Source organism: Acidovorax sp. Root275 (assembly GCF_001428965.1).
Taxonomy (GTDB): Bacteria; Pseudomonadota; Gammaproteobacteria; order Burkholderiales; family Burkholderiaceae_C; genus Acidovorax; species Acidovorax radicis.
The window spans coordinates 1-57,671 of sequence record NZ_LMJH01000010.1; the positions used below are offsets into that span (position 1 = coordinate 1).

The 57,671-nt window shown below is 65.8% G+C and carries 46 protein-coding genes (1 of these 46 running past the window's edge); 20 read left to right on the top strand and 26 right to left on the bottom strand.

Annotation, left to right across the window (positions count from 1 at the left end; all coding sequences use genetic code 11):
- From ASE52_RS19450 to ASE52_RS19460, 3 genes are all read right to left on the bottom strand, one after another.
- The coding region (locus tag ASE52_RS19450) for a PAS domain-containing protein (RefSeq protein ID WP_140426298.1) at positions 1-1,998 on the bottom strand (1,998 nt) is incomplete at its 3' end.
- A 281-nt stretch (positions 1,999-2,279) separates the two neighbouring features.
- Complete coding sequence (locus tag ASE52_RS19455) at positions 2,280-5,219, bottom strand: aconitate hydratase (protein WP_057228606.1); 2,940 nt, start codon at positions 5,217-5,219, stop codon at positions 2,280-2,282.
- A gap of 216 nt (positions 5,220-5,435) precedes the next feature.
- Positions 5,436-5,843 (bottom strand): hypothetical protein, encoded by a 408-nt coding sequence (locus ASE52_RS19460; RefSeq protein WP_010461585.1) that lies wholly within the window; start codon positions 5,841-5,843, stop codon positions 5,436-5,438.
- 114 nt (positions 5,844-5,957) lie between these two features.
- Here ASE52_RS19460 and ASE52_RS19465 point away from each other — a divergent pair, with 114 nt between their 5' ends.
- The gene (locus ASE52_RS19465; protein ID WP_010461587.1) at positions 5,958-6,839 is read left to right on the top strand and encodes a helix-turn-helix transcriptional regulator; all 882 of its coding nucleotides are present in this window, start codon (positions 5,958-5,960) and stop codon (positions 6,837-6,839) included.
- A 279-nt stretch (positions 6,840-7,118) separates the two neighbouring features.
- On the opposite strand, the gene ASE52_RS19470 is transcribed toward ASE52_RS19465, so the two are convergent.
- Both ASE52_RS19470 and ASE52_RS19475 read right to left on the bottom strand, forming a co-directional pair.
- Entirely contained in the window at positions 7,119-7,421 is a 303-nt protein-coding gene (locus ASE52_RS19470; RefSeq protein WP_010461589.1) for an H-NS histone family protein, read from the bottom strand.
- A gap of 169 nt (positions 7,422-7,590) precedes the next feature.
- On the bottom strand, positions 7,591-8,895 hold the full coding sequence (locus tag ASE52_RS19475) for a hemolysin family protein (RefSeq protein WP_057228607.1): 1,305 nt from the start codon (positions 8,893-8,895) through the stop codon (positions 7,591-7,593).
- Positions 8,896-8,916: 21 nt separating this feature from the next.
- On the opposite strand from ASE52_RS19475, the gene ASE52_RS19480 reads away from it, so the two are divergent.
- Positions 8,917-9,759 (top strand): symmetrical bis(5'-nucleosyl)-tetraphosphatase, encoded by an 843-nt coding sequence (locus tag ASE52_RS19480; RefSeq protein WP_057228608.1) that lies wholly within the window; start codon positions 8,917-8,919, stop codon positions 9,757-9,759.
- 12 nt (positions 9,760-9,771) lie between these two features.
- Here the strand turns inward: ASE52_RS19480 and ASE52_RS19485 are convergent, their stop codons facing one another.
- A complete protein-coding gene (locus ASE52_RS19485) occupies positions 9,772-10,818 on the bottom strand; it encodes an FAD:protein FMN transferase (protein ID WP_057228609.1) in 1,047 nt (348 codons plus the stop codon).
- An 11-nt stretch (positions 10,819-10,829) separates the two neighbouring features.
- Positions 10,830-11,240 carry a c-type cytochrome gene (locus ASE52_RS19490; protein ID WP_057229607.1) on the bottom strand — a complete coding sequence of 137 codons (411 nt, stop codon included), beginning with the start codon at positions 11,238-11,240 and terminating at the stop codon, positions 10,830-10,832.
- A gap of 239 nt (positions 11,241-11,479) precedes the next feature.
- On the opposite strand from ASE52_RS19490, the gene ASE52_RS19495 reads away from it, so the two are divergent.
- The 8 genes from ASE52_RS19495 (at position 11,480) to ASE52_RS19530 (ending at position 20,861) form a co-directional block, all read left to right on the top strand.
- A complete protein-coding gene (locus ASE52_RS19495) occupies positions 11,480-11,842 on the top strand; it encodes a hypothetical protein (protein WP_057228610.1) in 363 nt (120 codons plus the stop codon).
- Between the two features lie 21 nt (positions 11,843-11,863).
- Entirely contained in the window at positions 11,864-13,789 is a 1,926-nt protein-coding gene (gene nosZ / locus ASE52_RS19500; protein WP_057228612.1) for a TAT-dependent nitrous-oxide reductase, read from the top strand.
- A 206-nt stretch (positions 13,790-13,995) separates the two neighbouring features.
- Positions 13,996-16,617 (top strand): NosR/NirI family protein, encoded by a 2,622-nt coding sequence (locus tag ASE52_RS19505; RefSeq protein ID WP_057228613.1) that lies wholly within the window; start codon positions 13,996-13,998, stop codon positions 16,615-16,617.
- The gene (locus ASE52_RS19510) at positions 16,617-17,894 is read left to right on the top strand and encodes a nitrous oxide reductase family maturation protein NosD (RefSeq protein WP_057228615.1); all 1,278 of its coding nucleotides are present in this window, start codon (positions 16,617-16,619) and stop codon (positions 17,892-17,894) included. The genes ASE52_RS19505 and ASE52_RS19510 overlap by 1 nt, the downstream gene beginning before the upstream one ends.
- Positions 17,869-18,813 (top strand): ABC transporter ATP-binding protein, encoded by a 945-nt coding sequence (locus ASE52_RS19515; protein WP_082606957.1) that lies wholly within the window; start codon positions 17,869-17,871, stop codon positions 18,811-18,813. The genes ASE52_RS19510 and ASE52_RS19515 overlap by 26 nt, the downstream gene beginning before the upstream one ends.
- Before the next feature lie 2 nt (positions 18,814-18,815).
- A complete protein-coding gene (locus ASE52_RS19520; protein ID WP_057228618.1) occupies positions 18,816-19,631 on the top strand; it encodes an ABC transporter permease subunit in 816 nt (271 codons plus the stop codon).
- Entirely contained in the window at positions 19,628-20,200 is a 573-nt protein-coding gene (locus ASE52_RS19525; RefSeq protein WP_057228620.1) for a nitrous oxide reductase accessory protein NosL, read from the top strand. Before ASE52_RS19520 ends, ASE52_RS19525 begins: the two co-directional genes overlap by 4 nt.
- A gap of 19 nt (positions 20,201-20,219) precedes the next feature.
- Positions 20,220-20,861 carry a nitrous oxide reductase accessory protein NosL gene (locus ASE52_RS19530; protein ID WP_241777063.1) on the top strand — a complete coding sequence of 214 codons (642 nt, stop codon included), beginning with the start codon at positions 20,220-20,222 and terminating at the stop codon, positions 20,859-20,861.
- An 81-nt stretch (positions 20,862-20,942) separates the two neighbouring features.
- Here the strand turns inward: ASE52_RS19530 and ASE52_RS19535 are convergent, their stop codons facing one another.
- The 3 genes from ASE52_RS19535 to ASE52_RS19545 form a co-directional block, all read right to left on the bottom strand.
- A complete protein-coding gene (locus tag ASE52_RS19535; protein WP_010461626.1) occupies positions 20,943-22,439 on the bottom strand; it encodes a DEAD/DEAH box helicase in 1,497 nt (498 codons plus the stop codon).
- Between the two features lie 163 nt (positions 22,440-22,602).
- The gene (locus tag ASE52_RS19540) at positions 22,603-24,738 is read right to left on the bottom strand and encodes a SulP family inorganic anion transporter (protein ID WP_057228622.1); all 2,136 of its coding nucleotides are present in this window, start codon (positions 24,736-24,738) and stop codon (positions 22,603-22,605) included.
- Positions 24,739-24,905: 167 nt separating this feature from the next.
- Complete coding sequence (locus tag ASE52_RS19545; RefSeq protein WP_057228624.1) at positions 24,906-25,778, bottom strand: neutral zinc metallopeptidase; 873 nt, start codon at positions 25,776-25,778, stop codon at positions 24,906-24,908.
- 148 nt (positions 25,779-25,926) lie between these two features.
- Between ASE52_RS19545 and pcp the strand changes: the two genes are divergently transcribed.
- From pcp to ASE52_RS19560, 3 genes are all read left to right on the top strand, one after another.
- A complete protein-coding gene (gene pcp, locus ASE52_RS19550; protein WP_057229613.1) occupies positions 25,927-26,604 on the top strand; it encodes a pyroglutamyl-peptidase I in 678 nt (225 codons plus the stop codon).
- 67 nt (positions 26,605-26,671) lie between these two features.
- Positions 26,672-27,655, top strand: a complete 984-nt coding sequence (locus ASE52_RS19555; protein WP_198928139.1) for a delta(1)-pyrroline-2-carboxylate reductase family protein — start codon at positions 26,672-26,674, stop codon at positions 27,653-27,655.
- Entirely contained in the window at positions 27,652-29,349 is a 1,698-nt protein-coding gene (locus ASE52_RS19560; protein WP_057228626.1) for a diguanylate cyclase, read from the top strand. Before ASE52_RS19555 ends, ASE52_RS19560 begins: the two co-directional genes overlap by 4 nt.
- 71 nt (positions 29,350-29,420) lie before the next feature.
- Here ASE52_RS19560 and ASE52_RS19565 read toward each other — a convergent pair whose 3' ends face one another.
- The 12 genes from ASE52_RS19565 to ASE52_RS19620 all read right to left on the bottom strand — a co-directional run bounded on the left by ASE52_RS19565 (position 29,421) and on the right by ASE52_RS19620 (position 43,057).
- Positions 29,421-29,789 carry a hypothetical protein gene (locus ASE52_RS19565; RefSeq protein WP_057228627.1) on the bottom strand — a complete coding sequence of 123 codons (369 nt, stop codon included), beginning with the start codon at positions 29,787-29,789 and terminating at the stop codon, positions 29,421-29,423.
- A 116-nt stretch (positions 29,790-29,905) separates the two neighbouring features.
- Complete coding sequence (gene dcd / locus ASE52_RS19570) at positions 29,906-30,478, bottom strand: dCTP deaminase (RefSeq protein WP_010461637.1); 573 nt, start codon at positions 30,476-30,478, stop codon at positions 29,906-29,908.
- A gap of 81 nt (positions 30,479-30,559) precedes the next feature.
- A complete protein-coding gene (guaD, locus tag ASE52_RS19575; protein ID WP_057228630.1) occupies positions 30,560-31,858 on the bottom strand; it encodes a guanine deaminase in 1,299 nt (432 codons plus the stop codon).
- Positions 31,859-31,966: 108 nt separating this feature from the next.
- Positions 31,967-33,088: a BMP family ABC transporter substrate-binding protein gene (locus ASE52_RS19580; protein ID WP_057228632.1), complete on the bottom strand. Its 1,122-nt coding sequence runs from the start codon at positions 33,086-33,088 to the stop codon at positions 31,967-31,969.
- Between the two features lie 112 nt (positions 33,089-33,200).
- Entirely contained in the window at positions 33,201-34,775 is a 1,575-nt protein-coding gene (locus ASE52_RS19585) for a methyl-accepting chemotaxis protein (protein ID WP_057228634.1), read from the bottom strand.
- Between the two features lie 276 nt (positions 34,776-35,051).
- Positions 35,052-36,104 (bottom strand): adenosine deaminase, encoded by a 1,053-nt coding sequence (locus ASE52_RS19590; protein WP_010461646.1) that lies wholly within the window; start codon positions 36,102-36,104, stop codon positions 35,052-35,054.
- On the bottom strand, positions 36,104-37,084 hold the full coding sequence (locus tag ASE52_RS19595; protein ID WP_057228635.1) for an aromatic ring-hydroxylating dioxygenase subunit alpha: 981 nt from the start codon (positions 37,082-37,084) through the stop codon (positions 36,104-36,106). Before ASE52_RS19595 ends, ASE52_RS19590 begins: the two co-directional genes overlap by 1 nt.
- Before the next feature lie 98 nt (positions 37,085-37,182).
- Complete coding sequence (locus ASE52_RS19600) at positions 37,183-38,349, bottom strand: BMP family ABC transporter substrate-binding protein (RefSeq protein ID WP_010461648.1); 1,167 nt, start codon at positions 38,347-38,349, stop codon at positions 37,183-37,185.
- A 111-nt stretch (positions 38,350-38,460) separates the two neighbouring features.
- Entirely contained in the window at positions 38,461-39,381 is a 921-nt protein-coding gene (locus tag ASE52_RS19605) for an ABC transporter permease (RefSeq protein ID WP_057228637.1), read from the bottom strand.
- Positions 39,381-40,454 carry an ABC transporter permease gene (locus ASE52_RS19610; RefSeq protein ID WP_010461650.1) on the bottom strand — a complete coding sequence of 358 codons (1,074 nt, stop codon included), beginning with the start codon at positions 40,452-40,454 and terminating at the stop codon, positions 39,381-39,383. Before ASE52_RS19610 ends, ASE52_RS19605 begins: the two co-directional genes overlap by 1 nt.
- A complete protein-coding gene (locus ASE52_RS19615) occupies positions 40,447-42,045 on the bottom strand; it encodes an ABC transporter ATP-binding protein (RefSeq protein WP_057228639.1) in 1,599 nt (532 codons plus the stop codon). The genes ASE52_RS19610 and ASE52_RS19615 overlap by 8 nt, the downstream gene beginning before the upstream one ends.
- A gap of 79 nt (positions 42,046-42,124) precedes the next feature.
- Positions 42,125-43,057: a LysR family transcriptional regulator gene (locus ASE52_RS19620; protein ID WP_029413848.1), complete on the bottom strand. Its 933-nt coding sequence runs from the start codon at positions 43,055-43,057 to the stop codon at positions 42,125-42,127.
- 191 nt (positions 43,058-43,248) lie between these two features.
- On the opposite strand from ASE52_RS19620, the gene xdhA reads away from it, so the two are divergent.
- The gene (gene xdhA / locus ASE52_RS19625; protein ID WP_057228641.1) at positions 43,249-44,757 is read left to right on the top strand and encodes a xanthine dehydrogenase small subunit; all 1,509 of its coding nucleotides are present in this window, start codon (positions 43,249-43,251) and stop codon (positions 44,755-44,757) included.
- On the top strand, positions 44,754-47,186 hold the full coding sequence (gene xdhB / locus ASE52_RS19630; RefSeq protein WP_057228644.1) for a xanthine dehydrogenase molybdopterin binding subunit: 2,433 nt from the start codon (positions 44,754-44,756) through the stop codon (positions 47,184-47,186). Before xdhA ends, xdhB begins: the two co-directional genes overlap by 4 nt.
- A 189-nt stretch (positions 47,187-47,375) precedes the next feature.
- Here xdhB and ASE52_RS19635 read toward each other — a convergent pair whose 3' ends face one another.
- Both ASE52_RS19635 and ASE52_RS19640 read right to left on the bottom strand, forming a co-directional pair.
- Positions 47,376-49,484 carry a diguanylate cyclase gene (locus ASE52_RS19635; protein WP_057228646.1) on the bottom strand — a complete coding sequence of 703 codons (2,109 nt, stop codon included), beginning with the start codon at positions 49,482-49,484 and terminating at the stop codon, positions 47,376-47,378.
- Between the two features lie 317 nt (positions 49,485-49,801).
- A complete protein-coding gene (locus ASE52_RS19640; protein ID WP_010461669.1) occupies positions 49,802-50,425 on the bottom strand; it encodes a Crp/Fnr family transcriptional regulator in 624 nt (207 codons plus the stop codon).
- A gap of 269 nt (positions 50,426-50,694) precedes the next feature.
- Between ASE52_RS19640 and ASE52_RS19645 the strand changes: the two genes are divergently transcribed.
- From ASE52_RS19645 to ASE52_RS19665, 5 genes are all read left to right on the top strand, one after another.
- On the top strand, positions 50,695-52,539 hold the full coding sequence (locus ASE52_RS19645) for a phosphodiesterase (protein ID WP_082606959.1): 1,845 nt from the start codon (positions 50,695-50,697) through the stop codon (positions 52,537-52,539).
- 214 nt (positions 52,540-52,753) lie between these two features.
- Positions 52,754-53,086 (top strand): hypothetical protein, encoded by a 333-nt coding sequence (locus tag ASE52_RS25820; RefSeq protein WP_140426299.1) that lies wholly within the window; start codon positions 52,754-52,756, stop codon positions 53,084-53,086.
- Between the two features lie 97 nt (positions 53,087-53,183).
- A complete protein-coding gene (locus ASE52_RS19650) occupies positions 53,184-53,666 on the top strand; it encodes an ASCH domain-containing protein (RefSeq protein ID WP_057228650.1) in 483 nt (160 codons plus the stop codon).
- A gap of 31 nt (positions 53,667-53,697) precedes the next feature.
- The gene (locus ASE52_RS19655; protein WP_057228652.1) at positions 53,698-54,252 is read left to right on the top strand and encodes an AacA4 family aminoglycoside N(6')-acetyltransferase; all 555 of its coding nucleotides are present in this window, start codon (positions 53,698-53,700) and stop codon (positions 54,250-54,252) included.
- A gap of 580 nt (positions 54,253-54,832) precedes the next feature.
- Positions 54,833-55,216, top strand: coding sequence for a RidA family protein (locus ASE52_RS19665; protein WP_057228657.1), 384 nt, complete (start codon positions 54,833-54,835; stop codon positions 55,214-55,216).
- 64 nt (positions 55,217-55,280) lie between these two features.
- Here the strand turns inward: ASE52_RS19665 and ASE52_RS19670 are convergent, their stop codons facing one another.
- Positions 55,281-56,552, bottom strand: a complete 1,272-nt coding sequence (locus tag ASE52_RS19670) for a urate hydroxylase PuuD (RefSeq protein ID WP_057228659.1) — start codon at positions 56,550-56,552, stop codon at positions 55,281-55,283.
- A 470-nt stretch (positions 56,553-57,022) separates the two neighbouring features.
- A protein-coding gene (xdhC, locus tag ASE52_RS19675) for a xanthine dehydrogenase accessory protein XdhC (protein ID WP_057228661.1) crosses the window boundary here: on the bottom strand, positions 57,023-57,671 show its 3' portion. 188 nt of this gene lie beyond the right edge of the window; 649 of the gene's 837 nt are visible here — the last part of the coding sequence; its start codon lies beyond the right edge, outside the window — the gene reads right to left on this strand; the stop codon is at positions 57,023-57,025.

Below are 57,671 nucleotides of genomic sequence, written 5' to 3' on the forward strand. Positions count from 1 at the left end.
CAAGGCGTCAAAGAAGGCCAGGCGTTCGATCTCTTGTTCTGCTCGCTTTCGGTCCGTGATGTCGCGGCACACGCCCAGCACACCTGTCACGCGGCCATGCAGGTCGCGGATGGGGGTCTTGATGGTTTCGAACTGGCCCTGGTAGCCGTCTTCGGCAAAAGTGAGCGCCTCCTCGTACACCAGAGGCTGCCAAGCCTGCATGGCGCGTTGATCGTATTTGCGAAAGCGTTCGGCCTCAGATGGTGCGACCAGATCAAAATCGTTGCAGCCCACAATCTGCCGCTCTGGCCGGCCCGCAAAACGCTCAAACACGGGGTTCACAGACAGGTAGACACCCTCGGCATCCTTGAGGAACACCATGTCGGGCATGGCATTGACCACGCGTGCAAGGTGCGCCTTCTGGTGGGCCAGTTCCTGCTCGATGCGCTTGAGGTCGGTGAGGTCATAGGCGAACAGCACCACCGCAGGCACACCCTGGTCCGTCACGGATTCGGGTGCAATGGTGGTGTGGCGGTATTGGGCGCCATCGGGTCCGTCAATGCGGTTTTCAAACACGGCTTTCTCGCCCGTGAACGCCTTGTCGAAGTGGGGCTGCATCCGCAGCATCACTTCGGGCGCCAGCACCTCCCGAAGCAGCTGCCCCTGCAACTGCGCAGGTTCGCTGTGCAGCCAGCGGGCCTGCTGTTCATTGACATACAGCACCCGCAGATCTCGGTCCAGGCGCGCGACCCCGCCGGGCACCTGCCTCAGCATATTGGCCATCAGGGCTTCGTGGGCGTGGGCCGCTTCTTCGGCCAGGCGGTGGGCAGTGATGTCGGTCTGCACGCCATCCCACAGCACGCGCCCATCTTCCAGCAGGCGGGGCGACGAACTCAGGTGCATCCAGCGCACCTGGCCATCGGTACGGCGCACGCGGAAAACGGCCTCCAGGCTGGTCATGGTCAGATAGGACTGCCGCTCGGCCTCGCGCAGCCGATCGATGTCTTCGGCCAGCACCTGGCGATACAACACCCGGAAGTCGTCCATGACTTCTTGCACCGTCACCCCGTTGAGCCGCTCGATGGCATCGCCCATGTGCACGAAATGCGAGCGACCATCCAGCTCCCGCACCACCTGGAACAACACGCTGTAGGGCAGGTTGCGCCCCAGCATCGACAGGCGCCCCTCACTCTCGCGCAAGCGACGTTCGGCCTCCTGCACGCGGGCGAACGGCATGCGGATGCCCGCATTGAACACCGCCTGGTACAGCAGCGCATACGCCACCACCCGCAGCGCGTGTGCCAAAGGCCCGCCCACAGGCGAATGCCCACCCAGCAGGCCCACCGTCAACTCGCCCCCCAGGAAGGCCCCCGCCGCCCAGGCAAACAGCCGCTCGCGCCGACCCGGGCTGCGGTAGAGCCAGACAGCGGCGACGCCCAGCGCCACCACCAGTACGAAGGCCAGGTACTGCCGCAACGCGCCGCCAGCCGCCGTGGCAAACCAGCCAGGCAAGGGCCCCATGGCCGAGCCCACCAGCAGCAGCGCCAGCGCACCAGACGCCGCCAGCCAAACCTTGGCCGGGCCTGGCATCATCAGCTTCGCGGCCGTGAGCAACAAGGTCACGACTTCGGCCACGCGCGCCCAGCTGCTGAGCCACAGCGAGATGTGGGCCGTGCCCGGGGGCAGGTGCACCGGTGTGGAATGCGCCAGCATGCCGTGCAGGAAATTGAACGCCGCAGCCACACCAAAACCCGCCACCAGCACATTGGCCCGCGCCTGCTCGGACATTTCGAGCGTGTGCAGGGACACCGACACCACCAGCAACCCCAGCAGCACCGCCACCAGCTCCATGAAGGGCTCCAGTCCGTGCTGGGAACCTGCCCCTTCCCCCAGCATCTGGGCCAGTGGCACGATGACCAGCGCCAACGCAGCCACCACCAGCACCACCGTGACGGCGGGCGCATCCGCCAGCGACGAACGCGCAGGCGGGGAGCGATGGGGAGAAGGCAGGGACGGCATGGACTCAAAGAACAATGGACGGCGCAAGCGGGTGGGGACTATTTCTACCGAGTTCTACATAGCGTCACAAGTGTATCGACGAGTAAGGCGCACGTGTATGGCACGCGGACCGGGTCTCGGCCCGCCTTTGCCTGCCCACTGTTTCGGCATGCCAAGCCTTTCTGCCCACTTTTTTACATTCGTGCCCGGCACCTGTGCTGGCAGCCCCATGCAAAACGGGGCCGAAGCCCCGTTGCCAACGATGGCGGTGCCCTGCCAGTGCACCGCGGGCGGGGGCACCCTCAGCCCCGCAACAACTGGCGCAGCACAAACGGCAGGATGCCACCCGCCTGGTAGTAGTCCACCTCGATCGGCGTGTCGATGCGCAGTGTGACGGTGACTTCCTGGCGCGAGCCGTCCGCGCGGCGGATGACGAGTTGCGCATCGCTTTGTGGTGTGAGCGCCGGGTCGGGCACCACATCGATCACCTCGTTGCCCGTGAGGCCCAATGTCTCCCACGATTCGCCCGCCTTGAACTGCAGCGGCAGCACACCCATGCCCACCAGGTTGGAGCGGTGGATGCGCTCAAAGCTGCGCGCCACCACGGCCTTGATGCCCAAGAGCTGCGTGCCCTTGGCGGCCCAGTCGCGGCTGGAGCCGGTGCCGTATTCCTCACCCGCAAAGATCACCGTGGGCGTTTTTTGCGCCATGTACTGCATGGCGGCATCGAAGATGAACATCTTCTCGCCCTGCAGCGCGCCTTCGTTCTGGAACACGGTCACCCCCCCCTCTTCGCGCGAGCCATCGGCCGTGGGCGGGATCATGAGGTTCTTGATGCGAACGTTGGCAAAGGTGCCGCGCACCATCACGTCGTGGTTGCCCCGGCGCGCGCCGTAGCTGTTGAAGTCGGCCTTCATCACGCCATGCTGCCGCAGCCACTGGCCGGCGGGCGAGCTTTCCTTGATGGAGCCTGCGGGCGAGATGTGGTCGGTGGTGATCGAATCGCCAAACAGCGCCATGATGCGCGCGCCGAGCACCGATGGAAGTTTGGCATCATTTTGGCCCCCAGCGCTTGATGGGTCTGCGCTAGCAGCTCCTTTTTCAAGAGCAAATTGGGCAAAAAACGGTGGCTCGGCAATATAGGTGCTGGCGGGCCAGGTGTAGGCCGTGCCACTCACGCCCAAAATCTTCTCCCACAGCTTGCCGGGGTCGGTGGCAACCTTGGCGTAGTTTTCGCGGAAGGCCTTGCCGTTCATGGCGAACTTGAGCAGGGCGTGGACTTCGTCGCTGGTGGGCCAGATGTCGCCCAGGTAGATGTCCTTGCCGCCCTTGCCCTTGCCGACCGGCTCGGTCATCAGGTCCTTGAGCACCGTGCCCGCGATGGCATAGGCCACCACCAGCGGCGGGCTGGCCAGGAAGTTGGCCTTGAGGTTGGGGTGGATGCGCGCCTCGAAATTGCGGTTGCCCGACAGCACGGCCGCGCAGATCAGGTCGTTGCTGGTGATGGCCTCGTTCAGCTCGGGCGTGAGGTCGCCCGCATTGCCGATGCAGGTGGTGCAGCCGTAGCCCGCCAGCGCAAAGCCCAGCTTTTCCAGGTAGGGCAGCAGGCCCGTCTGCGTGAGGTATTCGGTGACGATGCGCGAGCCGGGCGCGAGCGATGTCTTGATGTGCGGCTGCACCTTGAGCCCGGCCTCCACCGCCTTCTTGGCCAGCAGGCCGGCGGCCAGCAGCACGCTGGGGTTGCTGGTGTTGGTGCAGCTGGTGATGGCGGCAATCAGCACGTCACCATTGCCCACCGTGGGGTCGGCACCTTTGGTGGGCATGACGGCCGTGGCGTCGGCGTGGGCTGTGGCCAAAGCGGGCTTGTTGCTCTCCATCTCGGCCAGGGAGCGCGGTGCACCGGCAGGAGCGGGCTTGTCCTTGGGCGCTGCGCGCTGCACCACGTCCTGGCCCCGGTGAATATGGTGGCGGGTGTGCAGCAGTTCGGCCGGGCGGTTGAAGCCATTTTGTGCATTGGGCTTGCTGAACAGGTCGGCAAACTGGCTGCTGACCTTGCCCAGCTCGATACGGTCCTGCGGGCGCTTGGGGCCTGCCAGGCTGGGGGTGACGCTGCCGAGGTCGAGTTTGACGACCTGCGAATAGTCCACCTCGCCCGCCAGCGGCACACCGAACAGGCCTTGGGCCTTGAAGTAGGCCTCAAACGCTTCGATCTCGCCCTTGGTGCGGCCCGTGCCCTGGAAGTAGTCGATGGTCTTCTCGTCCACCGGGAAGAAGCCCATGGTGGCGCCGTACTCGGGTGCCATGTTGCCAATGGTGGCCCGGTCGGGCAGCGCCAGGGTGCGGGTGCCCTCACCAAAAAACTCGACGAACTTGCCCACCACCTTGTGCTGGCGCAGCAGCTCGGTCACAGTGAGCACCAGGTCGGTGGCCGTCACGCCTTCGCGCAGCTGGCCGGTCATCTCAAAGCCCACCACATCGGGGGTGAGGAAGTACACCGGCTGGCCCAGCATGGCGGCCTCGGCCTCAATGCCGCCCACGCCCCAGCCCACCACGCCAATGCCGTTGATCATGGTGGTGTGGCTGTCGGTGCCCACCAGGGTGTCGGGGTAGTAAACGTTGTCCTTGCGCTTGTGCACGCCACGCGCCAGGTATTCGAGGTTGACCTGGTGCACGATGCCGAAGCCCGGGGGCACCACGCCAAAGGTGTCAAAGGCCTGCATGCCCCACTTCATGAACTCGTAGCGCTCGCGGTTGCGCTGGAATTCAAGCTTCATGTTCAGGTCGAGCGAATTCTTCTTGCCGTAGTGGTCGACCATGATCGAGTGGTCCACCACCAGGTCCACGGGCACCAGCGGCTCGATCTTCTTGGGGTTCTTGCCCAGCTTCACGGCCACGCTGCGCATGGCGGCCAGGTCGGCCAGCAGCGGCACGCCGGTAAAGTCCTGCAGCACCACGCGCGAGACCACGAACGGGATCTCGTCCTTGCGGTCTGCATTGGGCGCCCAATGGGCCAACTCCTTGACATGCTCGGCCGTCACCTTGCGGCCATCGCAGTTGCGCAGCACCGATTCGAGCACGATGCGGATCGATACAGGCAAGCGGCGGATCTGGGGGAACTGTTTGGCCAACGCGGGCAGCGAGTAGAACTGGCCTTCTTTGCCAGACGCTGTCTTGAAACTCTTGAGGGTGTTGGCAAACGCGTGGCGGGCGGGCTTGGGCGACAACTTGCGTGATACGGCCATGGCGAACTCCTGTGAAAGGCAACAAGGCCTATTCTGGCAGTCCTGCATGACGGTGCAATCGTGGGGCTATGCGAGCCCTGCCCCCAAGGCCCCTGCGGCGTGGTCGGGGTGTCCGATCCACGCCGCTCGTGTCCGACATCTGCATCAAAAATGCCCCTGGCGCTTGATGGACAAGCGCATTCAGCTATATTTTCAGGAGCAAATAATCGATGCCCATCAAGCCGCAGCCCACGTTGGCAGGCGGCGCACCCCCATCCACTGCAGTTCTGCCAGCATGGCCACCGACACCACATGCACCAACAGATAGGCCTGACCCAGCAAGGTGGGCGTGAGCGTGGAGCCCAGCAGCAGCGCCAGGCTGGCCAGCGCCCAGGCAAAGTTGCCCACGATCAGCACCCACAGCCAGCCTCGGGGCATGGGCTCGGACCGCGCAATCGCAATGGCCAAGGCGGCGTAGCCCAGCAGCATGGCGCCCGTCACCTGCAGCAGCCCGGGCGGCAGGCCCAGCCACTCGGCCAGGGGCGCCGTCAGCAGCAGGTGCAGGGCGCCGAGCAGAACCCCCGTGGAGGCATCGAACCAGACCACGGCACGCAGGAATCGGGGGGAGGACATCAGCTTGAACATGGAAAGCTCCTTGGTTGAGGAAGAAAGAAGGCTCCATCGTTCCCGCCCTGGCGCACCGCGTCGATGACCTGCCAGGTAATGGCCCGTGCGCAGTTTGCGCCTAGGATGGCAGCCATGACCTCCACCGCCCCTTCATCGCACCGCTCCCCGCGCCATCCCTTGCCGCACCGCGTGGCACCGGCGGGGCCCACCTCGTTTGGCGACCACCTGCGCACCTGGCGCCAGCAGCGGCACCTGAGCCAGCTGGAGCTGGCCGACGAGGCGGACATCTCCACGCGCCATGTGAGCTTCATGGAAACCGGCCGCACCAACCCCAGCCGCGACATGGTGCTGCGCCTGTGCGAACGCCTGGCCATCCCGCTGCGTGAGCGCAACGCCCTGCTGGTGGCCGCCGGCTACGCCCCCATGTACCGCGAACGCGCGCTGGACGACCCTGCGCTGGCCGCGGCGCGCCAGGCGGTGGAACTGGTGCTCAAGGGCCACGAACCCTGCCCCGCCATTGCCCTCGACCGCTGCTGGAACGTGGTGGCCACCAACCGCGCCGCGCTGGCCCTGCTGTCTGCCCACGTCAGTCCAGAACTGCTGGCGCCCCCTGTCAACGTGTTCCGGCTGAGCCTGCACCCCCAGGGGCTGGCGCCGCGCATCGCGAATCTGGCGCAGTGGCGGGCGCACCTGTTTGAACGCCTGCGCCAGCAGATACAGGCCACGGCCGACCCCGCACTGATCGCACTGCAGGCGGAACTGCAGCAATACCCCGCCCCGGCTGAATCCGATGCCCTGGTATTGGCGGGTGAAATGCTGGGTGTGGTAATGCCGTTCTGCTTTGAGAGCGTGCACGGAATGCTCTCGCTCATCAGCACCACCACGATATTCGGAACGCCGGTGGATGTGACCCTGCAGGAACTGGCCGTGGAGTCATTCTTTCCGGCCGATGATTTCACGGCGCAGGTATTGCGCAAGATCGCCCACGAAAACACTCAGAGTGCAGAAGGCTGAGCACAATCCCATGCGCCGTCGAAGTGCATTCATTGCCCGCCGCGCAAAACCAAGGGTTGCACATGCCGGACAACGGATTCCTTGAAGCGCCCTGCAGTACCGATAAATCCCGAGACTGCACATGAACCCACCGCGCAGGCCCTCGTCGCCCCCCTGCATGCAACCTGTGCAGCAAATGAGGCCGTTCGGCTTTCTATCTTTTCGTCGCGCCTTGCCCCAATAGCCAGGCAATAAAAAACCCGCAGAAGCGGGTTTTTTGAAGGTACAGGGCGAAAGCGCTTAAATCACAAACTTTTCGCGGTTTTCGTTTTGAATCCACTTCGGCGCCTTGCCACGGCCCGTCCAGGTTTCACCAGTGGCGGGATTGCGGTACTTGGGAGCCACCTTGGTGCCCGCGGTGGAACTGCGCCCCGTCTTGCCAGCCGCCTTACCAGCAGGGAACACGTCCTGGGCGGTCAGACCATATTCGGCCACCAGTGAACGGACCTGCGACACAGCGTCCGACAGTTCCCGGCGCCGGGCTTCGCTGATTTGTTGCTCAAGGGCTTCGCGCTGCTTCAACAGTTCTTTGTAGCTGGTCATGGTGTCTGGATTTTAGATAAGGGTGAAAGACAGGCTAATTATAAGAATAATGTGCCGTTTTTGTGCAAGCGCTTTCAGAATTTCATTCAAAATTCTTTGCATTAACCCCAAGGCACCATATTGATGCAGGGTTTCTGTCTGGCTGGGTACCCGGGTATTGATGCTTGCTTCAGGCAGCAGGGGTTCCGCCTTCTGGCTGGGCCAATACCTTGTCGATGCGCTTGCCGTCCAGTGCCAGCACTTCAAATATCCAATCCGCGCACCCAATGCGCTCGCCCACTTCGGGCAAATGCCCCGTTTCAGCCATCAAAAGGCCCGCCAGCGTGTTATAGCGGCCCCGGTCCTCGCCGGGTAAATCGCGAATATCCAGGCGCGCCTTGAGTTCCGTCACCGGCATCAGGCCGTCCAGCAGCCAACCCCCGTCGTCACGCTGCAAGGCCCAGGCGTCGGCGTCGGCCCCGGGCTGCAATTCACCGGTAATGGCTTCCAGTAAATCGCGCGGGGTCATGATGCCCTGCACCACGCCATATTCATCCACCACAAACACCATGCGCCCGGAGCGCGCCCGAAACTGCTCCAGCAGCTCCATGCCACTGAGGGTCTCAGGCAGGAACGCGGCTGCTTGCGCATGCTGGTCCAGGGTGCCTTCTGCCTCGGCGCCCAGTTCCAGCAAGCGCGCCACGCTGAGGAGGCCCACCACTTCATCCAGCGACCCGCGGCACACGGGGTACCAGGAATGCGCCCCGTGCACCCCGCCACTGCCCGCATTGCGCAGCCCCTCGGCCACCGAAAGACTGGCATCCAGCCAGCGAACGTCGGTGCGCGGCACCATGAGCGAGGTCAGGGGCCGGTCATCCAGGCGGAACACGTTTTTCACCATCTGGTGCTCATGGTGTTCTATCACCCCCGCATCGCGCCCTTCTTCCAGGCTGGCCACGATCTCCTCTTCCGTCACCGAACGCCCCGCCTGGTTGTCCACCCGCAGCAGGGTGAGTACGCCCTGGGTCGAGAGCGAGAGCAAGCGCACGAACGGCCTTGCCACCCTGGCCACCCACGTCATGGGGCGCGCCACCAACCGGGCCACGGGCTCGGGATAGAGCTGGCCAATGCGCTTGGGCACCAGTTCGCCAAACACGATGGTGACAAAGGTGATGAGGGTGACCACCAGCGCCGTCGCCGTGATGCTGGCGGCGCGGTCCGGCATGCCCATCAGCTGCAGCCAGAAACCCAGGTCATCGCTGAACGCGGCCTCGCCGATGATGCCGTTGAGCATACCGATGGACGTGATGCCCACCTGCACGGAGGAGAGGAACTGCGTGGGGTTGTCGAGCAGCGCCAAAGAAGCCTGCGCCCCTTTGTCCCCTGCCTCGGCCATGGTGACCAGGCGCGACTTGCGGCTCGACGCCAGGGCAAGCTCGGACATTGCAAACACGCCGTTGAGCAGGGTCAGCAGCGCGATCAGCAGAAAATCCATGCTTCACTCAATAAGATCACCATGGCACTTTACTGTATCGGCGACATCCAGGGCTGCGACGCCGCGCTGGGCCGCCTGCTGGACACCATCGGCTTTTCTGCCAGCCGCGACACGGTCTACCTGCTGGGCGACCTCGTCAACCGGGGACCCGACTCGGCCGCCGTGCTGCGCCGCTGCATGCGCCATGGCGACACCATCCGATGCCTGCTGGGCAACCACGACCTGCACCTGCTGGCCGCCGCACACGGCGCGCGCAAGCCCTCGCGGCGCGACACGCTGGGCACCGTGCTGGAGGCCCCCGACCGCGATGCCCTGCTCGGCTGGGTGCGACAGCAGCCCCTGGCCCGCGCCCACGAACATGCCGGGCAGACGCTGCTCATGGTGCATGCGGGAGTGCTACCCGCCTGGTCTGCCGCAGATACCCTCGCGTATGCAGATGAAGTGCACGTGGTATTGCGCAGCCCCGGCCTGCCCGATTTTCTGCAAGCGATGTACGGCAACACTCCCGACCACTGGAGCGACGACCTGACCGGCGTGGATCGCCTGCGGGTGATCGTGAACGCGCTCACCCGGCTGCGCTTTTGTTCGGCCGACGGCGTGATGGATTTTGAAAGCACCGAAAGCGCCAGCGCCGCGCCACCGGGCCTCCTGCCCTGGTTCGACGTGCCGGGGCGGAGCACAGCCGGCACGTTGATGGCCTTCGGTCACTGGTCCACGCTGGGCTGGCTCAACCGCAGCGATCTGCTGGGGCTGGACACGGGCTGCGTGTGGGGCGGCTGCCTGAGCGCCGTGCGCTTTGGCGCAACGCTTGCGGAACGGGAGCTGCTGCAGGTGCACTGCGAGCAGGCCCAGGCCCCGGGCTGAACCGCAGCAGACTCAAGACGGCACAGGCTCCAGCAGGGCCGACATGGCGGCGGACTGCCAGACTCCACCGTCCTGCCCCGCGATCAGCACCGCCAGCCCCGGCATGCGCTGCGCAAGTGCCCTGCCCACCTGCGGGCCCTGCACCATCAGCGCGGCGCCCAGGCCGTTGACGGCCGCCACATCGCGCGCCACCAGGCTCACGCCATGCACGCCCGATGCCGGGCGGCCGGTGCGCGGATTGAGCACATGGTGCTGGCGCTGACCTTCGTGGAAGAAATAACGCTCATAGTCGCCCGACGAAGCCACCACGCTGGCGCCCGCCACGGCCACCACACCCAGCAGACGCTCGGGAGACCGTGGGTCGCGCAGCCCCACACGCCAGGGTCGGCCCTGCCACAGCCCTTGGGTCAGCACATCGCCACCGCCGTTGATCATGGCGTTCTCGACACCCTCGGAGCGCAGCATGTTCATGCCGGCTTCCAGGATCGGTAGTTTGGCGATGCCGCCCAGGTCCAGCGCCATGCCCTGGCGGGCCAGGAAGGCAGTGCCTGCTGCCACATCCAGCACCAGGCTGCGCGCATCCACCAGCGGCAGTTGCCGCGCGATCTCGCTGGCGCCGGGCACCACCTTTTCGCCAGGGCCAAAGTTCCAGGACTTGAAAGCCCCCACGGTCACATCAAAGGCCCCACGGCTTGTTGCCGACACACGCTGCGCGCTCTGCAGCACCGCCATGACCTCGGCCGGAACCCTCACTGGCGTCACGCCCGCAGCCAGGTTGATGCGACTGACCACGCTGCGTGGCTGGTAGCGGCTCATGAGCGCCTCCAGCCTCTGCATCTCTGCATAGGCCCGGTCCATGGCGCGGCGCAACTGCGGGCCATCAACGCCCTCCACCGCCATATCCACCTGCGTGCCCATCAGGGGACGCGAGCTGCGTTCAGACACCACCCGTGCGCCCGCTGACGCGCCAACACCCCAGACCGCACCACCCAGCAAGGGCAACGCCATCACCATGCGACGGCGCGACAGACCATGGGGGGGCAGAGAAGCTTGCTGCATGACGCCTCCGCTCAGAGCGACTTGTCGGCCATGTAATCCACGGCGGCCTTGACCTCGGCGTCGGTCAGGTTGGCAGAGCCCCCCTTGGCGGGCATCATGCCCTTGGCCCCGGTAAAGCCCTCGATCGCGTGCTTGTACATCGTGTCCTTGCCCTGGGCGATGCGCGGGCCCCAATCGGCCTTGTCGCCCGGCTTGGGGGCACCGGCCACGCCAGCGGCATGGCACATGGCGCAGGTCTTGCCAAACACGCTCTTGCCCAGTTCATTTTCTGCGGCAGCCGGAGCGGCGGGGGCCACTGCGGGCGCGGGGGCCGTCACCGCAGCGGGTGCAGCAGCCGGTGTGGGCTCCGACTTCTTGTCGCCACAACCGGCCAGCAGTGCGGCCAAGATCGCTACGGCGACCATCACGGTTTTCTTTTGCATCGCATACATCCTGTTCTTGGGGGTTAACAAATATCTGAGAGGGCCTGCGACTGCGCGCGAAATACGGAGAAATGCGTCCAGGACCTGGCCTGGAGAAACCCTAGGGGCACTGCACAGGCACTGCTTCAGACCGGTGCATTGACTGTAGGTGCAAGAGGCACTTTTGGGCAGAGGCGAGCGCCGCCAAAGCATGATCCAGATCAAATTGATTCATATTATGTGAATCTATTATCCGTGCCATGCAAAGCCATCACAACCTGCGAACACTGCGCCTTTGGGTGCTGGCGTGGTTTGTCATGGCGCTGGCTGCTGCGGTGGCTTCACCGCTGGTAGTGCCGCGAAGCATGGAGCTGGTCTGCTCCGGCTCCGGCACAGGCAGCGCCAAGCTGGTGGTGAAGACCGCTGAGGGCCTGGTAGCGGCAGACGCCACGGGCCTCGATTGCCCTGTGTGCCTCGCGGCCGACACGCCACCCACCACCCATCTCGCAGCGGCAACCACTGCTGCCGCCCCCACTTTCCAGCCCCGTTTTCACACACCACTTTCCCCACGCACAGGGGTGGCGTTCAGCCCCCCTGCACGCGCACCACCCCTTTTCAACTGAGCGATCCCAAAGAGGAAAACCATGACCGAGAGAAAAGACAGTCCCCTTCCCGCTGCTGGCCTGGGCCGACGCAGTTTCATCAACACGGCGGCCCTGGTCGGGCTGACTGCAGGCGTCGCCGCCTGCAACGAAAAGCCCAGCGCTGCAACGCCTGCGGCCCCCGCCTCTGCAGCACCTGCGGCCAGCCATGCCGCCGCTGGCGCCAACGTGCACCTCAAGCCCGGCGAGCTGGACACCTACTACGGCCTCTGGAGCGGCGGCCACACGGGCGACATGCGCGTGCTGGGCCTGCCGTCGGGCCGCGAGATCACACGCATCCCCTGCTTTGTGCCCGACGCACTGGTGGGCTGGGGCATCACCAACGAGTCCAAGGCCATCATGGGCACCAAGCCCGATGGCAGCCTGAAGTACACAGTGGCCGACACCCACCACACCCATGCCTCGTACAAGGACGGCAACTACGACGGCCGCTACGCCTGGATCAACGACAAGATCAACAGCCGCATCGCGCGCATCCGCCTCGACTATTTCATCTGCGACAAGATCACCGAACTGCCCAACGTGCAGGGCTTCCACGGCATCTTCCCGGACAAGGCCGACCCGGTGGACCCCGCCATCAACTACACCACGCGCGTGTTCTGCGGCGGTGAATTCGCCATTCCCCTGCCCAACACGGGCACGGAAGACTCGGGCAAATACCGTTCGATGTTCAGCTGCGTCGATGCAGAAACGATGGAAGTGCGCTGGCAGGTGCTGATCGACGGCAACTGCGACCTGGTCGCCACGTCGTACGACGGCAAGCTGGCCGCCACCAACCAGTACAACGTGGAGATGGGCGCGAAGTACGAGGACATGATGTCCGCCGAACGCGATGCCTGCCTGTTCTTCAACGTGGGCCGCATCGAGGCCGCCGTGAAGGCTGGCAAGTTCAAGACCATCGGCACCAGCAAGGTGCCCGTGGTGGACGGCACGCACGAAGCCAACAAGGACCCCAAGACGGCCCTCACCGCTTATGTGTCGGTGCCCAAGAACCCGCACGGCGTGAACGCCAGCCCCGATGGCAAGTACTTCATCTGCGCCGGCAAGCTCTCGCCCACCGGCACCGTGATTGAACTGGCCAAGGTGCTGGACTATTTCGACGGCAAGCTCGAAAAGCTGGACTCCGCCATCGTGGCCGAGGTGGAACTGGGCCTGGGCCCGCTGCACACCGCGTTCGACGGCCGTGGCAACGCCTACACCACCCTCTTCCTGGACAGCCAGGTCGTGAAGTGGAACGTGGAGGCCGCCATCAAGTTCCACGCGGGCGACAAGACCGCCAAGTACGTGGTGGACCGCCTCGATGTGCAATACCAGCCGGGCCACTTGAACGCCTCGCAGTCCGAAACCCGGGCCGCCGACGGCAAGTTCCTGGCCGTGGGCTGCAAGTTCTCCAAGGACCGCTTCCTGCCCGTGGGTCCGCTGCACCCCGAGAACGAGCAGCTCATCGACATCTCGGGCGAGAAGATGGTGCTGATGGCCGACCACCCCGTGCGCGGCGAGCCCCATGACTTCATCATCTTCAAGCGCGACCTGGTGCGCCCCAAGCAGGTCTACACGCTCGACGAGTTCCCGCTGGCGGTCAAGGACCCCAAGGAGTCCGGCGTGTTCCGCAGCGGCAAGAAGGTCACGGTGAAGATGACTTCGCAAGCCCCGGCCTTCAGCCTGCGCGAGTTCAAGCTCAAGAAGGGTGACGAGGTCACGCTGATCCTGACCAACCTGGACAAGATCGAAGACTTGACCCACGGCTTTGCGATCCCGAACTACAACGTGAACTTCATCGTGAACCCGCTGGAGACCAAGTCGGTGAGCTTCGTGGCCGACAAGCCCGGTGTGTTCTGGTGCTATTGCACGCACTTCTGCCATGCGCTGCATCTGGAAATGCGCACTCGGATGATCGTGGAGGGGTGATAGGGCGATCCCCCTGAGGCGCTGCGCGCCTTCCCCCTTCTCTCGGCTTCGCCGGGAAGGGGGACGATGCACTCGCTGCGGGGCGGCCCTTGCTCTGCATCCCTGGCCTGGGGCGCGCCAGTTGCGACGACTGCGCTCCACTTCGCATCATATTGGCCGCTAGCGCCTGATGAATAAGCTCTAGCAGCTATCAAAAAGATAGTCCCATGATTTCCCTCCGTCGGCAGTTCGCCACGCTTCTTCTGGTCTTGTTGGCAGCACTTTGGCTGGCGCCGCGCGCGCATGCTGCGGCAGGCGCCTACGAGGCCGAACTGCCTGCGGAACTCTCTACCGCGCGCGACATGTGCGCGCTGGTGCCGTGCAAGGACGTGTTTCCCGGCGCCAGCCATTTCTCTGAACGCAAGGGCCAGCCGCCCTACGTAGAGGCTTACGACAACGACAGCGCGCAAAAGAAGCTGCTGGGCTATGTGATGCTGTCCACCGACATCACAGACACCCCCGCTTACTCCGGCAAACCCGTGGTCACGCTGATCGGCATGGACACGCAAGGCCGCTTTGTGGGCGTGAAGGTGCTCAAGCATTCCGAGCCCATCCTGCTGCTGGGCATCCCTGAATCTGCGCTGCTGAAGTTCAACGCCCAGTACCTGGGCAAGTCGGTGGCCGACAAGATCGAGGTGGGCCAGTCGCGCCCTGATGAAAACGTGCTGGGTCTCGACGCCATCTCGGGCGCCACCGTCACCGTCATCGCGCAGAACCAGGTCATGATGGCCTCGGGCTCGGCCGTGGCGCGGCAGGTGGGCATCCTCGCACCCACGGTGCGCGAGCCCGCACGCTATGCCGAAACCGGCAAGCGCCTGAGCTGGGCCGAGCTGGTGCACCAAGGCACCGTGCAACGCCTGCGGGTGCTGCCAGAACAGGTGGGCCTGGACAAGGGCCCCGACCCATTCATCGAGCTGTGGTTTGGCGACCTGAACCACCCCGACATTGGCAAGAGCCTGCTGGGCGAGAACGGCTGGAACAACCTGCGCCTGCAGCTCAAGGAGGGCGAACACGCCTTCTTCATCGTCCGCACCGGCGGCAAGGAATCGTTCAAGGGCTCGGGCTTTGTGCGTGGCGGCATCTACGACCGCGTGCAGGTGCGCCAAGGCGCGGATTCATTCACCTTCCGCGACCTGGACGCGCTCAACCTGTATGGCATCGAGGCCGCAGGCGCACCCAGCTACAACGAATCGGTCATCTTCATCATCCGCTCACCCGCCTTCTCGGCCGCCTACCCGTGGAAGCTGAGCTTTCTGGGCAACCGCGTGGACCGGGCCACGGGCACACGCAGCTTCACCAGCTTTGACACACCCTACTGGCTGCCCGCCGCCATGCTGCAAGGCGGGCGCCCCACCATCAACGAGCCCGACGCCCCCTGGGTGCGCGTGTGGAAGTCGCGTGCGGTAGAGATTGCGCTGTTCGCCGCGCTGCTGATTGCCGTCACCGTGGTGTACGCCCTGCGCGAGAAGCTCACGCGCCTGTCCACCCACAAGAACAAGTGGCCGGTCAACGCCTTCAAGTACAGCTTCTGGGCCCTCAGCATCGGCTGGATCGGCTTTGGCGCCATGGCACAGCCTTCCATCACGCAGGTGCTGACCTGGTTCCACGCGCTGCTGTTCCAGTGGACTTGGTCGCTTTTCCTGTCCGACCCGTTCATCTTCCTGTTCTGGATCTTCATCATCGTCACCGTGTTCCTGTTCGGGCGCGGGTTGTTCTGCGGCTGGATGTGCCCGTTTGGCTCGCTGCAGGAGGGCATCTACAAGATCGCGCGTGCGGTGGGCTTCAAGCGCTTTCAGACGCAGCTGCCGCAGAAGTGGCACGACCGGCTCAAGTGGGTCAAGTACGCGGTGTTCTTCGGGCTGCTCGCGGTGTCGATGTTCTCCATGGGCCTGGCTGAGAAGCTGGCCGAGGTGGAACCGTTCAAGACGACCTTCCTGGTCGGTGTGCTGAACCGCGCCTGGCCCTACAGCCTGTTTGTGGCGGCCATCCTGGGCGTTTCGATCTTCATCGAGCGACCCTACTGCAAATACATCTGCCCACTGGGCGCCTCGCTGGCCATGCCCAGCACGTTCCGCTGGTTTGGCCTCAAGCGCAAGCAGGACTGCAACAGCTGCAAGGCCTGCGCCGTGGGCTGCGGTGCACAGGCCATCGACGCCGACGGCCGCATCGATCACCGCGAATGCCTGCACTGCCTCGACTGCATGATTCTGTACACCGACACCAAGGGCTGCCCGCCCCTGGCCAAGGAACGCAAGCGCCGCGAGAAAGATGGTCTGGAAATCACGCCCATCGGCAAGAACGGCTATTTCATCCCGATCCACCCTGCCACGGTGCAGGACCAGATCTCGGCCAAGGCCGCCCAGGGGCCCGACCCACGCATGCCCACAACGCCTGCACACCCCGCCCACAAGGCTGGAAGCCAAGGCCTGCGCTGGATCTGGCTGGAGCTGGTGGACCACCTGTGGCCCTGGAGCCGCGAAGGCTGGGCCTCGCGGCGCGCGCTGCAGATCGCGGGCTTCTCGCTCGCCGTGGCCGCCAGCGTGGCCTGGGTGATGACAGCCCTGGGCACGTTGTCGTCGGGCGCCATCATCGGCTGGTGGTTTGGCTGGAGCGTGTACGAGGTGCTGATCCGCCTGTCGGGCAAGCGCTATGTGAAGGACGGCCCCTGGTGGCGCGACCAGTACCGCCGGGCGGGCGTGATGGACATGCTGAGCTACGTGGGCTTCAAGAACCTGCTGATCGGCGCAGCACTCTTCCTGGCCATCAAGGCCGTGGTGGGACTTGCGTGATGAAGTCCCCCCTTGCACTCGCTGCGGTTGCCACGGCCCTGGCACTGTGGACCGCGCTTCCTGCCGCAGCTGCCACCGTGCAGGTTCGCCCGGGGCAGGACCTGCAGGGCACCATCACGGCCGCCGCGCCGGGCGACACGGTGGAGGTGCAGCGGGGCTTTTACCGCGTGAACCTGCGCATCGACAAGGCCCTGACCCTGCGCGGCATCGACCGCCCCACGCTCAGCGGCGGCCAGGCGGGCGACACCATCCGAGTCACCGCGCCCGACGTGGTGATCGAAGGCCTGATCGTGCGCGACTCGGGCACCAGCCTCAAGGACCAGAACGCGGGCATCTACATCTTCCCTGGCGCGCACCGCGCCGTGGTCCGCCACAACGACCTCACCTACAACCTGTTCGGCCTGTGGATCGAGAAGGCCAACGACGTGCAAGTGCTGCACAACACCATCACCGGCCTGCGCGACGTGGGCTCGTCGCAGCGTGGCAACGGGGTGCAGCTGTACAACACCACGGGCGCGCGCATCGAGGGCAATCACATCAGCTTTGTGCGCGACGCGCTGTATGTGGATGTATCGCACCACGCCGTGTTCCGGGGCAACCGACTGCACCACAGCCGCTACGGCACGCACTACATGAACTCCTACTACAACCTGTGGGAAGACAACGACACCTACTACAACCGGGGCGGCCTGGCACTGATGGAGGTGCGCGACCAGGTGGTGCGCAACAACCGCGCGTGGGGCAACAGCGACCACGGCATCATGCTGCGCACCATGCAGGACTCGGTGATCGAGAACAACGTGGTGGCCGAGAACAACCGGGGCTTCTTCATCTACGACGTGGAGTACGTCACCCTGCGCGGCAACCTCGTCACACGCAACACCGTGGGCGTGCACCTGTCTGCAGGCTCCACCCGCAACAAGGTTGAGGGCAATGACTTCATCGGCAACCGCGAGCAGGTGCGCTATGTGGGCACCCGCGACGAGCGCTGGGGCACCGAAGGCGGCAACCACTGGAGCAACTACCTGGGCTGGGACCGCGACGGCAACGGCATGGGCGACGTGCCCTACGAGGCCAACGACATGGTGGACCGCCTGACCTGGCGCCACCCCGCCATCAAGCTGCTGCTGGCCAGCCCTGCCGTGCAGGCACTGCGCCTGGTGGGCCAGCAGTTTCCGGTGCTGCGCGTGCCCACCGTGGTGGACCCCAAGCCCCGCATGCAACCGAACCAACCCCAACGGAATTTTCAGCGTGACACGCAACCCTCCCCCCATTGACCTGAGCGAGCCCCCCGCCATCGAGGTGCGGGGCGCGCACAAGCACTACGGCGCACTGCACGCCGTGGACGGCATCGACCTGCGCATCGCGCGCGGCGAGATCTTTGGCCTCATTGGCCACAACGGCGCGGGCAAGAGCACGCTGTTCAAGATGATCCTGGGCCTCACGCCCGCCACCTCGGGCGAGATCCGGGTGGGCGGCGCCACGGTGCAGGGCCGCGACTTTCGTGCCGCCCGCCGCCACCTGGGCTACCTGCCCGAGAACGTGGTGCTCTACGACAACCTGAACGGGCTGGAGACACTGCGTTTCTTCGCCCGCCTCAAGGGTGCGCCCCTCGCGCAATGCCCCGCGCTGCTGGAACGTGTGGGCCTGGCCCACGCGGGCAACCGCGCCGTGCGCGAATACTCCAAGGGCATGCGCCAGCGCCTGGGGTTTGCACAGGCCCTGCTGGGCGAGCCCCAGGTGCTGCTGCTCGACGAGCCCACCAACGGCCTGGACCCGCAGGCCATCCGCGACTTCTACGCCACGCTGCGCGGGCTGCAGGCGGGTGGCGTGACCATCGTCATCACCTCGCACATCCTGGCCGAACTGCAGGAGCGCGTGGACCGCCTGGCCATCCTGGCCTCCGGCAAGCTGCAGGCCCTTGGCAGCGTGCAGGCACTGCGCGAGCAGGCGCACATGCCGCTGACCATCCACCTCACCCTGGCCGCGGCCGATCGGCCTGCCGCGCTGGGGCTGCTCTCTGCCGTGCCCGGCGTCACCGGGACGGAAACGCCGGAAGGCCTGCATGTGGACTGCCCGCGCGGCAGCAAGATGGCCGTGCTGGGTGCGCTGGCACCGCTGGGCACCGCGCTGCAGGACCTGCAGATCCAGGAACCCTCGCTTGAGGATGTGTACTTCGACCTGCGCAAGGGCTAGCCATGGAATTCCAACAAATCTTCACCATCGCGGGCAAAGAGTTCCGCGACCGCATGCGCAACCGCTGGGTGCTGGCCGTGGCGCTCGTGTTCACCGTGTTCTCGCTGGCCATCGCCTACTTTGGCGGCGCACAGCAGGGCACGGTGGGTTTTCGCTCCATCGAATTCACCATCGCCAGCCTGGTCAGCCTGGTGATCTACCTGATCCCGCTGATCGCGCTGCTGCTGGGCTTTGACGCCATCGTGGGCGAGCGCGAGCGCGGCTCGCTCGATCTGCTGCTGTCATTGCCCATCACGCGGCTGGAGCTGCTGCTGGGCAAGTACCTGGGGCTGGCGGCGGCGCTCACGCTCTCGACGCTGGCGGGGTTTGGCCTGGTGGCGGTGCTGCTGGTCCGGCAGTTCAGCGGGGCTGCGCTGTTCCACTACGGCGGCTTCATGCTCAGCTCGGTGCTGCTGGGGCTGGCGTTCCTGAGCATGGCGGTGCTGCTCTCGGTGCTCACGCACGAGCGCACACGCGCTTCAGGCCTGGCGATTGCCGCCTGGTTCTTTTTTGTGCTGGTGTTTGACCTGCTGCTGCTGGGCGCCCTGGTGGCCACGGGCGGCAGCGTGGGCGGCGAGGCCATGGCCTACCTGCTGCTGCTCAACCCGGCCGACGTTTTCCGCATCCTCAACGTGTTCTCGCTCGACGACGTGCGCACCCTGTACGGCCTGACCAGCATCGTGCCCCCTGCCCTGGCCAAGCCATGGCTGATGGGCGCGGTGATGGCGGGCTGGATCGTGGTGCCCCTGGGCCTGGCGAGCTGGAGATTCAAGCCATGACGAAAAAATCCCACAACCAATACCAATGCGCGTGCGCCACACGGCGCCAACTGCTGGGCTGGGCGGCCCTCGCATCGCTGGGCACGCTCACGGGCCTGACCGGCTGCAGCCAGGCGGACAACAGCGCGCAGTCCCTGAAACCCGTGGAGATCGACCGCACCACCAGTTGCGAACTCGACGGCATGCTGCTGGCCGACTACCCCGGCCCCAAGGCGCAGGTGCATTTCGCGGGGCAGGACAAGCCCTCGTTCTTCTGCGACACGGTGGAACTGTTCAGCACCCTGCTGGCCGGCGAACAAGTGCGCGCCGTGCAGGCCGTGTACGTGCAGGACATGGGCCAGGCCGACTGGAATGCACCACAGGGCCACTGGATCGACGGCAAGACCGCCCTCTACGTGGTGGGCGGCAAGCGCCACGGCTCCATGGGCCCCACCATCGGCAGCTTTGCGCAAGAGGCCGACGCGAAGAAGTTCGCCGCCGAATACGGCGGCAAGGTGCTGCGCTTTGCCGAGATCACGCCCGCCATGGTGGACCTGAGCGGCGGGGCACTGCACGACACGCGGATGTGAGCCGCCCATGCCCGCGCTGATGCCCCGCCCACACGCCACCACCCGGCGCACCGCGCTCGCAGCCCTCCTGCTGGGCTCGGCAGGCCTGGTGGCATGGCAATGGCCCCAGCACACCCCGCCCCGCCCCTCCGGCAACGCGGCCCTGGAGGGGATTGGCGACGATGTGTGTGTGGTGGCGCCACCCACGCCCTACGACCCTGCACTGGGCCAGCCCCTGGCCGCTGCGCGCGAGGTGCCCGCCGACGCGCGCTGCCCGGTGTGTGGCATGTACCCGGCACGCGCACGGGCGTGGGCGGCGCAGGTCATTTTTGCGGACGGGGACGCCTACTTTTTCGACTCGCCGCTCAGCCTCATGCTGTACCTGGGCAACGTGGCCCACTACACGCGGGGCCGCACGGCCGAAGCCATCGTGGCCCGGTATGTGACCGATACCGGTACGGGTGGTTGGTTGAACGCGCAGGAGGCGGTGTATGTGACAGGGTCTTCGGCCATGGGGCCGATGCGGGCGGGCAACCTGCCCGCCTTTGCCGATGCGGAGGCTGCGCAGCGGTTTGCGCAGCAGCGTGGGGGGCGGTCCGTGCCCTTCGGCGCCATCGACGCCCCCTTGCTGCGCGGGCTGGCCCCGACCCTCCGGGCCGACCACCGTCAGCATTCAGGCTGAGGGTGATTCAATTGCTACAAAAAATATAGCTATCAGCGCTTATCCATAAAGCGCTACAGGCCTGAAAAGGCCTGATTTTGACTATTGCACCGAGGTTTCTGGCTGGGCGGCCTTGAACAGTGCGGCCACCTTGCGCTTGGGCTTGATGTTGGCGGAGATGCTGCTGCGTTGCGCAGACTTGGCAGCCTCCCAGGCAGGCGCTGCATCTGCAGCGGCGCTGGCCTCATACGGCTTCTCAAAGAAGGGATCGCGCGAGGCAACGGCCGGGCGGAAGCCACGGTGCTGTTCACGCGGCTCGCGGGATTCGCGGCCACCACGGTGTTCGCGTTCACGTTCGCGGCGCGGGGCCGCCGAGATGGCATCACGTCCATCGCCCGTCTCGCCCGCTTCGCGCCAGGCGCGGCGGCCGTCGTTGATGCGGCCACGGGGCTGGTCTTCTTCGTATTCGATGGCTTCGAGTTCGATCTTCTTCTTGATCAGCTTCTCGATGTCGGCCACCAGGCGGGCATCGCTGCCCGACACCAGCGTGACCGCCAGGCCCGACGCGCCCGCACGGCCCGTGCGACCGATGCGGTGCACGTAGTCTTCGGCGTTGAACGGCACGTCGAAGTTGAACACGGCCGGCACGTCCTTGATGTCAAGGCCACGCGCGGCCACATCGGTACACACCAGCAGATCGACCTCGCCGCTCTTGAAGGCCTCGAGCGCCTTCAGGCGCTCGTCCTGGCTCTTGTCGCCATGCAGCGCGGTGGTCTTGAGGCCCTCACGCTCCAGGCTGCGCGCCAGGCGTGCACAACCGAGCTTGCTGTTCACGAAGATGAACGCCTGCTTCAGACCCCGGGTCTTGAGCACCTGGTGGATGGCACGGCGCTTGTCGTCATCGTTGGCGCTGTAGAAGCGCTGCTCCACCGTGGAGGCCGTTTCGTTCGGGCGGGCCACCTCGATGGTGATGGGGTTTTGCAGATAGCTGCTGGCCAGGCGCTTGATCTCGGGCGAGAACGTGGCGCTGAACAGAAGCGTGGTGCGCTGCTTGGGCAGGTAGCTCAGGATGCGCTGCAGGTCGGGCAGAAAACCGATGTCCAGCATGCGGTCGGCCTCGTCGAGCACCACGTACTCGACCTGGTTGAGCACCGCGTTCTTGGCTTCGATGTGGTCCAGCAACCGGCCTGGGGTGGCCACCAGCACTTCGACGCCTTTTTTCAGCTCGATGGTCTGGGGCTTCATGTCCATGCCGCCAAACACCACGGTGCTGCGCAGCTTGGTGTACTTGGCGTACAGCGCGATCTGCTGGGCGACCTGGTCGGCCAGCTCGCGCGTGGGCAACAGCACCAGGGCACGCACGGGGTGGCGGGCCGGGGATGTGGAGCTGCTTTCGTGCTTGAGCAGGCGTTGCAGCAGAGGCAGCGAGAAAGCCGCCGTCTTGCCGGTGCCCGTCTGGGCTGCGCCCATCACGTCTTGCCCTGTGAGCACCACCGGAATGGCCTGCTCCTGGATGGGCGTCATGGACTCGTAGCCCATTTCGGCTACGGCGCGCGCGAGCGGTTCAGCCAGCGATAGATTGGAAAAGGAACTTGTCATTTAGCCCTCTATTGTCGCACCGGTGGCCCAAAAAGCGATTTTTTGCAGTTTGGGCGTGGTACATGGCGCGTCTTTCTGACCAACACACTTCCACCAGGAACTATTATTTTTATAGCTATCAGCGCTTATCCATCAATCGCCAGGGGCAATTTTTATTCAAAACTTACTCCAGCACAGCCCGCAATTGGCGTGTGGTCACGGCCAGGCGCCTCGCCCCGATCTGGGCGAGGTTATTCATCACCGTGAGCGCCGCCTCGGGGTATTGCCGGGCCCAGGCATCAAAGTGCGCCCGCGACAGGCGGACCAGGTGCGCAGACCCCCGTTCAGAACCCGCACAGGCGCTGCGCGCAGCGCCGTTGAGGAACGCCATCTCGCCAAACGCCATGCCCGGCCCGACCGTGGCCAGGCGCAGCCCCTTGTCGGGCGGCCACTGGGTCACCAGCGTGACGTGGCCCGACTTCACCACCAGCAGGTCGTGGTCGGTGTCGCCCGCCCGGAACACCACCCCGTGGGGCGGCACGGCCAGGGGTTCCAGCACGGCCATCAGAGCCTCGGCCGCCGCCCGGGGCACGCCCTCGCCAATCTCACCGAGCAGATCCCTTTCTGGCCGGGCGGGGCGTTGCTCAATGGGGCGCTGCGAGAGGATGCCGGCCTCGGCCCACTCCAAGGCACGGTCCAGGTCGGCAAAGGCGCGCACGTGGTCGCCCGCATGCTCGGCGGCCATCGGGTCGAGCGCCGCTACGGCAGCAGCAATGCCCTGCTGGCCCAGGTCGCGCACCAGCGCTCGCAACTGCGCCAATGCCGTGCTGTCCCAGGCGGGCACGCGGCCCGCATCCAGAATCACCCAGCGGTGGCGCGGCTGCAGCAGCAAACGCACCTGCTCGGCCAGATGGGCCGCCACGCCGAACGACATCACGCCCTGCAGCTCAAACACCGCCACCTGGTTCATGCGCGGCACCAGCCAGGTGTCCGACCCCGCCCGGCGCAGCCGGCGTGAGCGCAGTTCGCCATCCAGCCGCACATGGCGCAGCACCTTGGCGGCGGAGTCGTGCAGCAACACAAAGGTAGCCACCACCAGACCCGCCACCAGAGCCCCCACGCCGCCCATCACGGCAAACACCAGCGCCACCAGCCAGCTCTGCGCCCAGGTCACCCGCGAGCGTTGCGCGTAACGCAGCGACCACATGAGGCCGGGCACCTGCATGAGCCCTGCCAGCACCAGCCCACCCGCCAGGCAGGCCATGGGCACCCAGTGCAGCCACCAGGCGCCCGTGACCGCCACGCCGAGCATGATGCCGGCATGCCAGCGCGGTGCATCGCGAGACGGGCCCGCCTGCGCCAACACGATGCGCGAGCGCGATGCACTGGTGGATGCGGGAATCATCCCCGCCAGCCCGCACAACACGCCCAGCAGGCTCTCGCGGCGCAAGGTCAGGTTGGCGTTGCTGCGCAGGCCATGGTCCAGCTCCAGTTCCTGGTTGAAAACCAGAATCTCGAGGCTGTTGACCAGCGCCATCAACAGCGCCAGCACCACCAGGTCCGACCCGTGCTGCTGCGCCAGTGCCATCCAGGGAACGCCCGTCCAGTCCGGCCACAGCGGGCCGGCAAACTGGCTGGGCTGCACGGCGGCAGCGAACACATCCCCCAGCCCACCACCCCACAGCCCCGCCACCGCCACGGCCAACGCCACCAGGACCACGGCCGACAGCAGCCCCGGCATCCGGGGCCAGCGCCAGCGCAGCCCCCAGGCCAGCCCCACCACGGCCGCCGCCGCCAGCAGGTGCCAGCCGGTGCGGGCGTCCCACAGGGCGTCGGCCCCCGCACCGAAGCCGTTGCGTACCTGCCCCACCACCATCGACAACCCCACCCCGGCCGCAAAGCCATGCGTGACCGAAACGGGCAGGAACCGCGCCACCGAGGCCAGCCGCAGCACACCCAGCAGCCACTGGAAAACAAACGCCAGGGCCACCGTGGCCCCGCTCACGGCCAGCACCTGGCGCGCACTCAGGCCCAGCGCAGGGGCCGCACCATGGGCGGTGGCCAGCACGGCCGCAAACAGCAGCGCCACCACGGTCGTGGGCGCGTAGACAACACCCGCACGCGGCACCACCAGCGTCAGCAACAGGCCCGGCAAGGCCGCCGACCACAACGCCAGCGCGGCAAGGGAATGCTCGCCCGCCAGGGGCGCAAAGGCCAGCAGGCCCAGGCCCACCGCGTGGGGCACCGTGACCGCCGCAGCCGACCACGCGGCGGCCATGCCCGGCGACCGGAGAGGCTGCAGGGACTCAGCAGGGGACATCTCAGTTCTCCATAGCTCCGTAGGTCATCCACACCCCACAAAACCGGCGCGGCCCATGCCCGGGCAGCCGCGCAAGGGCCGCCCCGCCGCGCTGGCTGCGTCCCCCTGCCCGCAACGCGCAGCGTTGCGAGAGCGGGGGGAAGCCGCGAAGCGGCTCAGGGGGTGTTTCAAAGACTCCGCGCTGCGAAGGTGTCGCAGGCTTTGACGCTGCCGTTCTGCAGGCCGTTGTTGAACCAGCGCTGCCGCTGTGCGCTGGTGCCGTGGGTAAAACTTTCGGGCACCACTGCCCCGCCGCTGGACCGCTGCAGGGCGTCGTCGCCGATCTTGGCCGCTGCGTTCATGGCCTCTTCCACATCACCCTGCTCCAGGATCTTGCGCGCGTTCTGCGCATGGTGCGACCACACCCCGGCAAAGCAATCCGCCTGCAGTTCCAGCCGCACCGAGAGCGCGTTGTATTCCGCCTTGCCCACACGGCCGCGCATCTGGTCCACCTTGCCGCTGATGCCCAGCTGGTTTTGCACATGGTGACCCACCTCATGGGCAATCACATAGGCCTGGGCAAAGTCGCCCGGCGCCCCCAGGCGGTTCTTGAGGGTTTCATAAAAGCCCAGGTCGATGTAGACCTTCTGGTCCGCCGGGCAGTAGAACGGGCCCATCGCCGCCTGCCCGGTGCCACAGGCCGTGGGCGTGGCGCCACGAAACAACACCAGGCGCGGCTCCTGGTAGGTGCCACCGCCCTGGCGGAACACGGCCTGCCACACATCTTCGGTATCGGCCAGCACGGTCGAGACAAAGCGGGCCATGGTGTCGTCGGCCGGCGGGCGCTGGGCCGGCCCTTGCGACTGCACCTGTGCGGGCGGCCCCCCACCGCTGAGCAGCCCCAGGATCGTGAGCGGATTGATGCCCAGCACCCATCCACCCACCAGGGCGATGACGATGGTGCCGATGCCAATGTTGCGCCCCCCGAAAACAGGCGAACCGCCGCCACCACTGCGCCGGTCTTCCACATTGTCCGATTCGCGATTGCCTTCCCATTTCATACTGTGTCTCCAGCGCCCTCGCAGTGTGGAGGGCATGGCCGCCATGTTACGCGGCACGGGAACCTGGTGGGCCGTTTACGATGGCCCGCCTGCCCGTGCCCACAGGCGGATTTGGATTTGCACAATGGACCCCAACCTCGGCCGCCCCATGCTCCACGATGCCTCCCACTACACCCCCACCGGCGACAAGGTGATCCTGCTCACGGGCTTCGACCCCTTTGGCGGCGACGCCCTGAACCCCAGCTGGCTGGTCGCCGAGGCGCTGGACGGGCAACGCATCGCTGGCCACCGCGTGGTGGCGGCGCAACTGCCGACCGTCTTTGGCGAATCGCTGCATCAACTGCGGGCATTGGCCATTGCCCACCGGCCCGCGCTGACCGTCTGCCTGGGCCAGGCTGGTGGGCGCAGTGCGCTGTCGCTGGAGAGGGTGGGCATCAATATCAATGACGCCCGCATTCCCGACAATGTAGGTGCCCAGCCCATCGACACGCCGGTGGTGCCCGGCGGGCCTGCCGCCTACTTTGCGAGCCTGCCCCTCAAAGCCATGCTGCGTGCCGTGCAGCAAGCTGGCGTGCCCTGCGAGGTATCACAAACAGCGGGCACCTTTGTCTGCAACCATGTGCTGTACGGGCTGATGCAGATGTTGCAGGCGCACGGTGTGGGCCCGGCGGGCGCCCGTGGCGGGTTTGTGCACGTGCCCTGGCTGCCCGGGCAAGGCACGCCCCATCTGGCGCTGCGGGACATGGTGCGCGGCATCCACGCCGCCCTGTGGGCCGCTGTGCTCCACCAGAGCGACATAGCCCTCGGTGCAGGTGCTACGCACTGAATACACCGCCCGGCACCCGGGGCTTGCCCGCTCCCCACGCCCCGCCACCGCTGTGTAAAGTCGGCGAATGCCTATCACCCCTTCTTCACAGGCCCCGGGTGCGCTGAACGCTGCAGCCACTGCGGCGTGTCTGCCGTGGGATGCGCTGGCCGACGAGATCGCAGCATTGCTGCTGGACAACACGGTCTCGGTGCCTGCCCGCTCAGTGCTGTCGCTGCCCCAGGGGGGCAACCTGTTTGTCATGCCCGCCAACGACAGCCATGTGGCCATGGCCAAGCTCATCACGCTGACCCCTGCCAACACGGGCACCGGCCGCCCCGCGATCCAGGGCGATGTCGTGGTGTTTGACGTTGCCACGGGCGAACGCCGCCTGGTACTTGACGGCCCCACCATCACCGCACGGCGCACGGCGGCTGCGTCGCTGCTGGCCGCGCGGCATCTTGCGCGGGATCGGCAGGGCCCGCTGCTCATCGTGGGTGCCGGCGTGCAGGGCCTGGCCCACCTGGAGGCCTTTGTTCTGGGCCTGGGGGTGCGCGACGTGTGGGTGGCCTCGCGCAGCGCAGCCGGCGCCGAGGCCCTGGTCCGGCGGGCCCACGCGCTGGGCGTCCAGGCACGCACGGTGGCAGATGCCGACGCCGCCCTGCCGTATTGCCCGCTGATCGCTGTGTGCACCCCGGCGCACAGCGTGGTGCTGAGCGCCCCGCCACGGCCGGACGCCTTTGTGGCAGCGGTGGGGGCCTTCACCCCGGCCATGGCGGAACTGGCGCCCGCCTTCTGCCGCCATGTGGCAGCGCACGGGCATATCGTGGTGGACAGTGAAGATGCGCGCCACGAGGCGGGCGATCTGCTGCAGGCGGGTCTCGACGTGGGCACGCTGCCCACGCTGCGGGATGTTCTGCAGGGCGAGCGTGCCCCGCCCGCTGGGCCGGTGCTGTTCAAAAGCTGCGGCTGGGCAGGCTGGGACCTGGCTGCCGCCCGCCTGGCGATGCGCCTGGGCACGGGCGCGGCGCCGCCCGGGCAACCCGCCCCACCCCCACAGGCCACACCATGAGCCCGCTCCGGTTCTCGGACCACAGCCTGCGCTCGCAGATCGCGCTGGTGTTCGGCACGTTGGTGGTCGGCCTTGCGGTGCTGCTGTCACTTGCCTTTGGCGAACTGCTCAAGCTGCGCATCGAACGCGATGCCGGGTCCGCCCTGCAGGTGATTGCCGAAAACGCGGGCAAGCTGCTGGCCAACGGCCTTCTGGAGCGCAGCCGCGAGGCCGAGGTTCTGGCCGCCGCCGAGGCCGTCTGGACCAAAGGGCTCGACAGCCCCGAAGCCCACCACATGCTGGCGCGCAGCCAGGCCACCCAGCCCCACAGCGTGTGGATCGGCGTGGCCGATGCCCAGGGCATAGTGCGCACTGCCACGGGCGGCCTGCTGGTGGGCCAGAGCGTTGCAGAGCGCCCTTGGTTCAGGGAAGGCCTGCAAAAACTGCATGTGGGGGATATCCACCCGGCCAAGCTGCTGGAGCAGCTACTGGCCCCGCCACCTTCGGGCGAGCCCTACCGTTTCGTCGACTTTGCAGCGCCCATCCGCCTGGGCCCGACCACCATTGGCGTGGTGGGTATCCATGGCAGCTGGGAATGGACCCGGGAGGTCATGGAGAGCCTGACCCCACCGCGCACCGACGACCAGGCCGTGGAACTGTTCGTCTTTGACCACAAGGATGCGCTGATCTACGCCCCCGATGGCAAGACCCGGGCCCTGCAGGAAGCCGGGCAGCGCCTGCCGGTCGAGCTGGGCAGACCGCCAACTACCGACCGTACCGCGAGCCCGGCCACCGTGGCGCGGTGGATGGACGGCCGCAGCTACCTCACGGCCACCGTCGCGCTGCAGGCACGCAACAGCGCCAGCGACCTCGGGTGGCGCATTGTTGCCCGCGAGCCCGTGGAACTCGCTTTCGCCGAGGCCCACCGCACCGTGCGCACCGCGCTGGTCATCGGACTGACTGCCGCACTCCTGGCCTCGGTGCTGGCGTGGCTGGCGGCACGCCGCCTGAGCGAAGACCTGTACGCACTGGCAGATGCCGCCAGCGCCGTGGAAGCCGACAAGCCCGGCACCCGCATTCCCCAGGCGCACAGCAGCCGCGAAGTGCGCAAACTGTCCAGGGCACTGGGCCGCATGACACACCGGCTTCTGGCATCCCACGAAGCCATGGAGGAAAAAGTGCGCCTGCGCACGCTGGAACTGGAGGCCGCCAACCGCGCGTTGGACCTGCAGGCCCGCACCGATGCGCTGACCGGCCTGCTCAACCGCCGTGGTTTCGAAACGCAGATGGCGTTTGCCCTGGCGCTGGCACGGCGCAGCAGCAGGCCTTTGAGCCTGATCACGGTCGATGTGGACCACTTCAAGCGCGTGAACGACACCTATGGCCACGAAGCCGGGGACGAGGTGCTGCGCCGGCTGGCCCGCACGCTGGAGATGCGGCTGCGCAACTCGGACGTGATCGCACGGCTGGGGGGAGAAGAATTTGTGGCCCTGTTGCCCGACACCGACCTCGTGGGCGCCCAGGCCATCGCTCAGGCGCTGGTCGAAGCCATGGCCGAACAGCTCGACCCCGTGGTGGGACGCATCACCGTGAGCGCTGGTGTGGCCAGCATGCGCGGCCTGCAAGACAGCAGCATGGACATCCTGCGCCGGGGCGATGCGGCGCTCTACGAGGCCAAGGGCCAGGGCCGCAACAGGGTCTGCGTGGAGGCGTGACCGCAGCCCGTGAACGGCGGTCAGCGCACACCAGGGCCAGCTGCGTGCAGGAGCCGCGCCAAGAACCGGCTCTAAACCTCGCTGATCTCGGCCACCACGGCACAGCCCTGAGGCGCCGCAGCGTCAAAATAGGCCTGCAGCCGCAAAGCCAGCGCATTCAGGCTGTGGTCCTGCACGGCCCGCGCCACGGCCAGCTGTTCGAGCGCGTAGGGCCGGTGTCCCAGCATCATGGCGGTGTTCACGCAGTGGCCCGTGGCGGCCATCTTGAGGATGAAGGCGTTGAGCAGCTCACAGGGCCAATAGTGGGCGTGGGACACGGCGGCGGAGTGCAATGCGCCGTGGGCCGAAGCCAGGTCGCCTGTGGCCTCCCCAGGGGCATGTAGAGGAAGCGCAGCACCCCGGGCCTTGGCGGGTGCAGTCATCGCAGCAAAGGTCAGCATGGTGGACTCCGGGGCCACCGGAACCCCCGGTGGCATGACACCATGCTAAGAACCTTACCTGCGCTTGCATTTCAGCCAACGGGCTGAGGCGCTGTAGGACGCAGCCGGGCCGGTGCTCACGCCTTGGGCAAGGTGACGCCCACCTGGCCCTGGTATTTGCCACCCCGGTCGCGGTAGCTGACCTCGCACACGTCGTCCTTGTCGCTCTCGAAAAACAGCACCTGGGCACAACCCTCGCCCGCGTAGATGCGGGCCGGCAGCGGCGTGGTGTTGGAGAACTCCAGCGTCACATAGCCTTCCCATTCGGGCTCGAACGGGGTGACGTTGACGATGATGCCGCAGCGGGCATAGGTACTCTTGCCCAGGCAGATGGTGAGCACATTGCGCGGAATGCGGAAGTACTCCATCGTGCGGGCCAGCGCAAAGCTGTTGGGCGGGATGATGCAGCTGTCGCCCTCGAAATCCACAAAGCTCTTTTCATCGAAATTCTTCGGGTCCACCACCGTGCTATGGATGTTGGTGAACACCTTGAATTCGGGCGCGCAGCGGATGTCGTAGCCGTAGCTGCTGGTGCCATAGCTGATGATCTTCTTGCCCTCGGCCTCACGCACCTGGCCGGGCTCGAAGGGCTCGATCATTCCGTGCTCGGCCGCCATGCGGCGGATCCATTTGTCGCTCTTGATGCTCATAGCAGAACTCCCTGCGCTGTGGCCCAGGCAGTCGGCAAACCACCGGGCGCTATTAAATACGTAGCTGGTAGCGCTTGATGATCAAGCGCTGGAGCCGTATTTTGCTTGAGAAATCACGGTTTGCTCCACCACACGGTCATCCCCCAGCACGATCAGCGCAAACAAAAGCTCATCAAGGCTGCGCGCCTGGCCAGTCTTGCGCGCCAGCAGGGGCGTCGCCTGCGGGTTCAGCACCAGAAAATCCGCCTCGCAGCCGGGCTGCAGATTGCCCACCACCCCGGCCAGGCCCAGTGCCTTGGCCGCCCCTGCGGTGTGTTGCCACCACAGCTGCTGGGGCGACAGGCTCAGGCCCTGCTTGCTCTGCCCTTCGCGCCCCACGTAGTACGCCGCCAGCATGGTGTGGAACGGGCTGAAGCTTGTGCCGCCGCCCACATCACTCGCCAGCCCGTAGCCAAAGCCCACGCGGTCGGCACCCGCGTAGTCAAAAAAGCCGCTGCCCAGGAACAGGTTGCTGGTGGGGCTGACGGCGGCCACCGCGCCGGTGTCGCGCATCAGGGCGCGGTCGTCATCATCGAAGTGGATGCAATGCGCGTACACCGCCCGGTTGCGCATCAGGCCAAAGTCGTTATACACACCCAGATAGCTGCGCGAGGCGGGAAACAGCTCGCGAGCCCATCGGATCTCGTCGAGGTTCTCTGCCACGTGCGACTGAACCCACACATCGGGGTAGCGCGCCGCCAGCTCGCCCGCTCCGCGCAGCTGCGCAGGCGTGCTGGTGGGCGCAAAACGCGGCGTGATCGCATAGCCCAGGCGGTCCACGCCATGCCAGCGCTGGATCAGCGCTTCGGTATCGATGAGGCTTTGTTCGGTGTCGTCGCGCACACCGTCGGGCGAGTGGCGGTCCTGCAGCACCTTGCCGGTGATCAGGCGCATCTGCTGGCGCTGAGCCTCGCCAAACAGCGCATCCACCGACGTGGGGTGCGAGGTGGCAAACGCCAGCGCCGTCGTCACGCCATTGCGCAGCAGCTCGGCCAGGAAGAACGTGGCCACCTGCTCGCTGTAGCCGGATTCGACAAACCGCGACTCATGGGGAAAGGTGTAGTTCTCCAGCCAGGGCAAGAGGCCGTCGGCGGGCGAACCGATCACATCGGTCTGGGGAAAGTGGATGTGCATGTCCACAAACCCCGGCGCCAGAATGCGGCCGGGAAGCTGCGTGACGGGTTGGCCTGCATACTGCGAGCCCAGTGCCTGCCACGAACCTGCCGCCAGCACCCGCTGGCGGCCCTGGGCATCCGGGCCTGTGGCCAGCAAACCATCTTCGTCATACAGGGCGCGGCCATCGTCGGCAAAGCGCAAAAGGGCGGAACGGTATACAGGCATGGGCGCTAGCTTAGCGGGGCCCACGGGCTACAGGCATACGCCCGGGCAGATAAATACTATGGCAGCGCCACGGCAGTCCAGCACCCGGAGGCAACGCCCAGCCAGCCCTCAACGCGCCAGCTTGCCCACCACCCCCTCCACCAGCCAGTTCATCTGCAGGATCTGCGCATCGACCAGCGCCTGGCCAGCGGCAATCACCTCGTGCCCTTCGTTGTCCCGCACCGCGGCCTTGCCCGCGCGGAACGGCTGCAGCTTGCCCGCGCCAATGGCCTTCTGCGCCGCCAGCACCTCCCGCTGCACGGCCCCGGGCACCTTGCTGCCAAAGTCACCCACGCGCACCATACCCTCCCGCACACCACCCCAGAGGTTGGAGCTCTTCCAGGTGCCGTTTTGCACCGCGCGCACACGTTCGGTGTAGTAGCCGCCCCACTGGTGCGTCACGGCCACGATCTGGGCATCCGGCCCGGTGCGGCGCATGTCCGAATGGTAGGCCACGGCCATTTTGCCCCGCTCCTGTGCAGCCGCCATCACGGCCGTAGAGCCGGTGTGGAACGCGATCACGTCCACATCCTGGTTGAAAAGCGCCATGGCCGCATCGCGCTCCTTGGGTGGGTCGAACCACACGTTGAGCCACACCACTTTGACGGTGGCCTGCGGGTTGACCGAGCGCATGCCCAGCGTGAACGCGTTGATGCCCTGCAGCACTTCAGGGATGGGAAAGCCCGCCACGAAACCAGCCACGCCGGTCTTGCTCATGCGCCCTGCGGCAATACCGGCCAGATAGCGGCCCTCGTAGTACCGCGCGTTGGCCGTGGCCACGTTGGGCGCGGTCTTGTAGCCCGTGATGGACTCGAATTTCACATTCGGATAGTCCTGCGCCACCTTGAGCGTGGGCTCCATGTAGCCAAAGCTGGGCGTGAAGATGATCTGGTGGCCAGTGGCAGCCAGGTCGCGTATCACGCGCTCGGCATCGGCGCCCTCGGCCACGTTCTCGACAAAGGTGGTTTTGACGTCTTTGCCCAGGGCCGCCTCCACGGCCTTGCGGCCATCGTCGTGCTGCTTCGTCCAGCCCGCCTCGGTGATGGGCGAAACATAGACGAAACCGGCCTTGACGGGCCCGGTGCCGGGCGCTGCGGCCGTTGGCTGGGAGAAAGCGGTGGGGGTGGAAACGGCGCCGAACAGCGCACTCACACAGACCGCACGCAGTGCGGTGGCGAGGTTTTTATACATGGTAGTCCTCTACATGGTCCCGATGGCAGAAAAAGCAAAAGGCTGCCGGGACAGCAGCCTTTGCAAGGGCGGTATTGTACTCAGTGGGTCTGCGCCAGCGCTGGCGCGGTGCTCAGTGCAGTCGCAGCGTGTTCGATGGCGCGCCCAGGCGGAAGGCTCCGACCACGTCGGCCAGGCGCGACGCCTGGTCCTTGAGGCTCTCGGCAGCGGCCGTGGACTCCTCCACCAGCGCAGCGTTCTGCTGCGTCATCTGGTCCAACTGCGCCACCGCCACGTTCACCTGGCCAATGCCCAGGCTTTGCTCCGAGGCGGCCGCGCTGATTTCGCCAATGATGTCGGTCACGCGGCGCACGGAGCTGACGATCTCCCCCATGGTGGTCCCGGCGTTCTGCACCAGCGCAGCGCCCGATTCGACCTTTTCCACCGACACACCGATCAGCGTCTTGATCTCCTTAGCGGCGTTGGCCGATCGTTGGGCCAGCGAGCGCACCTCGTTGGCCACCACGGCAAAACCACGCCCCTGCTCCCCCGCTCGGGCGGCTTCCACCGCAGCATTGAGCGCCAGGATATTGGTCTGGAAGGCGATGCCGTCGATGGTGCCGATGATGTCGGCGATCTTCTTGCTGCTGGAATTGATCTCGTCCATGGTGGTCACCACCTGGGCCACCACCTCGCCACCGCGCTGCGCCACCTGCGCGGCCGACACCGCCAGCTGGTTAGCCTGTACGGCGGAATCCGCGCTCTGGCGCACGGTGCTGGTCAGTTCCTCCATCGAACTGGCGGTCTCCTGCAGGCTGCTGGCCGTCTGCTCGGTGCGCGCGCTCAGGTCCTGGTTGCCCATGGCGATTTGCGTACTGGCCGTGGAAATGCTGTCCACCACACCCCGCACCTGCTGCAGCGAGCGGTGCAGCGCGCTGCGCATGACATCCAGCGCGCGCAACAGGTGACCTGTCTCGTCGTTGGCGTAGCTGGTCTGGGGCGCACCGGTCAGGTCCATGTCGGCAATGGCTTCGGCAATCGCCTCGGCTTGGCGCAGCGGGCGAGTGATGCTGGTGGTCAGCAGCCAAGCCAGCAGGGCGCCCAGCAGCAGCGAAACACCGGTGCAGATCTGCAGCAGCAAGGTGGTCTGGGCACGCAGTTCTTCGCTGCGCTTGCCAGCTGCATCCAGCTCGACGCGCTGGCCATCCACCATTTGCTGCACACCGGCCAGGTAGCTGCGCGAAGTGGGTTCAAACCGATCGGTAAAGACCTTGTTGGCACTCTCTGCATCGCCGGCCTGCTTGAGCTTGCTCACCTCTTCCCGGGCAGCAAGATAGTCCTTGCGCAGCTCACCCACCTTGGCGAACAACTGTTTCTTTTCCGCGCTGTCCATCTTGGACTCGATGAACTTCTGAAGTTCGTTGGTGTCGCGGATCGACGCTGCCGTGGCAGGGGCGAAATACGGAATCAGGCTGGCATCACTGCTCTTGGCAATGGCGGCTGCGCGCTGCACGCCGGACGTGGTGTGACGCAGCCAGTCAGAGCCAGCGCGCTCGGTCTTGATGTTGTCGTCGACCATGGCACTGATCTCTTTGCCCAATTGGCCCAACTTGACCACGGCCACCACGCTGCTCGCAAAGAACAGCGCCAGGATCAGGCCAAGCACGAGGGTCAGGCGCTTGCCAATGGAAAATCGACTGAGAAACATGGAACGACTCCGAAAACGGGTGAGGGCAGCCATCGCGCAGGGCGATGGTGCAAAAGACAGGGAGGCTGTGGCGAAAACTTGCCTCAGGGGCAACGGCCCTAGACTATTCGAATGAATACTTATTATTTTAAGGGTTTACCCGAAACCTCGGGCAACCCGGCAGCGACGGCAGCCCCAAGCCATCGCGCTCACCCATGAAGAGCAACACCCTCAACGTAGCCGGGCTAAGGGCTCACCGCGCCCGTCGCCCACCGCCAGCGCCGCAGCGCGGCCCGCTCAATAGTCGTGTTCCACACACCGCTCAAAGGTTTCCTTGAGCTTGTGTTCCCAGATCCGCTTGTCGGCATTGCCCGCAAAACTCGCCTCGAAGCTGTTGAACGCCAGTTGGTAGGCATGCTTCGCAGTGAGGCCCGTGGCGGCGAACACCTGGGTGAAGTTCTCGTTGAGGTAGCCGCCAAAGTAGGCGGGGTCGTCCGAGTTGACCGTGGCTGCCAGCCCTGCATCCAGCAGCTTGCCCAGATTGTGGTCTGCCAGATTGGGAAACACGCACAGCTTCTGGTTGGACAAGGGGCACACGGTGAGCGCGATGCGATCCTGCGCCAGCCGCTGCATCAGGGCGGCGTCATGCACCGCCTGCACCCCGTGGTCGATGCGCTCCACCTTGAGGACATCCAGCGCGCTCCAGATGTAGGCAGGAGGGCCCTCCTCGCCCGCATGCGCCACCAGATGCAGGCCCAGCTCGCGGCAGCGCGCAAACACGCGGGCAAACTTTTCGGGAGGGTGGCCCAACTCACTCGAATCCAGCCCCACGCCAACGATCTTGTCGAGCAGCGGCTGTGCCTGCTCCAGAGTTTCGAAGGCAGACTCCTCACTGAGGTGGCGCAGGAAACACAGGATCAGCGTGGCACTGATGCCCAGTTCCCTGCGTGCATCTTCACAGGCCCGGTACAGGCCGTTGATGACCGTCTCCATGGCCACGCCGCGCGCGGTGTGGGTCTGCGGGTCGAAGAAAATCTCGGCGTGCAGCACGTTGTCGCGCGCCGCGCGCCCCAGGTAGGCGCGCGCCATGTCATAAAAGTCCTGCTCGTGCAGCAGCACGCTGGCACCGGCGTAGTAGATGTCCAGAAAACTCTGCAGGTTGGTGAACGCGTAGGCGCTGCGCAAGTCTTCCACGCTGGCATAGGGCAACACCAGCTCGTTGCGCTGCGCCAGGGCAAAGATCAGCTCGGGCTCCAGCGAGCCCTCGATATGGATGTGCAGCTCGGCCTTGGGCATGGCGCGCAGCAGACCGGGCAGGCGCTCGGCAGAAATGGGGGGCACTTTAAACATCAGCAGACTCCAAAGGTGATGCCGCTTTGGCGCAAAAAACGGCGGTAGGCAGATGATGCCTTGTCGGCAGCGGTATGCAACTCCGCGCGCAGGTCAAGCGGCAGGCACTGCGGCATCTGCGACTCCAGCACGGGTTGGTCCTGCGTGAAGATGGTGTGCTGAAAGGCCTGCAGCTTTTCGTCGGGCGAATCGAAATCTGCCACGGCCAGGCGAAACCACACGCGGCTGCGCACCGGCGTCACCGGACAGATGAACAGCGCAATGGACTCGCGCCAGCCATCCACCGCCGTGGTGCCTGCCTCGGGCACCTTGGTCAGCACAGCCGCATAGGGCGCCGTGACTTCGTAGGTGTACTCCACCTGCGCCGGGGCGGTCGAATGCAGATTGGACTGGGGCTGCCAAGCCTTGCAGCCGGTGGCCAGCAGGCCCGTGGGCGTTGGCTCCACGCGGTAGTCGTCGATGGCGGTGGCTTCACGGCTGCCCAGCCAGCCTTCGTGCACAAAGCCAAAGTGCGACATGTCCAGAAAGTTCTCGATGATGCGCGGTGCACTGGCCGCCACGTCGTAGGGTCCGCAGTTGAGCTTGCGCAGGCGCGCGTCGTCTTCGGCCGCAAATGCGGGCAACGCCGTCCCCGCCCCATCCATGCACACCCATACCAGGCCATAGGCCTCACGGGCCACAAAAGCCCGAGCGCAATGCGCAGGCGGAGGCACAAACGTGGGCAATGCGGGCACCTGGGTGCATCGCCCCCCCGCCGCAAACTGCCAGCCGTGGTAGGGGCACTCCAACCGGCCGTCCGGCGTCACGCGGCCCAGCGACAGCCGGGCACCCCGGTGCGGGCACTGGTCGGCAAATGCCTGCACCACGCCCGCAGCATCGCGCCACACCACCACCGGTTGCTCCAGCAACTGCACGGCGACGGGTGTCTGCGCCACATCGCCCACCAAAGCCACCGGATGCCACAGGCTCGGTTCGAGCATCTTCCGGCTCCTCGAAAAAGAAAGCACACCCATGAAAAAAGGGCCACCCGCAGGCGGCCCTCTCCGTGTCCAACCAGCCCGCAGGCCGGTTGGTTGATTTACTTCTTGTCGCCGCCAGGGATCTTGCCTTCCACGCCCTTGACGTAGAAGTTCACGCCCCCCAGGAACTTGTCATCGGCCACTGCGTCCTTTTCCAGCACGGGCTTGCCGTCCTGGCCCACGATGGGGCCCTTCCAGATCTGGAACGAGCCATCGGCCAGGCCCTTCTTGATGGACTCGACCTTGGCCTTGGTGTCGGCAGGCACGTCTTCGGCGATGGAGACGATGTCAATCGCACCTTCCTTCACACCCCACCAGCTTTGGCCCGTGGCCCACTTGCCTTCCAGTGCATCCTTGGTAGCCTTGACGTAGTAGGGGCCCCAATTGATGATGGCCGATGCCAGGTGGGCCTTGGGGCCGTAGGCAGTCATGTCCGAATCCCAGCCGAAGGCGCGCTTGCCCTTCTCTTGCGCCGTCTTCAGCACGGCGGGGGAGTCGGTGTTCTGGAACAGCACGTCGGCGCCGCCGTTGATCAGCGAGGTGGCCGCTTCGGTTTCCTTCGGTGGGCTGAACCATTCGTTCACCCACACCACCTTGGTCTTGATCTTGGGGTTGACCGACTGCGCACCCAGCGTGAAGCTGTTGATGTTGCGGATCACTTCAGGGATTGGCACCGAGCCGACCACGCCCAGCGTGTTGGACTTGGTCATGGCACCGGCGATCACACCGGCCATGTAGGCGCCTTCGTAGGTGCGGCTGTCATAGGTGCGCATGTTTTCGGCGGTCTTGTAGCCGGTGGCATGCTCGAACTTCACACCCTTGTTGTCTTCCGCGACCTTGAGCATCGACTCCATGTAGCCGAAGGTGGTGCCGAAGATCAGCTTGTTGCCCTGGCCCGCCAGGTCGCGCAGCACGCGCTCGGCGTCGGCCGATTCGGGCACGCTTTCGACGAAGCTCGTCACGACCTTGTCGCCAAACTCCTTCTCGATGGCCTTGCGGCCGTTGTCGTGGGCGAACGACCAGCCGCCGTCACCCACGGGGCCGACATAGGCAAAAGCGATCTTCAGTGGCTCGGGCTTGGGCGCCGGGGCTTCCACCACGGGGGCCGGTGCAGGCGCAGGGGCGGGTGCCGGTTCTTCCTTCTTGCCACAGCCCACGAGGGCGGCTGCGGCCACGGCGGACAGCGCTGCCACCTTGAGCATGGAGCGTTTCTGCAGATCAGTCATGTCGGTTTCCTTATTGAAGAGGTAAGACTTGCAAAGGTTGCGGGACGAAAACATTAATTATGGGGCGATCTACCGCTGGGTAACCAGCATTTGTGGCGGCGGCCTTCCATTTCAGCTGCCCGGATAAAACGGCTTGCCCAGCGAGGCAGGCATGTTGATGCGGATCCACGCCGGATTGCGCGAGATCAGCGCCAGCACCACGATGGTGGCCACATACGGCAGCATGCTCAGCAACTGGCTGGCCACCTGCACGCCCGTGGCCTGCAAGTGGAACTGCAGCATGGTCACGCCGCCAAACAGGTAGGCACCAAGCAACACCCGTGCCGGGCGCCAGGTAGCAAAGGTGGTGAGCGCCAGCGCAATCCAGCCGCGCCCGGCCACCATGCCTTCGACCCACAGCGGGGTGTAGACGGTGGAGATGTACGCCCCCGCCAGCCCGCACAAGGCACCGCCCACCACCACGGCCGCCAGCCGGATGCGCCGCACCGGGTAGCCCAGCGCATGGGCCGATTCGGGCGACTCGCCCACCGAACGCAGCACGAGACCGGCGCGTGAGCGGTACAGGAACCAGATCAGCCCCGCCACCAGCAGCATGGTGATGTACACCAGAGGATGCTGCTGGAACAGCGCGGGGCCGAGCAGCGGCACATCGCCCAGCACGGGAATCGCGTACTTGGGCAGCTCCGGCAGCTTGGCCTGCACATAGCTGATGCCTGCAAACGCCGAAAAGCCCACCCCGAACAGGCTGAGCGCCAGCCCCGTGGCGTACTGGTTGGTGTTGAGCCAGATCACGAGCACGCCAAAGATGGCGGCAAGAATCGCCCCGGCTGCCATGCCCGCCGCAAACCCGAGCCAGGTGTTGCCGGTGTGCACCACGGTGGCGAAACCCGCAATGGCCGCGCAAAGCATCATGCCCTCGGCACCGAGGTTGACGATGCCGGCCTTCTCATTGATCAGGAGGCCCAGGGCCGCAATGGCCAACACGGTGCCTGCGCTGAGCGTGGCGCCGATGAGCAGTGCATAAGACTCCATCAGACACCTCCTTTCTTGCTGCCGACCCAGCGCACGCGGTAGGCAATCAACGTGTCGCACGCCAGCAGCGTGAACAGCAGCAGCCCCTGGAACACGCCCGTGAGCGACTTGGGCAACCCCATGCGCGACTGCGCCAGCTCGCCACCGATGTAGAACATGCTCATGAGGATGGCCGAAAGAATCATGCCCACCGGGTGCAACCGCCCCACAAAGGCGACGATGATGGCTGCAAAGCCGTAGCCTGCCGGCACGTAGGGCGTGAGCTGGCCAATCGGCCCTGCCACCTCCAGTGCGCCTGCCAGGCCTGCCGCGCCACCGGATATCAGCAGTGCCGTCCACAACGCCTTGCGCGACGAGAAACCGGCATACCGCGCCGCCGCCGGGGCCAGGCCACCCACCTGCTGGGCAAAGCCCGCACGGGTGCGAAACAGAAACACCCACAGCGCCGCCGCGCCAGCCAACGCCAGCAAAAGGCCGATGGACACCCGCGAGCCCTGCATCAGGCGCGGGATCTGGGTCACTTTTTCGAAGGTCTTGGTCTGGGGAAAGTTGTAGCCCATGGGGTCTTTCCACGGGCCGTAGACCAGGTAGCCCAGCACCAGTGTGGCCACGTAGACCAGCATCAGGCTCACCAGGATTTCATTGGCGTTGAACTTGTCGCGCAGCAGCGCCGTGAGCCCTGCCCAGACCATGCCGCCCAGCACGCCGGCGAGCAGGATGGCGGGCACGATCCAGGGGCCGGTGGTCTTGTCGGCCAACAGGGCCATGCCCCCCGCGGTGACCGCGCCGATGACAAACTGGCCCTCTGCGCCGATGTTCCACACATTGGAGCGAAAACAGACCGCCAGCCCCAGTGCAATGAGTAGCAGCGGCGTGGCCTTGACCATGAGTTCACCGATGGCATACGGCGTCCTGACCGGCTCCCAAAAGAACACCTGCAGCCCGCGCACCGGGTCCTTGCCCAGCGCCACGAACAAGGCCACACCAATCAGCACGGTGACCGCCAGCGCCAGCAGCGGCGAGCCATAGGTCCACCAGCCAGAAGCCTGGGGACGGGGTTCCAGCTTAAGCATGCTGCGCCTCCCCGGCCTGCGCCTGTTGTTGATGCTGCTGGGCCAGGTGGGCCTGCACATCGGCATGCCACAGGCCGCTCATCCATTCGCCTATGCGTTCCACCGTGGCGTCCGCGCGTGCCACCTGCGGCGACAGGCGCCCCTTGGCCACCACATGCAGCCGGTCGCAGATTTCAAACAATTCGTCCAGCTCCTCACTGACCACCAGCACCGCGCAGCCCGCATCGCGCAATGCCAGGATCGATCCGCGAATCTGCGCGGCAGCGCCCACGTCCACGCCCCAGGTGGGTTGCGAGACGATGAGCAGTTTCGGGTTGGCGTCGATCTCGCGCCCCACGATGAACTTTTGCAGGTTGCCCCCCGACAGCGACTTGGCCGCTGCATGGGGGCCACCGGCCTTGACGTTGAAGCGCTGGATGATGGCCTCGGCATGTTTTTGCAACGCCCCCACCTTGATCCAGCCACTGCCGCTGACCGAATTGGTGCGCGTGAGCAGCAGGTTGTGCGCCAGGCCCATGGTGGGCACGGCACCGCGCCCCAGGCGCTCTTCGGGCACAAAATGCAAGCCCAGCGCCCGGCGCTGGTTGGGTGCCATGCGGCCTGCGTTCTGGCCCGAGACCTGGATGCTGGCGGGCTCGGCCCGCTGATCTTCGCCCGACAGGGCATAGAGCAATTCTTTCTGGCCATTGCCCGAGACACCGGCAATGCCCACTACTTCGCCCGCCTTCACCTCGAACTGCAGGTCGATCAAGTCCACCCCAAACTGGTCGGCGCGCGGCAGCGACAGGCCCTGCACGCGCAGCACCGTGGCGCCAGTCTGTACGGCACGGTGCTCCAGCGCGGGCGGCTCGGCGCCGATCATCAGGCGCGACAAGGACGCATTCGATTCTTCCGCCGGGTTGCACACACCCGTCACCTTGCCGCCGCGCAGGACGGTGCAGGCGGTGCACAGCGCGCGGATCTCGTGCAGCTTGTGGCTGATGTAGAGAATGCTGCAGCCCTCGCTGGCCAGCTTGCGCAACACCACAAAAAGCTTTTCGACCGCCTGGGGCGTGAGCACCGACGTGGGCTCGTCCAGGATCAGCACCTTGGGGTTGGTGAGCAGCGCGCGGATGATTTCCACACGCTGCATTTCGCCCACGCTCAGCGTGTGCACGGGGCGCAGGGGGTCGATGTCAAGGCCGTATTCGGCGGCCTTGGCGGTGATGCGGCCGGTCACTTCGGCCAGCGTCAGGCTCTTGTCCAGCCCCAGCCACACGTTCTCGGCCACCGTGAGCGTGTCGAACAGGCTGAAGTGCTGGAACACCATGGCGATGCCCAAGGCCCGCGCCTCTTGCGGGTTGCGCACCTGCACGGCCTGGCCGTTGAAGAACACGCTGCCTTCGTCGGGCTTGACCGAGCCGTAGATGATCTTCATCAGCGTGGACTTGCCCGCGCCGTTCTCGCCCAGCACGGCATGGATCTCGCCGGGCAGCACCGTGAGCGACACACCGCTGTTGGCCACCACGGCCGGGTAGCGCTTGGTAATGCCCGTCAGCTGCAACCGGGGCGGCGGCGCCCCCGGAGCGGGAGAAGTAGGAGGTGAACTCATGCGGGGATTGTCTCTCAGTTTTACAACTTGTTATAAGAATGAAAACACCTTCTTGCGCTTGTTCAGCATGCGCCAGCAGCTATTCTTTTCGTAGCGAAGCAGCCACATTCTTCACACAGTCACGCAGCCAGGCCGCGGCGGCCGAGTGGTGCGTGCGCGCATGCCAGAGCTGGTAGTACATGAGCCGGGGAAACGGCACCGGGCACGGCAGGATGGCCAGCGGCAATTGGTCTACATAACGTTCGCAATATTGGCGGCCCGTGGTCAGCACAAGCAAGCTCGATGCCACGATGCTGGGGATGAGGCTGAAATGGGCGCAGCGCGCCGTGATGTGGCGCTGCATGCCCAGGCTGTCCAGGTGGGCGTCGATCACCCCGCGAGCGCCGGGGTGGGTGGGCGTGGGGGCAATGTGCTCGGCCGCCAGCCAGCTTTCCACGTCCCAGCCGCGCCGCACGGCGGGGTGGTCCTTGCCGACCAGGCACACCACCTCGTCGCCAAACAGGCGGCCCATGTGCAGGTCGTCCGGCGGCTGGGGCCAGTTGCCGATGACCACATCCACCTCGCCCTGCGCCAGGTGCGCGTGGTAGTGCGTGTCGGCCGACAGGGGCAGGATTTCGATCGGGCACAAAGGAGCCTCGACCTTGAGGCGGGCCACCAGCTGGGGCAGGAAGAGCGGGTCCAGATAGTCGCTGGCGGCCACGCGGAAGGTGCGGGTAGAGGTGCGGGGGTCGAACCCGCGCGCATCCGAGAACAGCGCCTCGGCCGATCGCAGGATGGCACCGGCGGGCTCCACCATGCGCAGCGCGGCATCGGTGGGCATCATGCTGGCGCCGGAGCGCACCAGCAGCGGGTCGCCCGCCAGGTCGCGCAGGCGCTTGAGCGCAGCCGACACCGCCGGCTGGTGCATGCCCAGGCGGACGGCGGCCCTCGATACGCTGCGTTCAGTGAGCACGGTGTGCAAGACCCTTATGAGATGGAGGTCTATCTTGTCGAAAAGGGCGTGGTCTCTCATAGCAGTGCGTGCATTGATGTCATAAGCTTGTACTTATGCTGGCGGCCATTGGGCGCCCTACCCTCTGATGAACACGACTTGCGCAAAACAGGGCTCAGGCAAGCCGCATCGCTCCAAGGCAATGCGGCCGTTGCATCCCGATGTGCGTAAGTCCTCATGAATTGATAGCAATCGAAGAAGCGGCCTCCGTCATGACCACCCAAACCTTGCAATTCCTGCGCCGCGGCCAGCCCGTGGCGCTGGGCAATGTACCACCCGACCGCACGCTGCTGGAGGTGCTACGCGAAGACCTGGGCCACACCGGCACCAAGGAAGGCTGCGGCGAAGGCGACTGCGGCGCCTGCACCGTGGTGCTGGGCGAGGCGCGGGACGGCAAGGTGCACTACAGCGCGGTGAACAGCTGCATCCGGCTGGCACATTCGGTCCACGGCATGGCGCTGTGGACGGTGGAGGACCTGGCGGAAGACCCGTTGATCCAGCCCGTGGGCGATGCCGCTCCGGCTCCTCGTCCACCCATCACACTGCATCCCGCACAAGAGGCGATGGTTCAGTGCCACGGTTCTCAATGCGGTTTTTGCACCCCCGGTTTTGTGATGAGTCTCTTTGGGATGTACCAGAAGCATGTCTGCCACGGCCAACCCATCACCCGCGAACTGGCGCAGGAAGAACTCTCCGGCAACCTGTGCCGCTGCACTGGCTACCGCCCCATCCTGGACGCCGCGCAGCACATGGCCGCCTTGCCCGCGATGGTGGTGAATGAACCTCTTTTGCTACAAAAATTGGAGCTGCTCGCGCTTCACCATCCAGCGCCAGAGGCCAATTCTTCTTATATTTCACCCACCACACTGCCTGATCTGCTGGCCGCGCGGGCGGCACACCCTGCGGCGCAGGTGGTGGCAGGTTGCACCGACGTGGGCCTGTGGGTGACCAAGCAGCACAAGCAATACGAAAGCATCCTGGACGTGACCCGCGTGGCCGAGCTGCGGCAGGTTCAGCAGGACGCGCACCATATCACCCTCGGCGCCGCCGTCACCCTGACCGACGCCTTCGCGGCGCTGACGGCGCAGTGGCCGCAGCTGCACACCTTTGCCACGCGCTTTGCGGGCCTGCCCGTGCGCAACTCGGGCACGCTGGGCGGCAACGTGGCCAACGGCTCACCGATTGGCGACTCGATGCCGCTCTTGATCGCCCTGCGCGCCCAGGTGGTGCTGGCCAGCGTGCGCGGCGAACGCGCCATGGCGCTGGAAGACCTGTACACCGGCTACCGGCAAAACGTGATGGCGCCCGACGAGCTGCTGGTGCGCATCGTGGTGCCGCGGCCGGGTGTCACGGAAGTGCTTCGGGCTTACAAGATTTCCAAGCGCTTCGACGACGATATTTCTGCCGTCTGCCTTGTCATCAACCTCGATATCGAAGCCGACGTGGTGCGCCGCGCCAGTATCGGCGCGGGCGGCGTGGCCGCCACCCCGGCCCGCGCGCGCCAGACCGAAGCCGCGCTGGCCGGCCAGCCGTGGAACGCCGACACCATTGCCCGCGCCGCGCAAGCGCTGCAGGGCGAGTTCAACCCCATCTCGGACATGCGTGCCAGCGGTGCCTACCGCCGCACGGTGCTGGCCAGTCTGTTGCAGCGCTTCTGGCTGGAGAGCCAGGGCGAAGAGGCGGTGAGCGTAGAGAACTTCCGCCTGGAGGAAGCCGTATGAACCAGCGCGAAACCTTGCCCAGCGGCCTGCCCGTGAGCCGCGATGCCGTGGACAGCCCCGTGGCTGCTGCCGCCGATGCCCACGCTGCCGAACCCCTGGCAGCCCCGCAGCCCAGCGCGCCTGCCAGCACCCGCGCCATGGGCCAGTCGCACGTCCACGAAAGCGCCCGCGCACAGGTAGCCGGTGCGGCCCACTACATCGACGACCTGCCGGAGGTGAAGGGCACGTTGTACGCCGCGCCCATCCTCTCCACCGTGGCCCACGGCACCTTGAACGGCGTCGATGCCAGTGCCGCCCTGGCCCTGCCCGGCGTGCGCGGCGTTGTGCTGGCGGCAGACGTGCCCGGCGACAAGCTGCTGGCCGCCTTTGCGCACGACGAGCCCGTGTTTGCGCACGACACCGTGCAGCACATCGGACAGGTCATCGGCCTGGTGGTGGCCGATTCGGTGATGCAGGCGCGCCGCGCCGTGCGCGCCGTGCAGCTCGACATCACCCCACTGCCCGCAGTGCTCTCTGTGCACGACGCGCTGAAGGCCAAGAGCTACGTGCTGCCCCCCGTGTTCGTGCGCCGGGGCGACGCCGCCACGGGCCTTGCCCAATCGGCGCACCGCCTGCAGGGCGCGTTCGAGGTGGGCGGGCAAGAACACTTCTATCTGGAAGGCCAGATCGCCTACGCACTGCCGCTGGAGCAAAAGCAGTGGTGGATCTATTCCAGCACCCAGCACCCCGGCGAAGTGCAGCACTGGGTGGCGCACGCCTTGGGGCTGGACAACCACGCCGTGCGTGTGGAATGCCGGCGCATGGGCGGCGGCTTTGGCGGCAAGGAGACCCAGGCCGGCCACCTGGCCGTGTGGGCCGCCGTGGCCGCCCACAAGTTCGGCCGCGCCGTCAAGCTGCGGCTGGACCGCGATGAAGACTTCATGGTCACCGGCAAACGCCATCCCTTCGCGTACGAGTACGACGTGGGTTTTGACGACACCGGCCGCATCACGGGCCTCAAGCTCCAGATGGCGGCCAACTGCGGCTTCAGCGCGGATCTGTCGGGCCCCGTGGCCGACCGCGCCGTGTTCCACAGCGACAACGCCTACTACCTCAGCGATGTGGAAATCGCCTCGTACCGCTGCAAGACCAACACGCAGAGCCACACCGCGTTCCGGGGATTTGGCGGGCCACAGGGCGTGATCGTGATCGAGGCCATCCTGGGCGACATCGCCCGCGCGCTGGGCCGGGATGCGCAGGACGTGCGCATGGTCAACCTGTACGGCAAGGACGCATCCGACGGCCGCAATGTGACGCACTACCAGATGACGGTGGAGGACAACATCCTGCACGCACTGATGCCCCAGCTGGAACGCAACGCCGACTACCGCCAGCGCCAGGCCCGAATCACCGCGTGGAACGCGCAGCAGCCCGTGCTCAAACGAGGGCTGGCCATCACGCCTGTCAAGTTCGGCATCAGCTTCACCGCCACGCTGTTCAACCAGGCCGGCGCGCTGGTGCATGTGTACACCGACGGCAGCGTGCAGGTGAACCACGGCGGCACCGAAATGGGCCAGGGCCTGCACACCAAGGTGGCACAGATCGTGGCCGACGAGCTGGGCGTGCCGCTCTCCCGCGTGCTCGTCACCGCCAGCGACACCAGCAAGGTGCCCAATGCCAGCGCCACCGCCGCATCGAGCGGCACCGACCTGAACGGCCGTGCCGCGCAGTTCGCCGCGCGCCATGTGCGCGACAACCTGGCGGCCTATGTCTGCGGGCTCGATGGCTGCGGCGCGGGTGCGATCCAGTTCGCGGGCGGACAGGTGATCTCGCCCAAAAAAGTGCGGCAGTTCGACGATGTGGTGAAAGAGGCGTACGCCAACCGCATCCAGCTGTGGAGCGACGGCTTCTACCGCACGCCCAAGATCCACTACGACAAGGCCACGCTCACGGGCCGGCCGTTTTACTACTTTGCCTATGGTGCGGCGTGTTCCGAGGTGGTCATCGACACCCTCACCGGCGAAAGCCGCGTGCTGAAGGTGGACATCCTGCACGACGTGGGCCACAGCATCAACCCGGCCATCGACATCGGTCAGATCGAAGGCGGTTTTATCCAAGGCATGGGCTGGCTGACCACCGAGCAGCTGGTGTGGAACGAAAAGGGCACCCTGACCACGCACGCACCGAGCACCTACAAGATCCCGGCGACGGGGGACATCCCCCAACACTTCAAGGTGGAACTGTGGCCCGAGGCCAACCGGGAGGACAACGTGGGCGGCAGCAAGGCGGTGGGCGAACCACCGTTCATGTTGGCGATCAGCGTGTATGAGGCCCTGCGCAATGCCGTGGCGGCGGGGCGCTTGGGTGCGGATGCGGCGGCGCCGGTGGTGTTGACGGCGCCGGCGACTGCGGAGAATGTGCTGAAGGCCTTGGGCCGTTTGGAAAATTGAGCCCTTTCAGGCCCTGTCGCTTATTGGGAAAGCGCCATTAGCTATATTTTTTGTAGCAACCAAAGTCTCTGGCTGAAGTGACGGAGCCTGGGATTTGCCCCAGCGCCCGCCATCCCGCCAGGCACGCCATTCACTACAAAAACAATAGCTACCAACGCATATCCAACAAGCGCCAGCGGCAAAAACTCCTCAAGCAGGCCCCAGCGCCATGCGCCCTGAAGCCGTGGCCTGGCTCGCATGGCGTGTCTCCACCCGGTTGCGCCCCGCGCGCTTGGCGTCGTAGCACGCCATGTCGGCCGCATACAGCACCGAGGGCACGTCCTGCAGACTCGCATCGAGCACCACAAGCCCGATGCTCACCCCCAGCGTGAAGCTGCGCCCCTGGTACGACGGCTCCCAGGCCTGGACCGACGCGCGCAATTGCTCGGCCACGGCCTGGCCGCGTGCCAGCGCACAGCCGGGCAGCACCACCGCAAACTCGTCGCCGCCCAGCCGCGCGGCCCAGCCGATCTGGCGCACCTGGGATTCGAGCAAGCGGGCCACATGGCGCAGCACGTCGTCGCCGGCGTCATGGCCGGCGATGTCATTGACCACGGTGAAATGGTCCAGGTCCAGAAACAGCACCACGCCGTCCCCGGCAATTTCGCTGCTCTGTGCATCCAGCGCGCGCGGGCGCGCCGAGCGTTCGGCCAGCAGCAGGCCCAGGCGCTCGTCAAAGGCATTGCGGTTGTAGAGCCGCGTCAGTGCGTCGTGCGTGCGCTCCCACGCCTGCTGCATCTGCGCCTCGCGCGCTGCGGTGATGTCCTCCAGGATCCAGACGGTGCCGCCCTCCATCTCGTCGCGCCGGACGCCACGGCCCTGCACACGGGCCCACACGGGCGAGCCGTCCTTGCGCATGAAGCAGACATCGCCATCGAAGACGCCATGTGCGGCAAACTCGGCCTGCACACGCTCGCCGATGCGGTCGTATTCGGCATCGTTGGCATACAGGGCGCGGGCGGGGTGGCCTTGCAACTCGCCCTCGGTGTAGCCCAGCATCAGGCAGGCCTGGCGGCTCACCACCTCCAGGATGCCATGGCGCGAGATGACGATGCCCACGGAGGCGCTGTCCAGCACGGCCTGGAACTGCCCATCCAGCGTGGCCTTGTGCTGTTGCTGCAGGCTGCCCTGCTGCACCATGCCCTGGAACATGCGCACCAGTTCGCCCACCTCGCCGCCCGCACGTGGCCAGGCGATGTGGTCCTGCAGCGGGCCAGGCCGCGCGCCACGCCGCAGCATCTGGCGGGCACTGTGGGTGAGCTGTGCCAACGGCTGCGCCATCCAGGCCATGAGCACGGCCACGAGCAGCATGCACAGCGCCATGCTGGCAGCAGCCAGCCACCAGGCTTCACGTTGCGCTCCCTGCAGCGGCGCCAGCAGCGCCTGCGAGGGGCTGACCCGCGCCACGATCCACTGCGGCAGCGGCATGCCCGCCATGCTGACGATGTGCTGGGCTTCCAGATGGGTCGTCCCCCGCCCCACCACGGGCTGTGCCTGGTCCAGCCAGCGGCTGTAAACGGGCGCAAGCCCTGCCTCATCGCTCACCTTGCCCATGATGCGTGCCGGGTCCGAATGCGACAGGATGGTGCCGTCGCGCGTGAAAACGAGGAGCCGCGAATCATCGCGCGCCGGCAGCGTCATGGACGGCGGCAGCAGCCCCTGCGACTGCAGGCGCAACGCACCGGCCACCACGCCCAGCACGGTGCCATCTTCGCGGTGCAGTGGCATGGTGAACATCACACGTGCATCGCTGGTGCGCCCTGCGATCAGTTCGGACACAAGCGGCTTGCCGTCGATGAGGGTGCGGCGCAACGCATCGCGCTCGGCCGGGTCCAGGTTGGAGGCCTTGTCCAGTCGCCCCCCCCGCAGGTTCAACCGCAGTTCGCCGTTGTCGCGGGCCACCTGCATCGCATCAAAGAATTGCACGGCGGGCAGGCCCTGCTGCAGCAGCCATTCCAGGGTGGAGGGAGATTCGAGCATGCCCGGCGTGATGCCAGCGGCCACGGTGCGCAGCACCTTCTGGCTCTGTTCGATCTTGCTGGCGAGCAGGCGGGCGACAACCTCCACCTCATCCGTCTGCTGGCTGACGACGCGCCGCATGGCCTCCTGCCCCGAAGCGCGCGTGACCAACCACGCCGACACCGCCCCGGACAACCCCACGGCCAGCACCGCCACCAGCACCAGCCGCAGCACCAACGCCCCAGGCATCCACCAGCCCGGTGCGTCCTGTGGCGGCACGGGGTGGGTCGGGGGCGTCATGGACACTCCGCGCGGGGGGCGCCAAGCGGGCGCAGTAAGGTGGCGTTGGGCATGGGGACAGGTCAAACCGGACAGGTCCCAACAAATATACGCAGCCCCTGCAGCCCGGGGCTTGGGTGGAACCCTCAGTGAAACCCAAGGACAAACCCTGACAAGGACGCCCCCCTGAGCCGCTGCGCGGCTTCTCCCGGAGGGGGACGCACCCAGTGGCCTGGCAAAGCCAGTTCCACGGGTGCGCTGGCGGGCAGCGCGCCAGTAGCGAGGGCGGTGCGCGCTATTTTTCGCGCGGCGCCGAAGCCATCCACGCTGGGTTCAGTTCAGCAACCGGCCATGGACTGCAGCGCCCGGGGCTGGGGCAGGTTCAGGACGTTGCCCGTCCCGTGGATGAGGCCCAGCTCCCGCAGATGGCGCAGCACGCGCGAGAAGGTCTCGGGGGCGATGCCGAGTTGCGCCGCAATCAGGCGCTTGCGCTGGTGCAGCGTGACCTGCATGGTGCCGCTGTGGTCGGGCTCGGCATGTTTGAGAAGCCACTGCGCGCAGCGCGATTCGGCATCTTGCGCAAGGCGGCTCACCGCCAGCTCGGACTGCTGGCGGTAACCCTGCGCCATGTCGAGCAACAGGCCCCGGGCACCCGCCGGCATTTCTGCGAGGCTGCGGCGAAACTCCTCAATCGGCAGGCGACGCACCTGCACGCGGGTGTCGGCCACCATGTCCACCGGCAGCGGCATGCCCATCAGGGCCGACGCGGCGTCCAGCCAGAACGGCCCTTCCACGGCCCCCAATTGGTGGCGCAGGTAGCCATCGTCCAGCACACCGCGCAGCACGCGGCCACTTTCCAGGTGCAGCACGGATGTCAGCACCTCGTTGCGCCTGCGCAGCACTTCACCGGCGGCAAGGACCTCGGTTTCGGCGGGCAGTGAGAAATAGGTAGAGGGCAGCATGGAACGGACTGTGCCGCGCCCCGGCACGCCGGGCATTGAGCAAGATCAAACCGCGCCCTCACGGCAGCGCCGCACCGCCCGGGGATTGCGCCAACGCACAGAAAGCCGCAGGATCGCCCTCCTCACCCCCCAACCCAGCAAAAGGATGGAGCAGCCATTCGAAACAGTGTGTAACCAGGTTGTCACACCCCGCCGGTATGGTGGACACCTTGCCCAGAGACCACCGACCCACCGTGACGCACAACCCCCCTTGGAGCCGACTGGAGGCCATGATGGCCTTGCTGTCCCCGGCTGCGCGCCATGGCACGGGGCCCCTGGCACAACTCATGCGCGCAGGGGGATTGCACTGCGTTTTTCAGCCCCTCGCCGATCTGCGCGAAGGCAGTGTGTACGCCCATGAAGCCCTGATCCGGGGACCGCAGGACACCCCTTTGCATACCCCCGATGCCTTGCTGGAGCTGGCCCGGAGCGAACACATCCTGCAGGACTTCGAGCTGCTGTGCGTGTTCACCGCCCTGCAGCAGTGGGGGGAGCAGGAGGCGCCAGGCCGCGTGTTCGTGAATATCAGCGCCGACGCGCTGGTGCACGGCGTGGCCCTGGTGGGCGCACCGATGCTGGGGGAGACGGTGCGCAGCTTTGGCGTGAGCGCCCGCATGCTGGTGCTGGAGATCACCGAACACGAACGCGTGACCGACATGCCCCAGCTGCGCCAGGCCATCAAGGCCGTGCACGCCTGCGGCGCGCGCATGGCGCTCGATGACTTTGGCGACGGCCGCTCCAGCCTGCGACTGTGGTCCGAGGTCAAGCCCGACTTCGTGAAGATCGACAAGTATTTCATCCGCGACATCAGCAACCAGCCCGAGAACCTGCAGATGCTGCAGGCGATCAAGGGCATCGCCCATGTGTTTGGCACCAAGCTGATTGCCGAAGGCATCGAGACGCGCGACGACCTGCGCGCACTGCGCGACCTGGACGTTCCTTACGGCCAGGGATGGCTGCTGGGCCGCCCGGCCAGGGCGCCGCGCGAGGCCGTCGATGGCCCCGCGCTGGACGTGATGCAGGACCGCCGCGTGGCCGTGCTGCCCTACCTGGGCCAGACGGCACGCCCCGGCATTCTGCGCAGCCTGCTGGTGGTGCAAGCCCCCACGGCCGCGCCCGCCACCAGCAACGATGCGGTGGCCGCGATCTTCCACCAGCACACCGACCTGCATGCACTGGCCGTGGTCGATGGCACCCGCCCCGTGGCGCTCATCAACCGCCAGCAGTTCATGAACCACTACGCCACGCTGTACTTCCGCGAAGTGCACGGCCGCAAATCGTGCCTGGCATTTGCCAACCATGCACCGCGCGTGGTCGAGCTGGACTGCGATGTGGACCAGCTCGTGGGCATCCTCACCTCGCAGGACCAGCGCTACCTGAACGACGGCTACATCGTCACCGACAACGGCCGCTACCTGGGCCTGGGCACGGGCGACCAGCTGGTGCGCGCCGTGACCGAGACCCGCATCGAAGCCGCGCGGCACGCCAACCCGCTGACCTTTCTGCCCGGCAACATTCCCATCAGCCTGCACATGCAGCGCCTGCTGGAAAGCGGCACCGAGTTTGTGGCCTGCTATGCCGACCTGAACAACTTCAAGCCCTTCAACGACCACTACGGCTACTGGCGCGGCGACCAGATGATCCGCCTGGTGGCGCGCCTGGCCACGGCCCACTGCGACGCGCGCCGCGACTTCGTGGGCCATGTGGGCGGGGACGATTTCATGCTGATCTTCCAGAGCAGCAACTGGCTGCAGCGCTGCAAGAACATCGTGGACGAGTTCGCACGCGAGGCCGTCACGTTGTTTGACGACGGCGCCCGGCTGGCGGGCGGCATCCACGCAGAAGACCGGCATGGCGTGCGGCGGTTCTTTCCATGCACCACGTTGGCCATTGGTGCCGTGCGCATCACGCCCGGGCGCTTCCGGCACGCCGAAGAAGTGGCCAACCTGGCCGCCGTGGCTAAACACGAGGCCAAGCAGGCAGCGACCGGGGTGGTGCTGCATGGTGGGTTTACTGAATCCGCCCTGGGCGCACGGGCTGCTACGCGGGCGTTGCAGGATGTGCTGGCGGCGTAAGGGGGTGGAGGGAGTGGCCTAGGTTCAGTCAGGTACAGGGGCTGGGCGATCCACGCTGCAAGCCAGTTCGCCTCGGCCCCAAGCGCGCCTAGGAGCGCCGCCCCATCTGTTCATGGGTTCTGTGCGCGGCTCGAATTGGAGGTGCGGTCACTTTGCCTCTCAGCTTCGCAAGCTATAGTTTGTCCGGCTGCAGCAAGCGTGTTTCGCAGAATTTTTGAACGCAAAGCCCGAAGGCTACGAGCTCCTCCACGACCCCAAATCTGAACGCAGAGGTGATGATGAAATTGAAGGCCCCATCTATCAATCCAGCGTTTGGCTAGCCTTCGGAAATGGCAGCATCCAGCCCCACCAAGCTGCTCTTGAGCGTTGGATTGGAAAACGGGTCCGAGAGCAGGGAATAGCTCAAACCACAAACACCATGCCCATCGCATCCCGTGAGTTCCATCATCACGGCGGCTTTGGTCCCTATGGTTTCTGGTCTGCGCGATTGGAGGCGTATTCGATTCAGCGTGTTACTTCGGAAATCCGTCGTGAAGAAAGCGTCTGACCCTGCAGTCGGGCGGGACAGCCACCAGCTGCGCTTGTGGTTCCCTCCCCTTCGCTCCGGCTGCCCCTCACTTCCACATTAGGCCGCAAACCAACCTATGTCTGTCCCCCCACACCTTCTCCCATTCTGGAACGAGTTCCTGCTTGCCACAGGGACCGCCGATCACGGCCGCTACTACGACGTCTGCATCTTTGGCGACAGCGAGAAGCTTGCCGACGAACTGGCCGACCTGGTGCTGCGCGGCGTCAAGCGTGCAACCGCAGGCTCGTTGTGGTCCTATGAAGACCAGGGGATACGCCCCCCAAGGCCGGGAGACCTCAGCATCGTCACAGCCTGGCCAGGCCAGCCGCTGTGCATCATTGAGACGCAAGCCGTCGATGTTGTGCCCTACAACGAAGTCACCGCAGAATTTGCGGCCGTTGAAGGTGAAGGCGACGGGTCTCTCGCCTACTGGCTTGAAAGCCATCGACGGTACTTCGAGCAGGAGTGCGCCAGAGCCGGGCGACAGTTTGACGAGAGGATGTTGCTCGCCTGTGAAAAATTCAAAGTCATCTATCAACCTCAGCCCCGCATGGCCTAGTCCGTCGTTGGGCAACACGGAGTCCGTTTTCATGCATACCAACCATGGCTCAGTCACCCTGCGCCTCATGACCGAGCAGGACCTTCCCATGCTCCATGACTGGCTGAACCGGCCTCACATCGTGGAGTGGTGGGGCGGAGAAGAAGCACGGCCGACACTCGCTGAAGTGCAGCAGGAGTACCGGCCAAGCGCTCTGGCGAAAGAGTCTGTCACGCCATACATCGCCATGCTGGACAACGAACCGATGGGGTACGCGCAGTCATATGTCGCACTTGGAAGTGGGAACGGGTGGTGGGAAGACGAAACCGATCCTGGAGTCCGTGGAATAGACCAATCCCTGGCAGATCCATCGCAGCTGGGGAAAGGCCTTGGAACCAAGCTGGTTCGGGCGCTTGTTGAGATGCTGTTCAACGACCCCGAGGTAACCAAGATTCAGACCGACCCTTCTCCGGACAACCTGCGAGCCATCCGCTGCTACGAGAAGGCGGGGTTCGTGCCGCAGCAGACGATAGATACCCCCGATGGGCCGGCTGTGTACATGGTTCAAACACGGCGGGCATTCGAGCTGGCGCGCGGTGCTGTCTAGCCCCCCCATGCGACCCATCCTGAATTTCGCAAAAGCCATCGCGCTTGCGAGCGTCCTCGCAAACCTGGTCGCCTGTACCACGGCCGAGCCCGCAGGTGAGTTCAGCACAGCCCTCGGCAAGTTGGTTCGATCCGAGACAGTCCATGAGGTAGATCTGGCAAACGTACTCCCACTGGACTGGGATGAACTGTTCGCCTTTGGCCCGTACTCAACCCGCGAGAGCAACTGCCAGACGTTGCAACTTGGCTGGCTCCAATGCCGCATGACGCTGCCTGCCGAAGTGAATGAAGGCGAATTCGTCCTGGTCTTCCGATCAAGCTCCAAAGTCGTGCACGTGGAGCACCATCGGAGGTGGAATGGTGACTTCAGTTCGCAGGCGAGTCCGCGGCCCCAACCGATACTCCGTTCAGCTGCAAAGTTCTCTGTCAGGGCGGTGTCCAACCGGGCGCCAGGGGGTGAGCAGTGGTACCAACTTGAGCATCAGGCCCATGACTGAGCACCTGCACTGACGAGGCCTAAGCCTCATGTCAAACGCCAGGCGTCACAAAAGAACCCCGCAACTTCTCACGCTGCACCACCCATGAACGAAGCCGAAATCGCCTCAGGCCTGCCGGTCACACCACACTATCAGTACGCGCAGTGCGTAGGAAGCCAGCTCTTCCTTGCAGGCCAGGTGCCGCAAGCCTCCGATGGCTCGATCGTGGCGCCCGGTGATCCGTTCGCCCAGGCATCACAGTGCCTGGCGAATCTGAGCAAGGTGCTGGCGGTTCACGGGTTTGCCACGCCAGACATTCGCCGCCTGGTTGTCTACGTCGTCGGCGAGCAGGCCGACCTTTCGGCGGCTTGGGGCGCCGTGACCGCGCATTTTGGCGGGCAAGTGCCTCCGGCAACGCTCCTGGGTGTCGCCCGCCTGGGATACCCGGGGCAGGTGGTGGAGATCGACGCCACCGTCGTCAAGGGCTAGGAGTCTGCACGGCTTCGCTTGAGCGCAGAGTGACGCCGCACTCAGCACTCCACACTACGCGGCCTCAAGGCCCCGTGGGCGCCCCTGCCTCGAACCAGCGCTTGACCAGCGCACGCTCGGCATCCGTCATGCCCGTGGCGTTGTTCATGGGCATGAGCTTTTGCACCACCACCTGCTGGTAGACGGCCTGGGCATGCTGCTGGGCCAGCGCGGGCGAATCGAGCCGCAGGTTCTTCATCTGCACCTGCTCGCCGTGGCACATGTAGCAGCGCTGCTCCAGCACAGCCTGCACCGATTTGAAGTCAATTTGGCCGCCTGCGCCCGCTGCGCCTGCCCCGGTAGCTCCTGAAACAGGAGCAACACCGGTAGCTGGCGCAGGGGTGGCCACGGCTGCAACAGCGGCGACGGGTGCCGGGCGCATCCAGGCGATGGCGCCCACGATCACCGCCACGCCCACCAGCGCATAGGGCAGCGGGTTGCCGTTGCGGCCCAGCTTGTAGCCATGGCGCATCACGAAGAACTGGCGGATGGCGGCGCCCGCGAACATCATCAGGATCAGCACCAGCCAATTCTGCGGATGGCTCCAGGTGAAGCTGTAGTGGTTGCTGAGCATCGCAAACAGCACGGGCAGCGTGAAGTAGGTGTTGTGCACGCTGCGCTGCTTGCCGCGTTTGCCGTGGATCGGGTCCACGGGCTCGCCCGCCTTGATCTGCGCGATCACGGTGCGCTGGCCGGGGATGATCCAGAAGAACACGTTGGCGCTCATGGCGGTGGCGATCATGGCACCCACCAGCAGGAAGGCCGCGCGCCCGGCGAACCAGTGGCAGGCCAACCACGAGGCGATGCACACCAGCACCAGCACCAGCGCGCCCACGATGGCGTCGCCGTTTTTCTTCTGTCCAAAAATGCGGCAGATCGCGTCGTAGAGCAGCCAGAACACGACGAAGAATGCGAGCGCCACCACGATGGCTGTGGCGGGCGCCCAGTCCATGCGCGACTTGTCGATGAGGTAGGTGCTGGCGCTGTAGAGGTACGACACGGTGAACAACGCGAAGCCGCTGATCCAGGTGCTGTAGCTCTCCCAGAAGAACCAATGCAGGTGGCCGGGCAGCTTGGGCGGCGAGACGGCGAATTTCACCGGGTGATAGAAGCCGCCGCCGTGCACGGCCCAGAGCTCGCCGCTCACGCCTTGTTTCTTCAAGTCTTCGTCCTCGGGCGGCGTGAGGCTGCTGTCCAAAAAGACGAAGTAGAACGACGAGCCAATCCAGGCGATGGCGGTGATGACGTGGACCCAGCGCAAAAGCAGGTTGGCCCAGTCGAGAAAGTAGCTTTCCATATCTCAACCTTGGCAGCGCTGGCGCGCTGCATTGGACGTGTTTGCGATCTCGCAGGGGATCGCGTTGGAGCGCAATCGGGATGAGTGGACGCTTCGGATGCGCCGCATGGGCTCATGCCCATGCAAGCAGCCGGGGCGTCCAATCGCCCGATTTCGCTTCAACCCTTCGGGCAGTGGTCTTTGCGGGTGGTCTGCGGCGTTGCAGCGCTTGTGGATAGCTGGGCTATCCACTGCGCACCGCGCCTTGCATTCCATCCCGCACAGACCGCTGCGCGACCCCAGAGAGATCACAAACACGTTCTTACAACCTGCTCACCACTGCGGGCGCTCTGAGCAGAAATTTAGGTCGCGCACCTTGGCCAGAAAGAACGTTTCTGGCCGGGGCACCGCTGCGACCCATGAATCGTTGAAAAGTGTATGCAGGATTTGTTCCAGATTCCAGCCCCGATCTTGGGAAGAAAGGGCCGGAATTACCCTCGGTCTGCCTCCTTCAGTGTCTGGAGCAGCTGCGCCGCCACCGCCACGGCGATCACGTCAGGCTCCTTGCCTTCAATGCCGGGGATGCCGATGGGGCAAGTGACCTGCGCCAGCTCGTCCGGTGCAAAGCCGCGCCCATGCAAGCGGTTGGAAAAAGTCGCCCACTTGGTCTTGCTGCCAATCAACCCAATGAAAGGCAGGTCGGCCTGCTCGCGCTGGCGGCGCAGGCAGGCAGCCACCACGTCCAGGTCTTCCGCGTGGCTGAAACTCATAATCAGCACGCGGCTGCCGGGGGCCAGGCGGGGCACGGCCAACTGCACCGGGTCGGAATGTTCGCAGACCACGCCTTGGGGCGCCGGGCTCGGGAAGATGCCGTCCCGGCTGTCGATCCAGGTCAGCGCAAAGGGCAAGGGCGCCAGCACCCGCGCCAGCGCATGGCCCACATGGCCACCACCAAACAGCGCCACGGGGTGTTGGCGCGGGGTCAGCCGCGCGCGCAAACCAGCGGCGGGGGCCAGGTCGGCCGCCGTGAGGCGCTCAAACCCCAGGTGCACCACACCGCCGCAGCACTGCCCCAGTGCCGGGCCCAGCGCAAAACGCATCGGCGACCGGACCTGCGCCGGGCCCGACCCACCACCCAGG

Coding starts and splice junctions, on each gene's coding strand:
- ASE52_RS19455 (WP_057228606.1), bottom strand. CDS start 5,219: ATGGCCGTATCACGCAAGTTGTCGCCCAAGCCCGCCCGCCACGCGTTT.
- ASE52_RS19460 (WP_010461585.1), bottom strand. CDS start 5,843: ATGTTCAAGCTGATGTCCTCCCCCCGATTCCTGCGTGCCGTGGTCTGG.
- ASE52_RS19465 (WP_010461587.1), top strand. CDS start 5,958: ATGACCTCCACCGCCCCTTCATCGCACCGCTCCCCGCGCCATCCCTTG.
- ASE52_RS19470 (WP_010461589.1), bottom strand. CDS start 7,421: ATGACCAGCTACAAAGAACTGTTGAAGCAGCGCGAAGCCCTTGAGCAA.
- ASE52_RS19475 (WP_057228607.1), bottom strand. CDS start 8,895: ATGGATTTTCTGCTGATCGCGCTGCTGACCCTGCTCAACGGCGTGTTT.
- ASE52_RS19480 (WP_057228608.1), top strand. CDS start 8,917: ATGGCACTTTACTGTATCGGCGACATCCAGGGCTGCGACGCCGCGCTG.
- ASE52_RS19485 (WP_057228609.1), bottom strand. CDS start 10,818: ATGCAGCAAGCTTCTCTGCCCCCCCATGGTCTGTCGCGCCGTCGCATG.
- ASE52_RS19490 (WP_057229607.1), bottom strand. CDS start 11,240: ATGCAAAAGAAAACCGTGATGGTCGCCGTAGCGATCTTGGCCGCACTG.
- ASE52_RS19495 (WP_057228610.1), top strand. CDS start 11,480: ATGCAAAGCCATCACAACCTGCGAACACTGCGCCTTTGGGTGCTGGCG.
- nosZ (WP_057228612.1), top strand. CDS start 11,864: ATGACCGAGAGAAAAGACAGTCCCCTTCCCGCTGCTGGCCTGGGCCGA.
- ASE52_RS19505 (WP_057228613.1), top strand. CDS start 13,996: ATGATTTCCCTCCGTCGGCAGTTCGCCACGCTTCTTCTGGTCTTGTTG.
- ASE52_RS19510 (WP_057228615.1), top strand. CDS start 16,617: ATGAAGTCCCCCCTTGCACTCGCTGCGGTTGCCACGGCCCTGGCACTG.
- ASE52_RS19520 (WP_057228618.1), top strand. CDS start 18,816: ATGGAATTCCAACAAATCTTCACCATCGCGGGCAAAGAGTTCCGCGAC.
- ASE52_RS19525 (WP_057228620.1), top strand. CDS start 19,628: ATGACGAAAAAATCCCACAACCAATACCAATGCGCGTGCGCCACACGG.
- ASE52_RS19530 (WP_241777063.1), top strand. CDS start 20,220: ATGCCCCGCCCACACGCCACCACCCGGCGCACCGCGCTCGCAGCCCTC.
- ASE52_RS19535 (WP_010461626.1), bottom strand. CDS start 22,439: ATGACAAGTTCCTTTTCCAATCTATCGCTGGCTGAACCGCTCGCGCGC.
- ASE52_RS19540 (WP_057228622.1), bottom strand. CDS start 24,738: ATGTCCCCTGCTGAGTCCCTGCAGCCTCTCCGGTCGCCGGGCATGGCC.
- ASE52_RS19545 (WP_057228624.1), bottom strand. CDS start 25,778: ATGAAATGGGAAGGCAATCGCGAATCGGACAATGTGGAAGACCGGCGC.
- pcp (WP_057229613.1), top strand. CDS start 25,927: ATGCTCCACGATGCCTCCCACTACACCCCCACCGGCGACAAGGTGATC.
- ASE52_RS19555 (WP_198928139.1), top strand. CDS start 26,672: ATGCCTATCACCCCTTCTTCACAGGCCCCGGGTGCGCTGAACGCTGCA.
- ASE52_RS19560 (WP_057228626.1), top strand. CDS start 27,652: ATGAGCCCGCTCCGGTTCTCGGACCACAGCCTGCGCTCGCAGATCGCG.
- ASE52_RS19565 (WP_057228627.1), bottom strand. CDS start 29,789: ATGCTGACCTTTGCTGCGATGACTGCACCCGCCAAGGCCCGGGGTGCT.
- dcd (WP_010461637.1), bottom strand. CDS start 30,478: ATGAGCATCAAGAGCGACAAATGGATCCGCCGCATGGCGGCCGAGCAC.
- guaD (WP_057228630.1), bottom strand. CDS start 31,858: ATGCCTGTATACCGTTCCGCCCTTTTGCGCTTTGCCGACGATGGCCGC.
- ASE52_RS19580 (WP_057228632.1), bottom strand. CDS start 33,088: ATGTATAAAAACCTCGCCACCGCACTGCGTGCGGTCTGTGTGAGTGCG.
- ASE52_RS19585 (WP_057228634.1), bottom strand. CDS start 34,775: ATGTTTCTCAGTCGATTTTCCATTGGCAAGCGCCTGACCCTCGTGCTT.
- ASE52_RS19590 (WP_010461646.1), bottom strand. CDS start 36,104: ATGTTTAAAGTGCCCCCCATTTCTGCCGAGCGCCTGCCCGGTCTGCTG.
- ASE52_RS19595 (WP_057228635.1), bottom strand. CDS start 37,084: ATGCTCGAACCGAGCCTGTGGCATCCGGTGGCTTTGGTGGGCGATGTG.
- ASE52_RS19600 (WP_010461648.1), bottom strand. CDS start 38,349: ATGACTGATCTGCAGAAACGCTCCATGCTCAAGGTGGCAGCGCTGTCC.
- ASE52_RS19605 (WP_057228637.1), bottom strand. CDS start 39,381: ATGGAGTCTTATGCACTGCTCATCGGCGCCACGCTCAGCGCAGGCACC.
- ASE52_RS19610 (WP_010461650.1), bottom strand. CDS start 40,454: ATGCTTAAGCTGGAACCCCGTCCCCAGGCTTCTGGCTGGTGGACCTAT.
- ASE52_RS19615 (WP_057228639.1), bottom strand. CDS start 42,045: ATGAGTTCACCTCCTACTTCTCCCGCTCCGGGGGCGCCGCCGCCCCGG.
- ASE52_RS19620 (WP_029413848.1), bottom strand. CDS start 43,057: ATGAGAGACCACGCCCTTTTCGACAAGATAGACCTCCATCTCATAAGG.
- xdhA (WP_057228641.1), top strand. CDS start 43,249: ATGACCACCCAAACCTTGCAATTCCTGCGCCGCGGCCAGCCCGTGGCG.
- xdhB (WP_057228644.1), top strand. CDS start 44,754: ATGAACCAGCGCGAAACCTTGCCCAGCGGCCTGCCCGTGAGCCGCGAT.
- ASE52_RS19635 (WP_057228646.1), bottom strand. CDS start 49,484: ATGACGCCCCCGACCCACCCCGTGCCGCCACAGGACGCACCGGGCTGG.
- ASE52_RS19640 (WP_010461669.1), bottom strand. CDS start 50,425: ATGCTGCCCTCTACCTATTTCTCACTGCCCGCCGAAACCGAGGTCCTT.
- ASE52_RS19645 (WP_082606959.1), top strand. CDS start 50,695: ATGATGGCCTTGCTGTCCCCGGCTGCGCGCCATGGCACGGGGCCCCTG.
- ASE52_RS19650 (WP_057228650.1), top strand. CDS start 53,184: ATGTCTGTCCCCCCACACCTTCTCCCATTCTGGAACGAGTTCCTGCTT.
- ASE52_RS19655 (WP_057228652.1), top strand. CDS start 53,698: ATGCATACCAACCATGGCTCAGTCACCCTGCGCCTCATGACCGAGCAG.
- ASE52_RS19665 (WP_057228657.1), top strand. CDS start 54,833: ATGAACGAAGCCGAAATCGCCTCAGGCCTGCCGGTCACACCACACTAT.
- ASE52_RS19670 (WP_057228659.1), bottom strand. CDS start 56,552: ATGGAAAGCTACTTTCTCGACTGGGCCAACCTGCTTTTGCGCTGGGTC.